Origin of the sequence: Streptomyces sp. SID13031, assembly GCF_010548305.1 — a bacterium.
Taxonomy (GTDB): domain Bacteria; phylum Actinomycetota; class Actinomycetes; order Propionibacteriales; family Kribbellaceae; genus Kribbella.
This window is the reverse complement of sequence record NZ_JAAGLV010000009.1, coordinates 227,772-284,897: the sequence shown is the minus strand read 5'-3', so window position 1 is coordinate 284,897 and position 57,126 is coordinate 227,772. Positions and strand designations below refer to the sequence as shown.

The 57,126-nt window shown below is 67.4% G+C and carries 51 protein-coding genes (2 of these 51 running past the window's edge); 21 read left to right on the top strand and 30 right to left on the bottom strand.

The annotated features are described in order from the left end of the window. Positions 1–416, top strand: partial view of a TetR/AcrR family transcriptional regulator gene (locus G3I17_RS19970; protein ID WP_203590472.1) — the 3' portion only. It extends 184 nt beyond the left edge of the window; the window shows 416 of its 600 coding nt (coding positions 185–600); its start codon lies off the left edge, out of view; its stop codon occupies positions 414–416. A 51-nt stretch (positions 417–467) separates the two neighbouring features. Here G3I17_RS19970 and ligD read toward each other — a convergent pair whose 3' ends face one another. Beyond that, positions 468–1,448: a non-homologous end-joining DNA ligase gene (gene ligD, locus G3I17_RS19965; RefSeq protein ID WP_164598405.1), complete on the bottom strand. Its 981-nt coding sequence runs from the start codon at positions 1,446–1,448 to the stop codon at positions 468–470. A gap of 193 nt (positions 1,449–1,641) precedes the next feature. On the opposite strand from ligD, the gene G3I17_RS19960 reads away from it, so the two are divergent. After that, positions 1,642–1,971: a hypothetical protein gene (locus G3I17_RS19960; protein WP_164598403.1), complete on the top strand. Its 330-nt coding sequence runs from the start codon at positions 1,642–1,644 to the stop codon at positions 1,969–1,971. Between the two features lie 41 nt (positions 1,972–2,012). Here G3I17_RS19960 and G3I17_RS19955 read toward each other — a convergent pair whose 3' ends face one another. Beyond that, positions 2,013–3,122, bottom strand: coding sequence for a branched-chain amino acid aminotransferase (locus G3I17_RS19955; protein ID WP_203590511.1), 1,110 nt, complete (start codon positions 3,120–3,122; stop codon positions 2,013–2,015). 37 nt (positions 3,123–3,159) lie between these two features. After that, complete coding sequence (locus tag G3I17_RS19950; protein WP_164598399.1) at positions 3,160–4,497, bottom strand: helix-turn-helix transcriptional regulator; 1,338 nt, start codon at positions 4,495–4,497, stop codon at positions 3,160–3,162. Between the two features lie 224 nt (positions 4,498–4,721). On the opposite strand from G3I17_RS19950, the gene G3I17_RS19945 reads away from it, so the two are divergent. From G3I17_RS19945 to G3I17_RS19930, 4 genes are all read left to right on the top strand, one after another. Continuing rightward, on the top strand, positions 4,722–5,129 hold the full coding sequence (locus tag G3I17_RS19945) for a hypothetical protein (RefSeq protein ID WP_164598397.1): 408 nt from the start codon (positions 4,722–4,724) through the stop codon (positions 5,127–5,129). A gap of 190 nt (positions 5,130–5,319) precedes the next feature. Further along, positions 5,320–7,101, top strand: coding sequence for a glycoside hydrolase family 18 protein (locus G3I17_RS19940; protein WP_164598396.1), 1,782 nt, complete (start codon positions 5,320–5,322; stop codon positions 7,099–7,101). Between the two features lie 55 nt (positions 7,102–7,156). Beyond that, positions 7,157–8,818: an FAD-dependent oxidoreductase gene (locus G3I17_RS19935; protein ID WP_164598394.1), complete on the top strand. Its 1,662-nt coding sequence runs from the start codon at positions 7,157–7,159 to the stop codon at positions 8,816–8,818. Next, complete coding sequence (locus G3I17_RS19930) at positions 8,818–10,296, top strand: ATP-binding protein (RefSeq protein WP_164598392.1); 1,479 nt, start codon at positions 8,818–8,820, stop codon at positions 10,294–10,296. The genes G3I17_RS19935 and G3I17_RS19930 overlap by 1 nt, the downstream gene beginning before the upstream one ends. 1 nt (position 10,297) lies before the next feature. On the opposite strand, the gene G3I17_RS19925 is transcribed toward G3I17_RS19930, so the two are convergent. The 5 genes from G3I17_RS19925 to G3I17_RS19905 form a co-directional block, all read right to left on the bottom strand. Beyond that, positions 10,298–10,738 (bottom strand): VOC family protein, encoded by a 441-nt coding sequence (locus tag G3I17_RS19925; RefSeq protein ID WP_164598390.1) that lies wholly within the window; start codon positions 10,736–10,738, stop codon positions 10,298–10,300. A gap of 169 nt (positions 10,739–10,907) precedes the next feature. Continuing rightward, complete coding sequence (locus G3I17_RS19920) at positions 10,908–11,441, bottom strand: pyridoxamine 5'-phosphate oxidase family protein (protein ID WP_164598387.1); 534 nt, start codon at positions 11,439–11,441, stop codon at positions 10,908–10,910. Between the two features lie 54 nt (positions 11,442–11,495). Beyond that, positions 11,496–12,587 carry a serine hydrolase domain-containing protein gene (locus G3I17_RS19915; protein ID WP_164598385.1) on the bottom strand — a complete coding sequence of 364 codons (1,092 nt, stop codon included), beginning with the start codon at positions 12,585–12,587 and terminating at the stop codon, positions 11,496–11,498. A gap of 218 nt (positions 12,588–12,805) precedes the next feature. Then, positions 12,806–13,783 carry a sugar kinase gene (locus tag G3I17_RS19910; protein ID WP_164598383.1) on the bottom strand — a complete coding sequence of 326 codons (978 nt, stop codon included), beginning with the start codon at positions 13,781–13,783 and terminating at the stop codon, positions 12,806–12,808. Further along, entirely contained in the window at positions 13,776–14,402 is a 627-nt protein-coding gene (locus tag G3I17_RS19905) for a bifunctional 4-hydroxy-2-oxoglutarate aldolase/2-dehydro-3-deoxy-phosphogluconate aldolase (RefSeq protein WP_343238357.1), read from the bottom strand. Before G3I17_RS19905 ends, G3I17_RS19910 begins: the two co-directional genes overlap by 8 nt. A 94-nt stretch (positions 14,403–14,496) precedes the next feature. Between G3I17_RS19905 and G3I17_RS19900 the strand changes: the two genes are divergently transcribed. Continuing rightward, a complete protein-coding gene (locus tag G3I17_RS19900) occupies positions 14,497–16,302 on the top strand; it encodes a sialidase family protein (RefSeq protein ID WP_164598379.1) in 1,806 nt (601 codons plus the stop codon). Between the two features lie 8 nt (positions 16,303–16,310). Here the strand turns inward: G3I17_RS19900 and G3I17_RS19895 are convergent, their stop codons facing one another. From G3I17_RS19895 to G3I17_RS19880, 4 genes are all read right to left on the bottom strand, one after another. Next, complete coding sequence (locus G3I17_RS19895) at positions 16,311–17,189, bottom strand: hypothetical protein (protein ID WP_164598377.1); 879 nt, start codon at positions 17,187–17,189, stop codon at positions 16,311–16,313. Further along, positions 17,183–18,328 carry a galactonate dehydratase gene (gene dgoD / locus G3I17_RS19890; protein WP_164598375.1) on the bottom strand — a complete coding sequence of 382 codons (1,146 nt, stop codon included), beginning with the start codon at positions 18,326–18,328 and terminating at the stop codon, positions 17,183–17,185. Before dgoD ends, G3I17_RS19895 begins: the two co-directional genes overlap by 7 nt. Further along, entirely contained in the window at positions 18,325–19,047 is a 723-nt protein-coding gene (locus tag G3I17_RS19885; RefSeq protein ID WP_343238356.1) for a FadR/GntR family transcriptional regulator, read from the bottom strand. Before G3I17_RS19885 ends, dgoD begins: the two co-directional genes overlap by 4 nt. Before the next feature lie 139 nt (positions 19,048–19,186). Beyond that, on the bottom strand, positions 19,187–19,909 hold the full coding sequence (locus G3I17_RS19880; RefSeq protein WP_164598373.1) for an SDR family oxidoreductase: 723 nt from the start codon (positions 19,907–19,909) through the stop codon (positions 19,187–19,189). A 163-nt stretch (positions 19,910–20,072) separates the two neighbouring features. Between G3I17_RS19880 and G3I17_RS19875 the strand changes: the two genes are divergently transcribed. The 5 genes from G3I17_RS19875 (at position 20,073) to G3I17_RS19855 (ending at position 27,422) form a co-directional block, all read left to right on the top strand. Next, positions 20,073–21,362, top strand: a complete 1,290-nt coding sequence (locus G3I17_RS19875) for a substrate-binding domain-containing protein (RefSeq protein ID WP_164598371.1) — start codon at positions 20,073–20,075, stop codon at positions 21,360–21,362. Between the two features lie 89 nt (positions 21,363–21,451). Further along, entirely contained in the window at positions 21,452–22,306 is an 855-nt protein-coding gene (locus G3I17_RS19870) for a sugar ABC transporter permease (RefSeq protein ID WP_343238355.1), read from the top strand. Beyond that, positions 22,303–23,127, top strand: a complete 825-nt coding sequence (locus G3I17_RS19865) for a carbohydrate ABC transporter permease (protein WP_164598369.1) — start codon at positions 22,303–22,305, stop codon at positions 23,125–23,127. Before G3I17_RS19870 ends, G3I17_RS19865 begins: the two co-directional genes overlap by 4 nt. After that, positions 23,124–25,163 carry an alpha-galactosidase gene (locus tag G3I17_RS19860; RefSeq protein WP_164598367.1) on the top strand — a complete coding sequence of 680 codons (2,040 nt, stop codon included), beginning with the start codon at positions 23,124–23,126 and terminating at the stop codon, positions 25,161–25,163. The genes G3I17_RS19865 and G3I17_RS19860 overlap by 4 nt, the downstream gene beginning before the upstream one ends. Positions 25,164–25,196: 33 nt before the next feature. Further along, complete coding sequence (locus G3I17_RS19855; RefSeq protein WP_343238354.1) at positions 25,197–27,422, top strand: NPCBM/NEW2 domain-containing protein; 2,226 nt, start codon at positions 25,197–25,199, stop codon at positions 27,420–27,422. 255 nt (positions 27,423–27,677) lie between these two features. Here the strand turns inward: G3I17_RS19855 and G3I17_RS19850 are convergent, their stop codons facing one another. Further along, positions 27,678–28,451, bottom strand: coding sequence for an alpha/beta hydrolase (locus tag G3I17_RS19850; RefSeq protein WP_164598365.1), 774 nt, complete (start codon positions 28,449–28,451; stop codon positions 27,678–27,680). Between the two features lie 103 nt (positions 28,452–28,554). On the opposite strand from G3I17_RS19850, the gene G3I17_RS19845 reads away from it, so the two are divergent. Further along, positions 28,555–30,156: a beta-N-acetylhexosaminidase gene (locus tag G3I17_RS19845; protein ID WP_164598363.1), complete on the top strand. Its 1,602-nt coding sequence runs from the start codon at positions 28,555–28,557 to the stop codon at positions 30,154–30,156. Positions 30,157–30,207: 51 nt separating this feature from the next. Here the strand turns inward: G3I17_RS19845 and G3I17_RS19840 are convergent, their stop codons facing one another. The 7 genes from G3I17_RS19840 to G3I17_RS19810 all read right to left on the bottom strand — a co-directional run bounded on the left by G3I17_RS19840 (position 30,208) and on the right by G3I17_RS19810 (position 38,870). Continuing rightward, the gene (locus G3I17_RS19840; protein ID WP_164598361.1) at positions 30,208–31,635 is read right to left on the bottom strand and encodes a GH1 family beta-glucosidase; all 1,428 of its coding nucleotides are present in this window, start codon (positions 31,633–31,635) and stop codon (positions 30,208–30,210) included. A gap of 71 nt (positions 31,636–31,706) precedes the next feature. Continuing rightward, complete coding sequence (locus G3I17_RS19835; RefSeq protein ID WP_164598358.1) at positions 31,707–32,711, bottom strand: ABC transporter ATP-binding protein; 1,005 nt, start codon at positions 32,709–32,711, stop codon at positions 31,707–31,709. Next, positions 32,708–33,751, bottom strand: coding sequence for an ABC transporter permease (locus G3I17_RS19830; RefSeq protein ID WP_164598356.1), 1,044 nt, complete (start codon positions 33,749–33,751; stop codon positions 32,708–32,710). Before G3I17_RS19830 ends, G3I17_RS19835 begins: the two co-directional genes overlap by 4 nt. A gap of 3 nt (positions 33,752–33,754) precedes the next feature. After that, a complete protein-coding gene (locus tag G3I17_RS19825) occupies positions 33,755–34,735 on the bottom strand; it encodes an ABC transporter permease (protein WP_164598354.1) in 981 nt (326 codons plus the stop codon). After that, entirely contained in the window at positions 34,732–35,799 is a 1,068-nt protein-coding gene (locus G3I17_RS19820) for an ABC transporter ATP-binding protein (RefSeq protein ID WP_164598352.1), read from the bottom strand. The genes G3I17_RS19825 and G3I17_RS19820 overlap by 4 nt, the downstream gene beginning before the upstream one ends. A gap of 77 nt (positions 35,800–35,876) precedes the next feature. Beyond that, the gene (locus G3I17_RS19815) at positions 35,877–37,559 is read right to left on the bottom strand and encodes an ABC transporter substrate-binding protein (protein WP_164598350.1); all 1,683 of its coding nucleotides are present in this window, start codon (positions 37,557–37,559) and stop codon (positions 35,877–35,879) included. Between the two features lie 285 nt (positions 37,560–37,844). Then, a complete protein-coding gene (locus G3I17_RS19810) occupies positions 37,845–38,870 on the bottom strand; it encodes a LacI family DNA-binding transcriptional regulator (protein ID WP_164598348.1) in 1,026 nt (341 codons plus the stop codon). Between the two features lie 324 nt (positions 38,871–39,194). Between G3I17_RS19810 and G3I17_RS19805 the strand changes: the two genes are divergently transcribed. Together G3I17_RS19805 and G3I17_RS19800 are read left to right on the top strand one after the other, a co-directional pair. After that, entirely contained in the window at positions 39,195–40,433 is a 1,239-nt protein-coding gene (locus G3I17_RS19805; protein ID WP_164598346.1) for an ROK family transcriptional regulator, read from the top strand. A 253-nt stretch (positions 40,434–40,686) separates the two neighbouring features. After that, positions 40,687–42,030 (top strand): GH1 family beta-glucosidase, encoded by a 1,344-nt coding sequence (locus G3I17_RS19800; protein ID WP_164598344.1) that lies wholly within the window; start codon positions 40,687–40,689, stop codon positions 42,028–42,030. A 6-nt stretch (positions 42,031–42,036) separates the two neighbouring features. Here the strand turns inward: G3I17_RS19800 and G3I17_RS40875 are convergent, their stop codons facing one another. Then, entirely contained in the window at positions 42,037–42,255 is a 219-nt protein-coding gene (locus G3I17_RS40875) for a hypothetical protein (protein WP_239062701.1), read from the bottom strand. A 3-nt stretch (positions 42,256–42,258) separates the two neighbouring features. Between G3I17_RS40875 and G3I17_RS40870 the strand changes: the two genes are divergently transcribed. Beyond that, positions 42,259–42,438: a GMC family oxidoreductase gene (locus tag G3I17_RS40870; RefSeq protein WP_343238353.1), complete on the top strand. Its 180-nt coding sequence runs from the start codon at positions 42,259–42,261 to the stop codon at positions 42,436–42,438. Positions 42,439–42,492: 54 nt separating this feature from the next. On the opposite strand, the gene G3I17_RS19790 is transcribed toward G3I17_RS40870, so the two are convergent. After that, positions 42,493–43,770 carry a family 16 glycosylhydrolase gene (locus G3I17_RS19790; RefSeq protein WP_164598342.1) on the bottom strand — a complete coding sequence of 426 codons (1,278 nt, stop codon included), beginning with the start codon at positions 43,768–43,770 and terminating at the stop codon, positions 42,493–42,495. A gap of 287 nt (positions 43,771–44,057) precedes the next feature. Here G3I17_RS19790 and G3I17_RS19785 point away from each other — a divergent pair, with 287 nt between their 5' ends. The 3 genes from G3I17_RS19785 to G3I17_RS19775 all read left to right on the top strand — a co-directional run bounded on the left by G3I17_RS19785 (position 44,058) and on the right by G3I17_RS19775 (position 47,342). Next, complete coding sequence (locus G3I17_RS19785; RefSeq protein ID WP_164598340.1) at positions 44,058–45,956, top strand: ricin-type beta-trefoil lectin domain protein; 1,899 nt, start codon at positions 44,058–44,060, stop codon at positions 45,954–45,956. A gap of 207 nt (positions 45,957–46,163) precedes the next feature. After that, complete coding sequence (locus G3I17_RS19780) at positions 46,164–46,985, top strand: MerR family transcriptional regulator (RefSeq protein WP_164598338.1); 822 nt, start codon at positions 46,164–46,166, stop codon at positions 46,983–46,985. A 6-nt stretch (positions 46,986–46,991) separates the two neighbouring features. Next, positions 46,992–47,342: a VOC family protein gene (locus tag G3I17_RS19775; protein ID WP_164598336.1), complete on the top strand. Its 351-nt coding sequence runs from the start codon at positions 46,992–46,994 to the stop codon at positions 47,340–47,342. 18 nt (positions 47,343–47,360) lie between these two features. Here the strand turns inward: G3I17_RS19775 and G3I17_RS19770 are convergent, their stop codons facing one another. Continuing rightward, the gene (locus G3I17_RS19770; protein WP_164598334.1) at positions 47,361–48,116 is read right to left on the bottom strand and encodes a hypothetical protein; all 756 of its coding nucleotides are present in this window, start codon (positions 48,114–48,116) and stop codon (positions 47,361–47,363) included. Next, a complete protein-coding gene (locus G3I17_RS19765; protein ID WP_164598332.1) occupies positions 48,116–48,421 on the bottom strand; it encodes a metalloregulator ArsR/SmtB family transcription factor in 306 nt (101 codons plus the stop codon). The genes G3I17_RS19770 and G3I17_RS19765 overlap by 1 nt, the downstream gene beginning before the upstream one ends. 195 nt (positions 48,422–48,616) lie before the next feature. On the opposite strand from G3I17_RS19765, the gene G3I17_RS19760 reads away from it, so the two are divergent. Then, a complete protein-coding gene (locus G3I17_RS19760) occupies positions 48,617–49,297 on the top strand; it encodes a DedA family protein (RefSeq protein WP_164598330.1) in 681 nt (226 codons plus the stop codon). Positions 49,298–49,357: 60 nt separating this feature from the next. Beyond that, the gene (locus tag G3I17_RS19755) at positions 49,358–49,972 is read left to right on the top strand and encodes an NAD(P)H-dependent oxidoreductase (protein WP_164598328.1); all 615 of its coding nucleotides are present in this window, start codon (positions 49,358–49,360) and stop codon (positions 49,970–49,972) included. A gap of 147 nt (positions 49,973–50,119) precedes the next feature. Here the strand turns inward: G3I17_RS19755 and G3I17_RS19750 are convergent, their stop codons facing one another. The 6 genes from G3I17_RS19750 to G3I17_RS19725 all read right to left on the bottom strand — a co-directional run. Further along, positions 50,120–52,624 (bottom strand): FtsX-like permease family protein, encoded by a 2,505-nt coding sequence (locus G3I17_RS19750; protein ID WP_203590470.1) that lies wholly within the window; start codon positions 52,622–52,624, stop codon positions 50,120–50,122. Further along, entirely contained in the window at positions 52,621–53,499 is an 879-nt protein-coding gene (locus tag G3I17_RS19745; protein WP_203590469.1) for an ABC transporter ATP-binding protein, read from the bottom strand. The genes G3I17_RS19750 and G3I17_RS19745 overlap by 4 nt, the downstream gene beginning before the upstream one ends. Before the next feature lie 94 nt (positions 53,500–53,593). After that, on the bottom strand, positions 53,594–54,859 hold the full coding sequence (locus tag G3I17_RS19740; RefSeq protein WP_164598326.1) for a hypothetical protein: 1,266 nt from the start codon (positions 54,857–54,859) through the stop codon (positions 53,594–53,596). Continuing rightward, positions 54,856–55,893, bottom strand: a complete 1,038-nt coding sequence (locus tag G3I17_RS19735; protein ID WP_164598324.1) for a hypothetical protein — start codon at positions 55,891–55,893, stop codon at positions 54,856–54,858. The genes G3I17_RS19740 and G3I17_RS19735 overlap by 4 nt, the downstream gene beginning before the upstream one ends. Continuing rightward, the gene (locus G3I17_RS19730) at positions 55,890–56,786 is read right to left on the bottom strand and encodes an aminoglycoside phosphotransferase family protein (RefSeq protein ID WP_164598322.1); all 897 of its coding nucleotides are present in this window, start codon (positions 56,784–56,786) and stop codon (positions 55,890–55,892) included. The genes G3I17_RS19735 and G3I17_RS19730 overlap by 4 nt, the downstream gene beginning before the upstream one ends. A gap of 43 nt (positions 56,787–56,829) precedes the next feature. Further along, a protein-coding gene (locus tag G3I17_RS19725; protein ID WP_164598320.1) for a Gfo/Idh/MocA family oxidoreductase crosses the window boundary here: on the bottom strand, positions 56,830–57,126 show its 3' end. Its footprint extends 651 nt past the window's final position; 297 of the gene's 948 nt are visible here — the last part of the coding sequence; its start codon lies beyond the right edge, outside the window — the gene reads right to left on this strand; it ends in the stop codon at positions 56,830–56,832.

Genomic DNA, 57,126 nt, shown 5'->3' with positions numbered 1-57,126 from the left:
TGCTCGTCGACATGCTGGCGGAGGCGGACAACGCAGTACTGGGCGATCTGGCCCATGAAGAGGACTTCAGCAAGATCTCGTCGGTCCGCTGGCACGTGGCCGTGTTCTGGAACTTCTACAAGGCGCATCTGCCGGAGATGATCGCCGTCAAGCAGGCGGCGATGGCCGACCCGGAGCTCGGCCGGCGCCTGCAGCAGATCATGGCGGACGACGACACGCACATGATCAAGCACCTCTCGTACCTGCCCGAACCACAGCCGGACCCGCTGCACCAGATCTCAGCGATGAACGCCCTGCTCGAAGGCTTCGCCTACACCTGGCTGGTGGTCAACCCACTCTCGGGCCGCACGATCTCCGACGAAGCCGCGATCGACCTACTCGCCAACCTCCTCCACCACGGCTTCGCGGGCCGCTGACTCCCAGCCAACCAGTCAGCCCGCGCGCCCGGCCGAGGCCAGAGCTGAGGCTTACTCCTCGGGCGGCGGTGGTTCTTCGGCACCTTCGGCTTCGTCGCGGGCGGCCCATTCCAGGAGGGTGTCGAGCGAGAAGGCTGAGTCGTCGATGGTGGCGTGGAGGTCGCCCAGCTCGGCGAAGCGGGCCGGGACGGTGGCGATGGTGAAGGCCTTCGGGTCGACGTCGTCGATCTCGTCCCAATGGATCGGCGTCGAGACCGTGCCTTCGGGGTTGCCGCGGACGGAGTACGCGCTGGCGATCGTGTGGTCGCGGGCGTTCTGGTTGTAGTCGACGAAGAGCTTCTTCGGGTCGCGGTCCTTGCGCCACCAGGTGGTGGTGACCTCGTCGGGTGCGCGGCGCTCGACCTCCCGCGCGAAGGCGAGCGCGGCCCGGCGTACGTCGGAGAAGCCGTGGTCGGGCTTGATCCGCACGTAGATGTGGATGCCGGAGCCACCGGACGTCTTCGGATAGCCGGTCGCGCCCAGATCATCGAGTACTTCGTGGGCGACGTGCGCCACCCGGCGCACCCGGTCGAACGGGCAGTCGGGCATCGGGTCGAGGTCGATCCGCCATTCGTCGGGCTTCTCGGTGTCGGCGCGGCGGGAGTTCCACGGGTGGAACTCGACCGTCGACATCTGCACCGCCCAGGCGACGTGCGCGATCTCGGTGACGCAGAGCTCGTCGGCGGTCCGGTTGTACCGCGGGAACTTGACCTGCACGGTCTCCATCCACGGGGGCGCCCCGTTCGGCAGCCGCTTCTGGTGCACCTTCTCGCCGGCCACCCCGGAGGGGAACCGATGCATCATGCACGGCCGCTCCCGCAAGGCGCGCACGATCCCGTCTCCGACAGACAGGTAGTACCTCACCAGGTCGAGCTTGGTCTCCCCGCGCGCGGGGAAGTAGACCCGGTCCGGATTCGAGATCCGCACGGTCCGCTCGCCGACTTCCAGCTCGACCGCGGGCGTCTTGCTCTTGGCCGCCTTGGACTCCGCCATACAGTCAACCTAACGGCCGGGACGGACATTCAGCACCATCATCAGGCGCGAGTATCCGATCCGACCCCTCCGGAGACCCCCGAGTTCGACGGCAAGTGCTCGGTCGATGGCTGTCTGGTTAACCGGCGGGGACGGACATCCCGCATGATCATCGTCAGAACACCGAATCCCGATCCTCCTAGAGAGACCGAACATGGCGCAGCTCATCGTTGAGATCCACCTCCCGCTGGTCGACACCGGCGTGCGGTCGCCCGCCAACCCCGACTACGCCTTCGGCTGGATCTTCGAGGTCGAGGAGTACCTGGCGAAGAACGAGGACGGCGGCGGCTTCGAGGTGTACGACGACGGCGAGGAACTCGGCAACGACTATCTCTTCTTCCTCACCGGCGCGAACGAGCGGACGCTGTTGTCCGTGGCGAGGGATGTCGCTCGGCTTCCGGGCATGCCGAAGGGCGCCTACGCGATCGTCACCGACGACGAGGCCGAGGAGATGGGCGTCGGCCAGCGCGCGCCGCTCTCCTAGACCGGAAACGGCACCCGCTCAAAGGCAGGTGAGGCTCAGTCTCAGGCGAGGCGGGTCAGCCAGTTGTGGGTGTCGGGGGTGCGGCCGTGTTGGAGGTCCAGCAGGGATTTGCGGAGGGTTGCGGTGACGGGGCCGACGCCGTGGTCCACCGAGTGGTCGCCGATTGTCACCTCGCCGCCTTCCCAGGCCAGGCGGCCGATGGGGGTGATGACGGCGGCTGTGCCGGAGGCGAACACTTCGGTGATTTCGCCGGTGCGGACGCCATCGCGCCAGTCGTCGGCGGAGATGCGGCGCTCCTCCACCTGGTGGCCGAGGTCTGCGGCCAGCTCGAGGACGGAGGCGCGGGTGACGCCTTCGAGGATCGAGCCGGACAGTTCGGGCGTCGCGATCCGGCCGTCGGAGTACACGAAGAAGAGGTTCATGCTGCCGCTCTCCTCGATCCAGCGGCGCTCCACCGCGTCGAGGTAGGCGACCTGGTCGCAGCCGTTGGCGACTGCTTCGGCCAGGGCGGCGAGGCTGGCCGCATAGTTGCCGCCGCACTTGGCCGCGCCTGTACCACCCGGGGTCGCCCGGATCGAGGTGCTCGACAGCCAGATGGAGACCGGCTTGGGGCCAGTGTCGAAGTACGCGCCGGCAGGTGAGGCGATGACGCCGAACAGGACCTCCTGCGCGGGCCGCACGCTCAGTGCTGCCTCGGTGGCGATCATGTACGGCCGGAGGTAGAGGCTGGTCTCGCCGCTACCCGCCGGGGGCACCCAGACCTCGTCCACTGTCACCAGTGCGCGCAGTGCTGCGAGGAACGCCTCTTCCGGCACCTCAGGCAGTGCAAGCCGCTGAGCACTCCGCTTGAACCGGGCAGCGTTGACCTCAGGCCGGAACGCCCACACGGATCCGTCCTCATGCCTGTACGCCTTCAGCCCTTCGAAGATCTCCTGCGCGTAGTGCAGCACTGCGGCGGCCGGGCTGACCTTGAGCGGCGCGTACGCCGTCACCTTCGCGTCGTGCCAGCCCCGCTCAGTCGTCCACGAGGCAAGCACCATATGGTCGGTGAAGGACTGCCCGAAGCCGGGCTTGGCCAATACCGCACCCCGGGCCTCCGCCGTCGCCAGGTCGGCGCTGAGCTCGACCTGGAAGTCCCACGCGTCTGTCAATGTCGCTGCCCGACTCTCACCTGTCACTTTCGCCACGCTACCCCTGCTGCCACCCAGAGCTCGACCCAATGCCCACAGTGCGGTTGTCGTACGGCCTGCGCCGCAGCAGCTCGCGGTAGTCCCACACGGCAGGCCGCCCAACCTCCTCACCCTGTACTGCGGCGAGCACGTGGCCGGCCACGTCGTACAGGTGATGGGTGTGGCACTGGTCGGGCAGCTCGACCAGGACTCGCATCGCCACCGCCAGCCCGGCCGCGACGTCACCGTCCATCACCAGGCAATGGGCAACCACCACCTCCAGCTCGGCCCGCTCGGTAGTCCCGGGCGCGCACAACCCCAGCGCCCGGTCGAGAGCTATATAGGCGCCGATGGTGTCGCCGAGAGTCGCGCACACTCGCCCCTCGACGGCGCAGGTCGCGGAGCCGGCCCACTCGAACGGCGAACTGCTTGCCGCAGACCGGTCTGGCAGGTCAGCCGTCACGGTGTGGAGATCCTCCAGCGCCTGCCGCGCTTCAGCTGCCTCGCCCAGTGCGGCCAGAATCTGAGCGCGGGCGGCAAGAGCGCGGGCGACGTCGGCTGGTCGATCAGCCAGTGCCAGTGCATCGTCGGCGAGCTCAAGCAGCACTGGCAGTGGGCGGTGCTCGGCCAGCCCACTCGTCGCCTCCCAGCTGCGGGCCAGGCTGGCGATCCGGCGCTCGGTGGAGCTGTCGGCGGTCGCGCGGGCAGTTCGCCACCAGCGCTCGGCCGCGCGGAGCCTGCCGAGCTCGGCGAGGGTCAAGGCGATCAACACCGCCAGCTCAGCTGCCGGAACAGCCAGGGCAGCCGAACGAGCTGCGGCGCTGGCACGCAGCAGTTGCAGATCCGCGGTGAGCTCGGGCAGGCGCTCCGCCGGGGGAGTCGTCGTGAACTCGTGGGCATGGCCGGTCGCCACCGCCCGCCACTCAGCCACCTCCCGCCCAGGGCCGAAGGACCCGGCCAGCTCATGCCGAACCGCCTCGAGCAGCTCCACCCCGGCGGGCAATCTCCCGTCGGTCGGCGCCGCCCGTACTTCGCCGCCCGCCACTCCGGACGCCGGTACTCCGGATGCCGCCGTCTCGGCCACCGCGGCTCCGGACGCCGGGCTGGGGGTGGCGGTGGCGGTGGCGGTGGATCCGGGTGGCGCTGGTGGATGGGTCTGCTCGTAGGCGGTCGACAACGTCGGGCTGGTGCCCAGCTCGCGGTCGCACAGGCTGGCGAGGTGGGCCGAGCCCGGGCGCCGGCCGCGCTCGACCTGGGACAGGTAGCTGTGGTCGTAGCCCACTCGGGTGGCAAGCTGCCGCAAACTCAGGGCGGCTGCCTGCCGGGACCGCCTCAACTGCACGCCGAACTCAGCCACAGGATCCTCCCCTGTTCGAGCTGCCGGTCTGGCCGGCCCACTGGTCACGCCTGGTGGTTGCGGTGCGTAGCGCGAACCTACAAGGCCCTACCGACAGAACCCGCCGCGGCGCCGCCCGAAGCTCAACCCTGCAAGGGGTTAGGGGCTGTGGTGACTGTGGGCTGTTCGGGCAGCCCACAGCTCACACCTGGTGACCACACCCCCTCACCAACCAGCCTTGAACCATGAACACCCCGCAGCCAGAGCCAAGGCTCTTCCACCTGGTCCGGTCGTCCGGTGCCTCTCCGGAGGCCGAGTCGAGAGCAGCGGCCGGGCGGGTCATCGTTGCCGACGGAGTCGAGTGGTCCGACGGCACGGTGACGCTGCGCTGGCGGGGGCAATGGCCGGCGACGTCGGTCTGGGAGGGCGGTATCGACGCAGTGCTGGCGGTGCACGCCCGCAGCGGCGCCACCGAACTCCACTGGTTCCCCGCACCCAAGCCACTACCCAGTACTACGACCGCACCCGCCCCGCCGCCGACCGGTGCCGTGGATTGGCAGGCGCTCAGTGGGTTGCGGCTGGCGGCGCCGGGGGTAGATGGGAGGTGTGTCAGCTGCGGGCTCATCTGGCCCTGCCTGAGTTGCGGGCCCTGACGAGACAGCACCGGCCGCCCGCCTGGGCGGATCGGTCGCGAGCGCCGGCTGGGGGAGTTGGTGGGTGGTGGCGGTCCGGGCCCTGCCGCGGCGGGTTTCCCACAGAGGCGGGTTCCCGACAGCGGTACGCCTTGACGGTGAGTTTTGAAACCTCTCTACTTAATGCACTCTCACCGCTGGAGGTCCGCCCATGCGTTCACGGTGTTCTGCCGCCCTACTCGGCTTTCTGCTGGTCGTCGCAGGCTTGGTCGGGGTCACCCAGACCGCGCAGGCGGCGAACCTGTTGACCAACCCCGGCTTCGAGGCGGGCTCGCTGAGCGGCTGGACCTGCTCCGGCGGCTCGGTGATCACCAGCCCGACCCACTCGGGCGGCTTCGCGCTCAACGGTGCGGTGTCGGGTTCGGACTTCGCCCAGTGCAGCCAGACGGTGGCAGTACAGCCCAATACGGCGTACACGCTGTCGGCCTGGGTGCGCGGCTCGTACGTCTACCTGGGCGTCACGGGTGGCGCCTCCACCTGGACGCCCTCAGCGAGTGGTTACAGCCAACTGACGGTCGCCTTCACGAGTGGTGCGAGTCAGACCTCGGCGCAGATCTACCTTCACGGGTGGTACGGCCAACCGGCGTATCAGGCGGATGACGTCAACCTGGATGGGCCCGGTGGCACGCCGCCGACCGGTGGCGCTCCCGGAGTACCGGGGACTCCTTCAGTGACCGGTACTACCAACAGCGCGATCTCCTTGAGTTGGCCGGCCTCCACTGGGACAGTCACGGGATACCGCGTCTACGAAGGCTCCGGTGTGGTCAAGACGGTCACCGGCACCTCCACCAGCATCGACGGGCTGGCCGCGTGTACTAGCCACAGCTACACAGTTGCCGCGTACAACAGCAACGGTGAGTCGGCCAAGAGCGCAGCAGCCTCCGGTACTACGTCAGGCTGCACCAGCACGGGCCTCCCCAAGCACGCCCTGATCGGCTACCTGCACGCGAGCTTCGCCAACGGCTCGGGCTACGTCCGGATGGCCGACATCCCGTCAGCGTGGAACATCATCAACCTCTCCTTCGGTGAACCGACCTCCGTCACCTCGGGCGACATCCGCTTCAACCGCTGCCCGGTGAGCGAGTGCCCGAACGTGGAGAGCGACGCCGACTTCCTGGCCGCGATCAAGGCCAAACAGGCCCAGGGCAAGAAGGTGCTGATCTCGATCGGCGGCGCCAACGGCCAGGTCCAGCTCGCCAGTACGGCGGCGCGCGACGCGTTCGTGAACTCGATCAGCGCGATCATCGACCGCTGGGGGCTGGACGGGCTCGACATCGACTTCGAGGGCCACTCGCTGTTCCTGAACGCCAACGACACCGACTTCCGCAATCCGACCACCCCGGTGATCGTCAACCTGATCAGCGCGGTCAAGACGCTGAAGGCGAAGTACGGGGCGAAGTTCGTGCTGACGATGGCGCCGGAGACCTTCTTCGTCCAGATCGGCTACCAGTTCTACGGCTCCGGCCCGAACGGCGGCGACAACCGGCGCGGGTCGTACCTGCCGGTGATCCACGCGCTGCGCGACTCGCTCACCGTGCTGCACGTCCAGGACTACAACTCGGGTCCCGTAATGGGGCTCGACAACCAGTACCACCAGATGGGCGGTGCTGACTTCCACATCGCGATGACCGACATGATCAAGGCCGGCTTCCCGGTCGGGACCACCGGCCAGACCTTCCCCGGGCTCCGCGAGGACCAGATCGCCTTCGGGCTCCCGGCGGCCACCAGCGCAGGGAACGGCTACACCGCCCCGGCAGCCGTTCACACCGCGCTCGACTGTCTGGTGAAGGGCCAGAACTGTGGTGGCTACACCCTTCGCGGCGGCGCTTCCCCGTCGTTCCGCGGATTGATGACCTGGTCGATCAACTGGGACAAGTACTACAACTGGGAGTTCCAGAACAGCCACGCGCAGTACCTGGCGGCCCTCCCGTAATAAGCCTGTGGACGAAGAGCGCCCGGAATTGGCCGGGCGCTGGTATTAAAGAGTTATGCCAACGTCAACTTCCCGCCCGGTGATCCTGACCGTGGACGACGACCCGGGGGTCTCCCGGTCGATCGCCCGCGACCTGCGACGCCGGTACGCCGAGGAGAACCGGATCGTCCGGGCGGAGTCGCCGGACCAGGCCCTTGACGCGCTCAAGGAGCTCAAGCTGCGGGGTGAGCCGGTCGCGCTGCTGCTCGCGGACTACCGGATGCCGGGGATGTCCGGGATCGAATTCCTCGAAGCGGCGATGGACCTGTTCCCGCTCGCCCGCCGCGTCCTGCTGACGGCGTACGCCGATACTGACGCCGCCATCCAGGCCATCAACGTGGTCGACCTGGACCACTACCTGCTGAAGCCGTGGAATCCGCCGGAGGAGAAGCTCTACCCGGTGGTCGACTCGATGCTCGACCTGTGGAAGTCCACCCCGGACGCGCCCACCGACGAGACCCGGGTGATCGGCCACCGCTGGTCGGCGCCGTCGTTCACCGCCCGCGACTTCCTCGCCCGCAACGCCGTGCCGTACCGGTGGATGGGTGTCGACGACGAGGAGAGCCAGCGGCTGCTCGCTGCCGCCGGAATCGACGGTACGACGCTGCCGGTCGTCATCACAGCGGACGGTACGGTGCTCGTCGCGCCGTCCGAGGCCGAGCTGGCCGACAAGGTCGGACTGTCCACGCACCCCGCCGAGGAGTTCTACGACCTCGTGGTGGTCGGTGGCGGCCCTGCTGGTCTCGGCGCTGCCGTGTACGGCGCAAGCGAGGGCCTGCGGACCGTACTGGTCGAGCAGGTCGCGACTGGTGGCCAGGCGGGTCAATCGAGCCGGATCGAGAACTACCTGGGCTTCCCCGACGGGGTGTCCGGGGCCCAGTTGACCGACCGGGCCCGGCGGCAGGCGCTCCGCTTCGGCGCCGAACTGCTGACCGCGCGCGAGGTGGTCAAGCTGGAGACGACCGGGTCCGCCCGGCGGTTGCAGTTCTCCGACGGCAGCGAGATCTCCGCGCACTCGGTGATCCTGGCGACCGGCGTCTCGTACCGGACGCTCGAAGCGCCCGGTGTCGACGATCTCTGCGGCCGCGGCATCTACTACGGCTCGGCGACGACCGAGGGGCCGAGCTGTGCCGGCCAGGAGGTCTACATCATCGGCGGGGCGAACTCCGCCGGCCAGGCCGCGGTCTATTTCTCCCGGCATGCGAAACGCGTGCATATGCTGGTAAGAGGTCCCTCACTCGAGGCGACCATGTCGTCGTACCTGATCGATCAGATCGGCGGCATCGACAACATCGAGGTGCACACCTGTACGCAGGTGGTGTCCTGCAAGGGTTCGGATCACTTGGAATGCGTGACGCTCACCAACAGCGCGACCGGGGAGAGCTGGGAGGTGGACACGGAGTGGATGTTCGTGTTCATCGGCGCTGCCCCCCGGACGGACTGGCTGCCGGGTGACCTGTTGCGCGACGACCGAGGATTCGTACTGACCGGACCGGACCTGCGCGGCCGGCCGCCGGGCTGGGCGCTGGAGCGCGACCCGTACCACCTGGAGACGAGCATGCCGGGCGTCTTCGCGGCGGGCGACGTCCGGGCCGAGTCCGTCAAGCGGGTCGCCTCGGCAGTCGGTGACGGCGCGATGGCCGTGACCTTGGTGCACCGATACCTGGAGATGCTCTGATGACCGAGCCTGTTGCCGACACCGTCGCGGAGACCGACGAGGTGCGCCGGACCACTCGCGACGAGCTGCGGACGCTGTTCCTGTTCGAGTCGCTGACCGACGAGCAGCTCGACTGGCTGGTCCGCGCGGGCCACCTCGTCGCCGTCGAGGAGGGTCGCGTCTTCGCCGAGGGCGACGAGGCGACCTGCTGCTACGTGCTGATGTCCGGCGGGCTGCGGATGTGCAAGCAGTTGCAGGGCGAAGAGGTCGAGATCAACCGGTCCACCCAGCGCGGGGTGTACGCCGGTGCGTTCAACGCCTTCTTCGGCGCCGACGACCGCAAGGGCTATACCGCGTCGATGTACGTGCTCGAGCCGTCGGAGTTCTTCGTCGTCGACGCCGCCGCGATGGCGGAGATGATGAACACCTGGTTCCCGATGGCGGTGCACCTGATCGAGGGCTTCGTGATGGGGATGCAGCGGACCAACGAGACGATGGGCCAGCGTGAGCGGTTGCTTGCCCTGGGCTCCTTGTCGGCTGGGCTCACGCACGAGCTCAACAACCCTGCTGCGGCAGCAGTCCGGGCCGCGGCGACGCTGCGGCAGCGGGTCGCCGGGATGCGGTCCAAGCTCGCGATGCTTGCCGACGGCACCCTTGACGCGACCAAGCTGCACCAGATCGTCGAGATCCAGGAGGCCGCGGTCGAGCGGGTCGCCAAGGCCCGCGAGCTGTCACCGATGGAGCTCAGCGACGCCGAGGACACGTTGTCGGACTGGCTCGACGACCACGACGTGCGCAACAGTTGGGACGTCGCGCCGGTACTGGCCGCGGTCGGGCTGGACGTGCCGTGGATGGAAGACGTACTGACCGCCGTCGGACCGGAGTACCTGGAAGGCGCCGTTCGCTGGCTGATGTACACGATCGACACCGAGTCGCTGATGAACGAGATCGACGACTCGGTCACCCGGATCTCGACGCTGGTCGGGGCGGCGAAGCAGTACTCGCAGATCGACCGCGCGCCGTACCAGATCGTCGATCTACGCGAGTTGCTGAAGTCGACGATGGTGATGATGTCCGGCAAGTTCGAGGGTCTGACGATCGTGAAGGATCTCGATCCGGACCTGCCGCCGATCCCGGCGTACGCGGCCGAGCTGAACCAGGTCTGGACCAACATCATCGACAACGCCGTCTCCGCGATGAACGGGTCGGGCACGCTGACGATCCGGACCAAGCGCGACGGTGCCTTTGCGGTCGTCGAGATCGGTGACACGGGTCCGGGGATTCCGGCCGACATCAAGAGCCGGATCTTCGAGCCGTTCTTCACCACGAAGCCGATCGGTGAGGGCACCGGGCTCGGGCTGGACATCTCCTGGCGGATCGTCGTGAAGAAGCACCACGGCGACCTGCGGGTCGAGTCGAAGCCCGGTGATACCCGGTTCAAGATCGTGCTCCCGATCAACCCGGAAGCAGAGATCCAGGCTCAAGCCGATCTGATCTGAGTCACCACACGCCGATAGAAGCCTTCGGCGTGATCAGGCAGAAGCAGAAGGGGTGGCCGGCCGGGTCCGCGAGTACGTAGAGCGGCTCGCCTTCGTCCTCGGAGCGATCGAGCACCAGGGTCGCGCCGAGGTCTTCTGCGCGTTGCTTGTGCCGCTGCAGTTCATCCCGCGTCGGTACGGCGAAGTCGAGATGCAGCTGCATCGGCACGTCGTGCTCGGGCCAGGTCGAGCGGGGGAGCGTGCTGACCTCCTGGAACGCGAGCTTCCGCCTGCCGTCCTTGTCGACGAGCACGAGCCAGTCGGCGTCGTCTTCGGCGCTTTCGGCCGGCGGCTCGTCACCGGGTCGGTACTGCAGGCCGAGCAACTCGCGATAGAACTCGGCGAGCCCGCGACAGTCGGTGGTGTCCAGCGCGGTGTGCATCAGTTCCGGGTAGCTTGTCACTGTCTCGTTTCCTCTCCATCCAGCAGGGCGGCGGCCGCGTCGAGCCGCCGTCCCCATCCTGCCGCCTCGGGCTTCCGACTGGGTGATCCTTGAGGCCGCGCTGTGCGGTGTTTCCAGACGGTGCGCGGCGGGTGTCGCGGACGGGGGTGGGCAGCGGGGCCCTAGGCAATCAGCTCCACCGGTAGCGGGTCTGGGACGACTCGCTGCCGGTACTGAAGGCGAATGCCTTGTCGGGCTGAACCCTGTAGAGCTGAGCGTTCCCGGTCCGAACGGCGTTGCCCAGTTGATGCCAGGTTCCGTCCTCGCGGGTTAGCTGCCAGCCGTAGGCTTGCTCGAACGCGGTCGCCACGGCTTCCCTGGTGTCCTGGTCGGTGACGAGGCTCGCAGTGCCTTCGATGACGTAGTCGGTGCCGGTCAGGGTGGCGGTTCCGGTGGTGAGCGCGCAGTACGGGTTGGCGCTGAGGTTCCTGGCTTTCTGCTCGGTCTCGCCGGTGGTGAACCACATTGCGTCGAGCGCCCAGATCGCCAGCAACGGTGTCACGTGGGGCCGGCCGTCCCGGCGTACCGTGCACAGCTGGAATTTCTGGATCCGCCGCAATGCCCACTCCGTCGCCTCCCACGGTGTCGGGCCGGCGCCTGGCGAGGAGAAGGGGCCGACGCTGGTTTCTGGCACGGTCGGGTCGTCGGCCGGATGAATGGTCATGATTTCCTCCTGGTGATCGTCGCGGATTCCGCCCCGGTGCGTCCGTCGGGCAGCTCAGCGGGTCTCGGCGAGACGGTCGGCCAGGATCGTGGTGACCGACAGCGCGGTGTCGAAATTCGGGTTGAGCCGGGTTTTCGTCAGCGCGAAGGCAACCCCTCGCGCGGGGTCCGCGTAGGCGTAGCTTCCACCCCCGCCCGGCCATCCGAAGGCCACGGAGTTCTCGTCTGGAGGGGCGCCGATCCTGCCGATCGGAAAGCCCAGCGCCATCCGCACCGGATTGCCGAAAACCTGATCCACACCCTCGAACGCAGGCGCGGACAGGTCCGCCAACCGGGCAGGGTCCACGAGTTTGCCCTGCAGGACGGCGTTGTACATCGCAGCGAGACCGTGTGCGGTAGCTATGCACACCGACGGTATGTCGGCGCACAGGATGACGCTGTTGTTGCCGAAGTCGGCACTAGGCCGGCTCTCCCACGGCGCGAGGATCGCAGCTCCGTCGTCCGGGTCGGCAGGCCATCGCGGTGCCTGTTCTTCCAGGCGCGCCAACTCCGGCAGCGACCCGTTCGGTGCGGCGAAGTAGAGCTGCCCTTCGATACCGAGCGGCTCGGTGATCCATTCGCGCAGCAGCTCGCTCATGGAGCGCCCGGTCGCGCGGCGGGCGAGCTGGCCGACGAGATAACCGAAGGTGTAGGAGTGGTATCCCATCGCGGTACCGGGCTGCCAGCGCGGCGGGGCGGCAGCCAGCGACTCGCACACCCTGGACCAGTCCGGAAGCTCGCTCGGCGTGATGTCGCGCGGCATGGCGGGAAGACCGACCGTATGGGTCAGGACGTGCCGCAGCGTCGCCGTGTTCTTGCCGTGCACACCGAACTCGGGCCAGAGATCCGTCATCGGGCTGTCGTACTCGAGGAACCCACGCGAGACGAGCAGATGCGCGAGCGTGGCCGTCACGTTTTTTCCAGTGGAGAAACTGAAGATCGGCGTGCCGGAGGTCAGTGGTCTCCCGGTGGCCCGATCCGCCATGCCGGCCACTGCGTCGACGATCAGCGCGCCGTCTCGATAGACAGCGACCTGCACACCGGCCTCCGCGCCAGTACCGACCAGCCTTTCGATCTGACGCTGAATCTGATCCTGTAGCTCACCCATAGCTCTCCACGTCACTTTCCCGACCGCGCGGAGGAATCGGCAGCCGATGAGGCTGTCCAACGCGTCGTGAGCGGACCTTCCCGTAATCCCTGCTCTTCCGTGCTCTCCCAGCCTGGCCAGAGGTCGTTGCAGCTGTCTGCCCGATGGTAGGTCGGAATCAATCAACGATAGTAAGAACCGCAGTCGCTGTGGGGTTGTTCTCGGGAACTGTGGATAAGTCAGCGGAGGGCTGTGCCGTGGGTGTGGGTCAGGAGGGTTAGGTCTTCGCGGGTGGGGAGGGATTCCCAGTCGCCGTGGGCGCCTACGCAGAAGGCGCCGGTGGTAGTGGCTCGGGATAGGCGGGACTCGGTTGGGAGGTTGTCGAGGGTGGCGGAGAGGTAGCCGGAGACGAAGGCGTCGCCGGCGCCGATGGAGTCGGCGACTGTGACGGCGAGGGCTGGTTGGTGGATGGTGCCGGTTGAGGTGTGGGTCCAGGCGCCTTTGCTGCCGGCGGTGATGACGACTTCGGTTGCGCCGGTGGAGAGTAGGGCGGCGACCGGGTCGGTGGCGTCGGTGAGGATGTCGAGCTCGTCGTCCGAGGCGAACACCGTGGTCACGTGGGGGAGCAGCTCACGTAGTACGGCGGCTGCTTCGGTGCGGGTCCAGAGGCGGGCGCGGTAGTTCACGTCCAGCGAGACCTGTACCCCAGCAGCAGAAGCAGCCTGTACTGCGGCCAGCGTCGCGCCTCGAGCTGTCTCCGACAAGGCGGGCGTGATGCCTGTGACGTGGAGGATGCGTGGCGCGGCGCTGGACGGCGTACCGGATGGATCGTCTTCGGGGCGTGCCGACGGGGCCACGGCGGCGACGCATTCCGCGGCGGTGAGGGTGGAGCCGGCTGAACCGCGGCGGTGGTAGCTGACTCGGGTGATGTCGTGGGCCGGCTGGTCGAAGGCGATGAAGCCGGTGAACGAATCGTCGGTGAAGCGCAGATGGCTGGTGTCGACGTTCTCGGCGCGAAGGGTGCGCTGGATCAGCCGGCCGGGTTCATCGTTGCCTACAGCACCTAACCAGGCGACGTCATGCCCGAGCCTCGCCAGCCCGATCGCCACGTTGCTCTCGGAGCCCGCGACGGACAGGTGCACATCGCCGCCCAGACGTAGCGCCCGGGAGGATCGCAGCGAAACCATCGCCTCGCCGAAGGTCAGAACCTCAGGCATCGACTACCGCCTGCAGGAAGGTGGCGGCGCGGGTGGCGAGTTCAGATTGGGAACCGCCGGTGCCTGCGTCGCCGAGGAGGGGGGAGCCGAGGCCTACTGCGAGGGCGCCGGCTTGTAGGTACTGCGGGGTGGTGGTGGCGTCGACTCCGCCGACGGCGATGAGGGGGGCGTCGGGGAGCGGGGCGCGGAGTTCGCGGAAGTAGCCGGGGCCGTGGAGCTTGGCGGGGAAGACCTTCGCCGCGAGGGCGCCTAGATCCAAGGCGGTGATGATCTCGGTCGGGGTGAGGGCGCCGCAGAGGAGCGGGAGGCCCAGGTCGATGCTGCGGTGGGCGCCTCGGGTGATGGCCGGGGTGACGATGAAGCCGGCTCCGGCGGCTGCGACCTCGTCCGCCTGGGCTGCGGTGATCACAGTCCCCGCACCGATCAGCACCGATGGGTCGAACTCCGAGCGCGCCTTGGCGATCGCCTCAGCGCCGCCCGGCGTCGTGAGCGAGACCTCCAAGATGGTGATCCCCGCGGTCACCAGGGTGCGGATGCACTCCAGGGCCCGGTCGGGACCGTCGGCCCGGATGATCGCCAGCACCTTGCGCCGGCTGAGTTCCTCGTGCAACTCCACCACTTACTTCACCCCTTGCATCTATGTGGGAAACTTACTTTGTGAGCAACCGCCCCGTTGTTTACTTTCCGTTCACGGAAGGCAGGTCTACGTACCCATGCCCAGATTCCGTCCGTTGCTGATTTCCCTCGCCTTGCTGGCAGCCGGCCTCGTGGCCGCGCCCCAGCAGAACCAGCCCGCTGAGGCCGCCGTCACCCAGACCGTCCTGTTCGACAAGGGCGGCGCCGGCTACGGCTGCTACCGGATCCCCGCCATCGTGCGAACCAAGCTCGGCACGCTCCTCGCCTTCGCCGAGGCCAGGCGCACCTGGTGCGCCGACTCGCAGGAGATCGACCTCGTCATCCGCCGGTCCGAGGATGACGGCCGCACCTGGTCGGCGCAGAAGATCATCCTGTCCGGCACCGACGCGGACCCCAACGCCGTCGCCACTCGCGGCAACCCGACCCCGGTCGTCGACCTGGAGACCGGCCGGATCGTGCTGCTCACGACGATGGATCCGGGCACCACGAACAAGCCGCGGACGCCGTACGTTCAGTACAGCGACGATGACGGCAAGACTTTTACCAAGGCTAAAAACATCGGTGCGCAGATCGACGACCCGAGCTGGGGCTGGTACGCGACCGGCCCGGTGCACGGCATCCAGCTGACCCGCGGCGCACACAAGGGTCGCCTGGTGGCTGGTACGAACTACGACGCCGGTGGCAAGGTCGCCGGGCAGCTCGTCTACAGCGACGACGGTGGCGACACGTGGCACAAAGGCGCGACCGATCTGCGCAACGACGGCGTCATCCCGCAGGAGATCAGCGTTGTCGAGAAGGTTGACGGCGGCATCTATGCGGGAGCCCGGAACAACAACGGCAGCGCCGGGAACAGCCGGACGTTTGCCGTCAGCAACGATGGTGGCGAGACGTACGCCGCTCCGTACGCGACCATCCCCGGGCTCACCACGCCGACCGTCCAAGGGTCGTTGCTGAGACTTCGCGCGACTGATCAAGGTGCGAAGTACAACCGGATCCTGTTCGCGTCGCCGGCTGATCCGGAGCGGCGGAGGTATCTGACCGTCAGGTCGAGCTTCGATGAGGGCAAGACCTGGCAGTCCGTTGCCGACGGCACCAGGATCACCAGCGACTGGTCCGGGTACTCCGATCTGACGGTGCTCGACACCGGGGAGATCGGTCTGCTGTATGAGGCCGGGGCGGTCGATGCGCGCGATCAGATCAGGTTCGCGCGGTTCATCGAGACCGATATCGGGTTGCCGGATGGACCGGCCGGTCCGAGTACGCCGGATGTGTCCGGGTTGGGAAACAACGGCATTCTTCGCGGTGGTACGACCGCTGTCGCCGGCAAGTTCGGGCAGGCGCGGGACCTCGACGGGACGGATGACGCGATCCAGTTGCCGTTCGCCGAATCGCTCGCCGTCGGGGCGGGGGACTTTACTGCTATGGCTTGGATCAAGTACGGAGCCAGGACGACGCCGCAGGCGATCTTCTGGGGTTACAACCTCAACGAGTTCTCGCAGTTCTGGCTGCGGGCTGAACCGGCTGATGCACGGATCCGCGGTCTGATCACGACCGGCGGCGCTACCGCGGCGGTCGAGACGACGAAGGCCTACAACGACAACGTCTGGCATCATGTCGCGCTGCAACGGAATGCGGGAACGTTGTCGATCTGGGTCGACGGAGCCCAGGCGGCGAGCGTCGCGTCGCCGGCCGGGTCGGTCAGTCCGGGCAGACCGTTCAAGATGTTCGTCGGTCAGCGCCTCGACGGGGCGCATCATTTCGACGGTTCGCTCGACGAGGTCCGCCTCTACAAGCGCGCGATCACGGCGGCCGAGCTGAACAGCATCCGGACCAGCAACGTCACCACGGTCCCGAACGTGGTACTCGATCTGCCGCTCGGGTAGCACGGTCATCAGACTGACCTGGCGGACACCACGAGCCGCCAGGTCAGTTCACCCGACTCCGGTACTACGGCGGCGTCGCCCGGGCCTGCTTCGGCCAACCCGAAAACCCTGCCCAGCATCGGCTCCACACCCAAACTCCGGTACGGCGCCTCCGCCGGAAACCCGCCAAGGTTGCGCCACAATGCCGTTGACACTGGTTGCCCAGGGCAACTCAAGCTGAAATCCAACGCCAGCGGGCCGTCGACAACCGAAGTGGTCGGGCAGTCGATCAAGACGGCGCCGACCGCGGAACCATCGGTCGGACCGTAGACGCTCAGATCAACGCCACCAGGCGCCGGCCACTGCCCGGCTACCCACGACCTGGGCTCCTTCGCCGCCCGATGAGGCTCCGCCGTCGCCAAGGAAGCTGCGCGGGTGCTGTTGAGATAGAGGCGGGACTCTGTGCCGGCCGGGATGTCGAGCTTGCTGCCGGCCGAGCAGTCGAGCAGGGCGTGCGCTGCCCAAACAAACCGATAGCCGGCCGGAGCGACCAGGCGATAGTCGACCCAGATAGCGCCCGTTTCGTCCAGCTCTGCAGGGGGTTCGCCGCCGTTGAAGCGGCGGAGCAGGACTGCGTCGCCGTATTGCACGGCGTCCCAGTCCTCGTCTTCGTCCAGCGATCCCCATGGCTGGTTCCACAGGCCGCCGTGGTCGGGGACGCCGCGGACGGTCGGGAAGCATTCGTCCAGGCCGCCGACGTCGACGTACGTCGACAGCTCCTCGCGTGACCCCGAGATCAACCCGGGCCCGGCCCACAGCCACTCGCGGCCGCCGAGGACGAGAGACGTCCAGCGGCCGCCGTCATCCAGGTCGACGACGACCTCGTTGGTGGGGAGTTCGGTCACCATTCCGCGAAGGATCCGTCCTCGTGCGTCCAGATCGGGTTGCGCCAGGCGTGGCCCTTCTTGTCTGCCGCCCGTACCGCAGCCTCGTCGACCGTGATCCCCAGGCCGGGCAGCGGATTCCACTCCGCATGGCCGTCGACCCAGGTGAAGGGCGCCGGGTCGGTCACGTACGAGGTCAGGTCGCCGTCCACGTTGTAGTGGATCCCGCGACTCTGCTCCTGGATCAAGAAATTAGGTGTGGCAAAAGAAACCTGCAGACTCGCCGCCAACGAGATCGGCCCCAGCGGACAGTGCGGCGCCAGCAGAGCCCCATGCGTCTCGGCCAGTACTGCGATCCGCCGCAACTCCGAGATCCCACCGGCGTGCGATACATCGGGCTGGACCACCGCCACCCCCGCCTCGAGTGCGGGCATGAATTCAGAGCGATGATAAAGCCGTTCACCAAGTGCTACAGGAACTGTCGACGCCTCGACCACCGACGCCAGATGATGCAGGTGCTCGGGCAACACCGGTTCCTCGACGAACAAGGGATGCAACGGCTCGACCGCATGCAAGATCCGCCGGGCCGCAGCAACCCCGACCCGTCCGTGCAGATCAATCGCAACATCACGCGAATCACCAAGTACTGAACGAGCAGCCTCCAACCGCGCGACCACCGAGTTGATCTCGGCCAGCGAAGGCGACGGCTGGATCCGCGCGCTGGCGTTCATCTTCACGGCGGTCATCCCGGCCTCGACCTGCGCCGCAACCTGATCCGCGATCTCGGCCGGCTCATCGCCACCGACCCACGCATAGACCCGCGCCCGATCCCGCACCCGCCCACCGAGCAGCGACGCGACAGGAGCGCCGTACACTTTCCCGGCGATATCCCACAGCGCATGATCGATCCCGGCCAGCGCGCTGCTCAGCACCGGCCCGCCGCGATAGAAGCCACCCTTGGCGAGGATCTGCCAGTGTCGCTCGATCTGCAGGGGATCCTGGCCGATCAGATACTCCGACAACACCTCGACCGCAGTACGCACGACCTCGGCGCGCCCCTCGACCACCGGCTCGCCCCAACCGACGACGCCGTCACTGGTCTCGATCCGGCAGAACAGCCAGCGGGGCGCGACGAGGAAGGTCTCGATCCGTTCGATCTTCACTTGCCACCCCGGCCGGTCGACTTCCGCACCGCGGACAGGTCCTCGGCAGCCTTGGCGAGCAACTCGCGCATCGCCAACTCGGCCCCCTCGGGGTCATGGGCCCGGACGGCGTCAACCACGCGCGCGTGGCTTGGTACAGGATCATCGGAGGGCTTCACCCGGTGCACCAGCCGGTCGCGATCGGCCAGGCCGGTCTCCATGATGACCTCCATCTTGGTCAGCAACTCGTTGCCGGTGGCAGCGAGCAAAGCCTTGTGGAACGCGAGATCCGCCTCCACGGCAGCAAGATCATTGGTTGCCGACGACATCGCTTCGAGCGCCGCGTCGAGCACGTCGATCTGCGCGTCAGAAGCCCGTACTGCGGCCAGGCGCGCGGCCGCGGGTTCGACAATGCCGCGGACTTCGTGGAGCTCCTCGAGCAGCTCCGGCCTGACGTCGTCGTCGAAGTGCCAGCGGATCATGTCCGCGTCGAGCAGGTTCCAGTCCGAGCGCGGCCGGACGAACGTGCCGCGCTTCTGCCGCGCGTCGACGAGCCCCTTCGCGGTCAGCACCTTGAGCGCCTCGCGGACCGCGGTCAGGCTGACGCCGAGGTCGGCCTGCAGATCGGGCACGTTGATCGTCGCGCCCTGGGGGATCTGCCCCGACAGGATGCGCTGCGCCATCACCTCCACGATCTGCCCGTGCAAACCCCGCGACACCCCGCGCTGAATCCCCGTCACGCCGCCCGTCCTCTCACTGTGTCGCCCTCACCATCGGGCCGAACGTTCTCCATGGGCACTGCGCTTCCCAGCGGCTCCGCGCTTCGCTTGAGTCCTGCGCTTTCCAGCGGCTTCGGCGCTTCGCTTGGATAGTGCGTCTTCATGCCGAGTCCTTGACCGCTGACCAGCCACCATCGACCACCAGGCTGGCCGCTGTCACGAACGACGCCTCCTCCGACAGCAGGAAGGCGATCGCCTGAGCGACCTCGTCGGGCCGCCCGAGCCGTCCGATGGCCGTCGCCCGCGCGCTCTGCACTTTGCCCTCGGCGGTGACACGGTCCCACGCGGCGGTGTCGACCGGGCCCGGAAGCACCGTGTTCACCCGGATCGACCCGCCGTACTCGACCCCGAGCTGCCGCCCGAGCGCAACCAGAGCACCCTTCGTCGCGGCGTACGCCGGATGACCGGGGATCCCGGCCAGCGCATGCACCGACGAGACCAGTACTACGGATCCGCCACGCGCCGCCAGGTCTTGGTACAAGCTCTGAAATCCGAGGAACGCCGCCGTCAGGTTGACGTCGAGCTGGCGTTGCCAGGAGGCCGGTGGCAGTTCGTGTGCCGGCCGGACGTCGATCGTGTACGCGTTGCTGACGAACCCGTCGATCGGGCCGAGCTCGTCGCGTCCACGCGACCGCACCTCGGTCCAGGTGTCGGGGGAGGAGACGTCGCCGGTGACAGCGATCGCGCTGCCCGGGATCTCCTTGCAGGGGTGCAGATCCACCTGCACAACCGAGGCGCCCTCGAAGAGCAGTCGCTGCACGCAGGCAGCGCCGATCCCCGTCGCGGCCCCGGTCACCACGATCACCCGCTCAGCCAGCCGCACCAGAAGCCTCCACGCTCTCCAACGATGAACGACCCCTAGTTGACCGTGAGCAGGCAACCACGTCAAGCGATTTCATCGTAATTTACGAATTAATATTGACATGCCCGACGGACCGGCTGCAAGATCCTCCGCAGAACGAACCACTCAATCGACTGGAGTAGTCATGGCGGGTCTGGCAGCTGATCGGCGGACGTTCCTCAAGGGGCTCGGAGTGCTCGGGGCCGCGGCCCTGGTGCCGGGTTGCGCCACCTCGACCCCGACGCCGGGTGCGGGCTCCAGTGCGGGCGCGACCGGCAATCTCTCGTTGCAGTCCAACCTCTCCGCCGAGCAGGCGAAGGCCGCGATGGAGAAGCTCGTCGCGGCGTACAACAAGACCGGCGGCAGCACGGTCAAGCTCAACACCGTCGCCTCGGAGATCTTCCGCACCCAGCTCCCGACATACCTGACCTCGGCCAACCCGCCGGACGTCTACACCTGGTACGCCGGCTCGGTCGCGGACTCGTACGCGAAGAAGGATCTGCTGCTCGACATCACCAGCGTCTGGGACACCATGGGCAACTACCCGGAGTCGATGAAGACGCTGTCCACCAGTACCAACGGCCAGAAGATCTTCGTGCCGACCAGCTACTACTGGTGGGGCATGTTCTACCGCAAGTCGAACTTCGCCAAGTGGGGCGTGACGCCGCCGAAGACCTGGGACGAGTTCATCGCCGTCTGCAAGACAATCCAGTCCAAGGGCGTCCCACCGATCGGTATCGGCCTGGGCGACACCCCGTGGGTCGCGTCGGCCTGGTTCGACTACCTGAACATCCGGATCAACGGAGCGCCGTTCCACCGCGACCTGCTGGCCGGCCGCGGCCGTTTCGACGACCCGAAGGTCAAAGCCGTCTTCACCAAGTGGCAGGAGGCGCTCCCGTACTTCGACCCGAAGGGCAAGTCGTTCCCCTTCCAGGAGGCGACCTCGGCGCTGCTCGGCGGCAAGACCGGGATGTTCCTGATCGGCACCTTCTTCGCCGACTCCGCCCCCAAGGACGCGCTCGACGACATCGACTTCTTCCAGTTCCCGATCATCGACCCCGCAGTACCGGTCGCTGAAGAGGCGCCGACCGACGGGTACTTCGCTTCGAAGAAGGCCAAGGACCCCGAGGGCGTGAAGAAGTTCCTCACCTGGCTGGCCACGCCCGAGGCGCAGAACATCTACGTCGAAAGCTCTTCGGGGACGGCGATCCCGGCCAACCCCGACGGCAAGTCGGCCGACACCCCGCTGGTGAAGAAGGGCAAGGCGATGATCGAGGGCGCCAAGGAGCTGACCCAGTTCTTCAATCGTGACTCCAGCGACGCCCTGCAGCCGACTGCCGATGCTGCCCTGACCAAGTTCATGGACAAGCCGGACCAGATCGACAAGATCCTCAAGGACTGGCAGGCGGCGGCCGAGAAAGTGTTCAAGGCGTGACCGCAACCACCGTGGAACCCGAATCGCCGCCTGGCGCTCCGCCTCGCTCAAGGCTTGGTTCAAGGTCTGGAGAGCGGCGCCCCTGGCGAGTGTCGCCGTTGATCCTCGCGTTCGTCTTCATCCCGTTCGCGATCGAGGCCGTGTGGGTGTTCTGGCCTGCCATGCAAGGGTTCTGGTTGTCGCTGACCGACTGGGACGGGTTGTCCGCGCCGAAGTTCGTCGGCCTGGGCAACTTCGGGGACATGTTCTCGGATCCGATCTTCAAGACCGCGTTGAAGAACACCGCGATCTGGCTGGTGCTGTTCGGTGGCATCAGCGTCATCGGTGGATTCGGGATGGCGATGCTGTTGCAGAAGGAGCGGCGTGGCGTCGGCATCTACCGGGCCGCGTTGTTCACGCCGGTCGTCTTCTCGCTGGTGGTGACCGCGCTGATCTGGCGCGTCTTCTACCAGCCGGACGGTCTGGTCGACTCCGTACTCCGCGGAGTCGGGCTGGAGAACCTCATCCGGCCCTGGCTCGCTGATCCCGACACCGCCTTGTACGCCGTGATCCTGCCCGCGTTGTGGCGGCAGATCGGGTACGTGATGGTGCTCTACCTGGCCGGCCTGAAAGCCGTCGATCCCTCGCTGTACGAAGCGGCCCGGGTGGATGGCGCGTCGGCTTGGCAGCGCACGCGGTACGTGACGATCCCGCAGCTCAAGGGCGTCAACTCGGTCGTACTGTCGGTGATCGTGATCGACTCGCTGAGATCGTTCGACATCGTCTGGTCGATGACCAAGGGCGGGCCGTACCACTCCTCGGAGCTGCTCAGCACATACATGTACTCGACCGCGTTCCAGTCCACCCAGCTGGGCTACGCATCCGCGATCGCCGTGGTCATCTTCATCCTCGCGCTCGCCGTCATCCTCGGCTATCTGATCCGTGCCTTCCGGGAGGAGACATGACCAATCGCTTCAAGACCGGTGGGTACCACCTGGCGATGGGGCTGGTCTCGTTCCTGTGGATCGCGCCGATCCTGTGGGTGGTGGTGATCTCGTTCCGCAGCTTCGACGACGTCGCGACGAACGGGCTCGGAGCGTTGCCACACTCGTTCACCTTCTCGACGTACAAGTCGGCATGGGAGGACGCGGACGAGTTCAGAGCTTTAATCAACTCGTTGGCGGTGACGATCCCGGCGGTGCTGCTGAGTCTCGGGCTGGCCTCGATCGCGGCGTACGGGCTGGCGCGGTACAACATCCCGTTCCGGCGGACGGTGCTGCTCCTGATGCTGATGGGCAACCTGCTGCCGCCGCAGATCCTGCTGATCCCGATCTCGCGGTTCGTCGAACTGACCGGGTACTACGACACGTTGTACGCGCTGATCGCGGTGCATGTCGGGTTCGGGCTGGGGTTCTACACCTTCGTGCTGCACGGCTTCATGCGTGATCTGCCGAAGGAGATCCAGGAGGCGGCGACGATCGACGGGGCCGGCCCGGGCAAGATCTACGCCAGCGTCATCCTGCCGCTGACCCGTCCGGCGATGGCGGCGCTCGGTGCGCTGTCCTTCACCTGGATCTTCAACGACCTGCTCTGGTCGATCACCGTCATCCGCTCAGGCGAGAAGATGCCGGTCACGCCGGCTCTGCTCGGTCTGCAGGGCCTCTTCGTCTCCTCCTGGAATGTGATTGCCGCCGGCACCGTCATTGCGGCGATCCCCACTCTTGCGGTGTTCTTGAAGTTCCAGAAGCACTTCGTGTCCGGCCTCGCGATCGGAGCCGTCAAGTGACCCAATGGACGTTGCGCGGAGCAACCACGTCGTACGTCGTGGAAGTCCCGTCGCATGGGCAGTGGGCTTCTTTGGTTGCCTGGGGCCCGCACGCGGTCGCTGACGGCCCGTCCCTGGTAGCACCGGTCGGCACCGAGCACTACCTCCCACGAGCTGACCTCGAGCCACTCGAGTACGCGGTGAGAGGTGTCCGCTACACCACGCCCACCGACCTGGTACTGACAGGGCCGGACGGCTCGGACGAACTCCGCCCAGTATTTGCTGACTCGAATCAGACTGGGGACTCGCTGGAACTGACGTTTGTTGATGCCGTGCGGGCTGTGCGGATCGTCTTGCACTACCGGATGCCGGCTGGGCTGGACGTTGTTGAGCGTTGGGTCTCCGTGAACAACGACGGGTCCGAGGAGCTGACCCTGCGACGGCACGAGTCGGCCGGATTTGTTGTTCCCACCAGCAACGGTGCGGTGGTCAGGTATCTGTGGGGTGAGTGGAACAGCGAGTTCCAGCAGGGGATCGTCGAGTTGCGGCGCGGCAGATTCTCGGTCGACAGTCGGCAGGGGATCACCGGGCACTCGTACTCACCCTTCCTGTCCGTTGCCGACCTCGAAGACCCAGCCGGTACTACGTGGGGCGTACAGCTCGCGTGGTCGGGGTCTTGGGAGTTGAGTGCGGACGTCGACACCACCGGGCAGACCCGGATCCAGGCGGGCAGGGCTCCGTCCAGCCTTGGTCTCGCCCTCGCCCCGGGATCCAGCTGGGTCTCCCCGGTGGCGGTCGGCGGGTGCAGCGTGGAAGGTGTCGACGGACTGGCCCGGGTCTTCCACGCCTATCAACGGACCTTTTCGCGAAGGGTTCCGCAAAAGGCTCTGTACAACTCTTGGTTCGCGACCGAGTTCGACGTAGAGGCCGGGCATCAGCTTGAGTTGGCCGAGCGGGCAGTCCGGGCCGGGGTCGAGACCTTCGTGGTCGACGACGGGTGGTTCGTCGGGCGGTCGGACGACACCGGTGGCCTGGGGGACTGGGACGTCGATCCGGTGGCCTTTCCCGACGGGCTCGGGGCTTTTATCGAAGACTTGAAGGAAGTGGGGCTCGGGTTCGGCCTGTGGGTGGAGCCGGAGTCGGTCAGCCCGAAGTCGGAGCTCGCGGCCAAGCATCCCGAGTGGATCCTGCAAACGGCCGGCCGCGAACCACTGCCGATCCGCAACCAGTTGCTGCTTGATCTAAGTCGTGACGACGTCGCCGACTGGATCTGGGAGACGCTCGACCGGCTGCTGTCCTCGTACGAGATCAGCTATCTCAAGTGGGACGCTAACCGCCCGCGGCTCGACGCAGGCGATCAGCGACGCGACCTCGACGGCAAGGTCGTCACCAACCTCTACAAGATCCTCGACCGCCTCCGCGCCGATCACCCGCAGGTGTACGTCGAAGGTTGCGCCGGCGGTGGTGCCCGGGTCGACCTCGGCATGGCTGCTCGCGTCGACACGCTCTGGCCGAGTGACAACACCGCGCCACTCGACCGGCTGAAGATCCAGCGCGGCTTCCTGACCGGGTACTCGCCGCACTTGATGAGCTCCTGGGTGACGGACGCCGAAGGTACCCACGACGGCCGGGAGCGGTCGCTGGACTTCCGCTTCCACGTCGCGATGGCCGGTGGCCTCGGCATCGGCGCCGACCTGTCGCGCTGGACCGACGAGCAGCTGGACACGGCGGCGCGCCACGTCGCGCAGTACAAGACGATCCGCGATGTCGTGGCCCAAGGGATAGTTCATTGGCTGGAAGAAGGGCCGACCGTCGGCGTGCAGTATGTCGCGGCCGACCGGTCGGTGGTGTTCCTGTGGGACACCGGTGACAGCAACGTCCGCGGCACCTTGCCGACGCGACCACGGCGCGTCCGCTTGGTCGAGCTGGACGCCGCACAGAGGTACCGGGTGGGAACTGAGGTCCACCCGGGGAGCTACCTGATGCAGGTCGGCGTCCCCGATCCAAGGGACACCCCGACCGACTCGCACTGCCTGGTCGTCGAAACCCTCGACTGACCCGTTCCGTCCCTGGCAGCAAAGGAATTAGACGTGAAACGACGATCCGCCCTGTTCGGCGGTGCGCTCGCGGCGATCCTGGTGACCGCCTCGCTCGCCACGACCGCAGCAGCCACCACGACCGCAGCAGCCACCACGACCGCAGCAGCCACCACGACCGCAGCAGCCACCACCACCGGGGCCAACCCGGCCGCAACTACCACAGCCGCAACTACCACAGCCGCAACTACCACAGCCGCAACTACCACGGCCGCGACCACCGCGGCTTCGACAGCATCCACGACCCATACCGCGCCCGTGCTCAGCCCGACGCCGTACATGGGGTGGAACACGTACTACGGGCTCGGGGGTGACTTCACCGAGACGACCATTCGGTCCGTCGCCGACTCCATCGTCAGCCGGGGGCTGAAGAAGGCCGGCTACGACATCGTCTGGCTAGACGGTGGGTGGCAGGCTGACGAGTCGCGGAGCGCGGCCGGCGACCTGGTCCCCAACCCGGCCAAGTTCCCGAACGGGCTCAAGCCGCTCGTCGACTACATCCACAGCAAGGGATTGAAGGCCGGTATCTACACCGACGCCGGTCCGTACATCCCGGGCAAGTGCGGTCTCGGCAGCGGCGGCTACTACCAGCGTGACGCCGACCAGTTCGCCGCCTGGGGCTTCGACGCCGTCAAGGTCGACTACCTCTGCGGCATCGCGGCGAACCTGGACCCGAAGACCGTCTTCACCGAGTTCGCCCAGGCCTTGCGTAACAACGCGAGCCACCGGCCGATGATCTTCAACCTCTGCAACCCGGTCACCTCGCCCGACTGGGGCAACTATCCCGAGTCGCAGCAGTCGATCAACTCCTGGTCGTACGCGCCGAACATCGCGCAGTCGTGGCGCACCTACACCGACGTCGGCTTCCAGGGCGACATCAAGTTCAAGGATGTCCTGCGCAACTACGACGCGAACGCCAAGCACCCCGAGGTCGTCAAGCCCGGCGCGTTCAGCGACCCGGACTACCTGGCGCCCGAGCTCGGCATGTCCGACGAGGAGTTCCGCAGCCAGCTGACCCTGTGGTCGGTCGCCGCGGCGCCGCTCGTCGTGGGCAGCGACATCCGCAAGCTCAGCGCCACCACGATCGGCATGCTGACCGACCCCGACGTCATCGCGATCAACCAGGACCGCGCCGCAGTACAGGCCGTCCGAGTCGGCGCAGCCGGTACTACGGAGACGTGGGTGAAGCGGCTGGCCGACGGCAGCCGCGCGGTCGTACTCCTCAACCGCGGCGACAGCGCGAAGACGCTCACCACGACTGCCTCGGCGGTCGGCCTGCACGGTGCGCGCTTCACGCTGAAGAACGCCTGGACCAACGCCGTGACCGAAAGCGCCGGCACCATCTCGGCCGCCGTCCCGGCACACGGTACTGCGCTGTTCCGCGTCGGCCCGGCTCGCGGTCTGCCGGGAATCCCGCACGTGACTGCGGGGATTCCGCAGGTCACCCAGGTCGGTACCCAGACCCTTCCTGAAGGCGCCGCGCCGGTCGTTGCCGGTGGCGACGAACTCCGCGTAGAGGTTGCCGTCCGCAACGACGGCCTGCTGCCGGTGCTCAAGCCGACCGTCACTCTGACCGCGGCCACCGGCTGGACCGTCACGCCGATCGGCAAGGCTCCGCTTCTGCTCGCTCCCGGCCAGAAGATCACCTTGGCCTACAAGGTGAAGCTGCCGGCGACAGCCGTTGCGGGCAACGCGACGCTCACCGCGACAACGCAGTACGAGGCTGTTGGCTACGGCAAGCAAATGCAGACGACGGTCTCGCCGCTGGTCATCGCGCCGGTGCCGCCGGACGGTGTTGCGGCACTCTCGCACCACCCGTGGATCACGGCGACGAGCGGCTGGATGTCGCCGACGATCGACGAGAGCGTCGGCGGCGGTTCGCCGATCAGCCTGGTCAGCCAGACCTACCCGACGGGCATCGGCGTCGCTTCGCCGTCGCTGGTCCGGTACTACCTGGGCCAGCAGTGCACGAAGTTCACCGCGACGGTCGGCATCGACGATGCGGTCCGCAACGTCGGTCCGGAAGGCGGCACCTCGATCTTCCAGGTGATCGGTGACGGCAAGGTGCTGTTCGACTCGGGCACGGTCGACCGCGACCACCCGAAGCCGGTGGACGTCGACCTGACCGGCGTCCGCGTCCTCGACCTGGTCGTCGGTGACGCAGGCGACGGCGGCTACAACGACCGCGCAGACTGGGCTGCACCGACTGCTACTTGCTGAGACGTCGTAAACCTCGGGGCGGTCAGCGCCCCGGGGCCGGCGACCTTGTGCATCACCTGAGCATTCCTGGGGCAGCCGGATACTCAACTGGTGCACAAGGTGGCGCTTTGAGGGTTCCCCGCGGCCGCTCCGCGAAGTGACCGCGGACAGCGGACCGCCAGCACACGCCAACCTCGCCACAGGCCGGTCGATTGGCCGTCGTCAGGCGGGAGGTCACCCGAGCGGGCGACCTTGGTGTGTGGTGGCGGTCCGGGGCTACTCGGGAGCTGGGGCGCGGCGGATGGCGGCGATGGTGGGGACCGGGTCCTTGGTGAGGAAGTCGATGACGAGTTTGTTGACCAGGTCGGGCTTCTCCTGGGTGAGGAAGTGCGAGGTGCCGGGGACGACGGCGAACTCGGCGTTCGCGATGTTGTCGTACATCTCGACCGAGTGCGCCAGTGTCACCAGGTCGTCGTCGGAGAACATGATCAGCGTCCGCGCAGTCACGGCGGACAACTCCGACGCCTGCAGGTCAGGCTCCTTCGCTGCCATCTCGCCGATCTTCGTCGCCACCACCGGGAAGTGCTCCTCGCCGTCGGGGGAGACCTCCCCGTACGCCGGTCCGAGGAACTGCGTGATCGCCGGAACGTCCCACTCCATCTCCGGCCCCGCCTCGCCCGACTTGTTGAAGCCGCCACTGATCAGCACGAGCCGGTTGACGAGCTCGGGCCGCTGCATCGCGACGAGCATCGCGGTGAAGGCGCCGTCGCTGTGCCCGACCAGATCCGCCGGCTGACCGACCACGGTCTCCAGGAACGCGATCGTGTCGTCGGCCATCAACTGGTAGCTGATCGGCCCTTCGACATCCGGTGTATGCCCGTGCCCGCGCCGCTCGGGCGTGTAGACGTGGAAGTGCTCGGCCAGCGCAGGCGTGTTCGCCGCGAAGAACCGCGCATCCACCAGCCCACCGTGCATCAGGACAAGCGGCGTACCCGCACCCTGCTCGTCGTACCAGGTCTTCACCGCACCCAGCTGCACGTACTCACCCATAGCCAGTTCCCCTCGTAGACACCGATAGCGCGGAAGCTACCCCAGGAAGGGCTCAGGAAGCTCGGCCTTGACTCGGTCGGTGAGGGGCCGAACACTCTCGGTTATGAAACGACTCGCCCGCCGCCCAGGTCGGGTCTCGCTTGCCGGCCTCGTCACGGCCGCTCTGCTCGCGACGCCCCTCTTCGCATCTACTACGGCTGCCGTGGCCACGCCACAGGCAGATCCCGCACCCGGTCTCATCCCTAAACCGGTCAGCCAGACCGTACTGACCGGCCAGAACTTCAGCCTGAACTCATCGAGCGCGATCAACGTCGCCGCCAGCCCCGACGAGAGCCAAGCCGCCGGGAAGGTCGCTGAGCAGTTCGCCGCCAGGTTGCGCGTCTCCACCGGCTATCCGTTGGCGATCGTGCCGGGCACGGCCACCATCAAACTCTCCACCAATGGCGCTGCTTCCCTCGGAGCCGAGGGCTATCAGTTGCGCGTCGACAGCACTGCGCTCAGCGTGACCGCGGCGACCCCAGAAGGCCTGTACCGCGGAGTCACCACCCTCAGGCAGCTACTGCCTGGCAAGGCCGACGCGACTACCCAACAGGCCGGTCCGTGGACAGTTGCCGGTACGACGATCGACGACTCACCCCGATACACCTACCGCGGCACGATGCTCGACGTGTCCCGCCACTTCTTCTCCCTGACCGAGGTGAAGCGCTACATCGATCTCGCCGCGCTCTACAAACTCAACAAGCTTCACCTGCACCTGTCGGACGACCAAGGCTGGCGAATCCAGGTCGACTCGTGGCCGCGCCTCACGACGTACGGGGGAAGCCTCGAGGTCGGCGGTACGCCGGGAGGTTGGTACAGCAAGGCGGACTTCGCAGAACTCGTCCGGTACGCCGGTGAGCGGTATCTGCAGGTCATTCCCGAGATCGACACCCCGGGCCACACCAATGCCGCGTTGGCGTCCTACGCCCAGCTCAACTGCAACGGGGTCGCTCCGCCGCTCTACACGGGCACTGACGTGGGCTTCAGCTCGCTCTGTGTCGCAAAGCCCGTCACCTACACGTTCCTCGACGATGTGTTCCGCGAGGTGGCTCAACAGACCCCAGGTGATCTCGTCCACCTCGGCGGGGATGAGGCGCACTCCACGCCGCACTCCGACTACCTGACCTTCATCCCGAAGGCGTCCGCGCTGGTCACCAAGCAGAACAAGAGGGTGATGGGCTGGCAGGAGATCGCCGAAACCACGTTGCCGGCCAACAGCATCGCGCAGTACTGGGGTACCGACGACACGCGTTCCCGCGATCTGGCCCGCAAGGCCGCAGCCCAAGGCAGCAAGGTCGTCCTGTCACCGGCCAACCGGGCCTACCTGGACATGAAGTACAACTCCAGTACGCCGTACGGGCTGTCCTGGGCCGGCTACGTCAGCGTGCAGAAGTCCTACAGCTGGAACCCGTCAACCCTGATCCCGAACCTGCCTACCAGCGCAGTCGCCGGTGTCGAGGCCCCGATCTGGACCGAAACCCTGGACAACCTGGACAAGCTCGAGTTCATGGCATTCCCACGTCTGCCAGGCATCGCCGAACTCGGCTGGTCCCCGGCGTCCGCCCTCGACTGGAACAACTACAAGGGTCGCCTTGGTGGTCAAGGCTCCCGCTGGGACGCCCTCAGCCTCAACTTCTACCGGGCTCCCGAAATCGCCTGGCGCTGACCACCCCTGGCTGTGGGAGGAGTCCGCGCGGGTACGCGGACTCCTCCTGTATCAGCGGGTGATGCGGTGTCTGGTGGCCAGCTCCCGGAGGTAGAGGGCGCTCTGCTTCGGGGTGCGGGTTTGGGTTTCGTAGTCGACTCGGACGATGCCGAAGCGCTTCTCGTAGCCGTAGGCCCATTCGAAGTTGTCCAGCAGGGACCAGGCGAGGTAGCCGCGGATGTCGGCGCCCTGCTGGATGGACTCGGCTACGGCGGCCAGGTGGGAGGCGAAATAGGCAGTGCGGCCCTCGTCGGCGACGTAGCCGTTCTCGTCGGCGGTGTCGTCGAAGGCGGAGCCGTTCTCGGTGATCACCATCGGGACGCCGGGGTAGTCCTTGCTGATCCGGACGAGGAGGTCGGTGAAGCCCTCGGGGACGATCTCCCAGTCCATCGCCGTGCGCGGCCTGTTCAGCGGCAGGGTGCGGGTGATCGGCAGGCCGTCGTCGCCGACCGTCTTGCCGTCCTCGTCGAAGCCGGTGAACTTCTGGCTGAAGTAGTAGTTGATGCCCAGGACATCGAACGGCGCCGAGATGGTCGCCAGATCGCCTTCCTGGACGGGGATCTCGATGCCCTCGGCAGCGAGATCGGCGATCACGTCGGCCGGGTAGCGGCCGTGGATCAGCGGGTCGAGGTAGAGCCGTGCGCCCATGCCGTCCGCCCGGCGTGCGGCCTCGAGGTCGGGCTCGGCGTCGCTCGCCGGGTATGCCGTTGCCGCGTTCAGCGTGATGCCGATGTCGAGCTTGCGGGGTGCCGCCTCGCGCATCCGCTCGGTGGCGAGACCATGGCCGAGCAGCAGGTGGTGCACCGCCGCGACAGCCTTCGGGTACTCCTTGCGGCCCGGCGCGTGGGCGCCATAGGCGTAGCCGAGCATCGCCGAGCACCACGGTTCGTTCAGCGTCGTCCAGGTGTCCACCCGGTCGCTCAGCGCGTCGAACACCAGCATCGAGTAGTCCGCGAACCGGTACGCCGTATCGCGCACCGGCCAGCCGCCCGCGTCCTCGAGCTCTTGCGGCAGATCCCAGTGGTACAAGGTCACCCACGGGTCGATGCCCTGGGCAAGCAGTTCGTCGACGAGCCGGTCGTAGAACGCGATCCCGGCCGGATTGATCCCACCCTTGCCGCCCGGCTGCACCCTCGGCCAGGAGACCGAGAACCGGTACGTGTCCAGCCCGAGTTCCTTGATCAGCGCGACATCAGCAGGCATCCGGGTGTAGTGCTCGCAGGCGATGTCGCCGGTGTCGGCGTTGTCGATCGCACCGGGCACCTTGCAGAAGGTGTCCCAGATCGACGGCGTCCGGCCGTCGGCGTCGATGGCGCCCTCGATCTGGTAGGCCGAGGTCGCGACGCCCCAGCGGAAGCCCGGCGGCAGGCTGTCGATCAGCGCCTGCTCGGTCGCCGGCGCGGTGAACACTGCGGAGGTGGGGACAGCGGTGGTGTTCATAGGCATTGGTACGGCGCCCGCCGGTGGGCGAGCGCCGTACTTTGCTCCCTTCGGAAGGTAGTGGTGGGAGATCAGCCGACGGGTACGCGCCCGGGCAGCCAGCAGGCCACTTCACGGTTCGGGTCGTTCCTGGCCTCAGGGACGCCGAGGACGGGGATCTCCGTCGAGCAGCGGTCGAACGCGTGCGGGCAGCGCGGATGGAACGCGCAACCGGTGGGCATGCCGCGCAGGTCCGGCGGCGTACCGGGGATCCCGGCCAGTTCCTTGCGCGGACCTCGCAGTGCCGGGAAGGACTTGAGCAGCCCTTCGCTGTACGGGTGCAGGGAGTCCTTGTAGAGATCGGCCGACTTCGCCTGCTCGACGATGCGGCCGCCGTACATGATCGCGATCCGGTCGGAGAACTCGACCAGCAGCGACAGGTCGTGGGTGATGAACAGCACCGAGAAGTCGAGCCGCTCGCGCAACTCCACCAGCTGGGCGAGGATCTGGCGCTGCATCACCACGTCCAGCGCGGTGGTCGGCTCGTCCATGATGACGACCTGCGGCTCGAGGACGAGCGCCATCCCGATCATCACCCGCTGCCGCATCCCGCCGGACAACTGGTGCGGGTAGGCGTCCATCCGGTCCGCGGAGATGCCGACCAGCTTGAGCATCTCCTTGGCCCGGGCCATCCGCGCCTCGCGGCTCAGTTGCGGTTCGTGCGCGCGGATCGCGTCGAGCATCTGGGTGGAGACCTTGTGCACCGGGTTGAGCGAGTTCATCGCGCCCTGGAAGACGATCGAGGTCTCGGCCCAGCGGAAGGCCCGCAGTTCCGCGTTGCTGAGCGACATGACGTCGTACGGTTCGCCGCCGGGCGGGTGATAGATGACCGAGCCGCCGCTGATCACACCGGGCGGCGGGAGCAGCCGGGTGATGCCGTAGGCCAGCGTCGACTTGCCACTGCCGGACTCGCCGGCCAGGCCGAGCACCTCGCCGCGGTGCAGCGTCAGCGTGACGTCGCGGACCGCCTGGACGGACTGGTCGCCGAGGCCGTAGTCGACGTTGAAGTCCTTGATCTCGAGCACAGGAGCCTTCATGCCGCGCCCTTCGCTTCCTTGGTCTTACGCACGACCGGCGTGACCGGGGCGTCCTTGCTGGCGGTGTTCAGCACCGGGGTGAAGCCGACCCGCATCTTGACGGTACGGCCGTCGTTGGTCTTGACCCGGGTACGGCCGGCGCTGCGTAACCGCGGGCTGACGAACTCGTCGATCCCGAAGTTGATCAGCGACAGCGCCGTACCGAGGATGGCGATCGCGAGACCGGCCGGGACGAACCACCACCACGCGCCCTGGGCCAGGGCCTGCTGGCTCTGCGCCCAGAACAGGATGGTGCCCCAGTTCCATTCGGAGATCGTCGAGATGCCGATGAAGGCCAGGGTGATCTCGGACATGATCGCGAAGATCACGGTACCGACGAAGCCGGACGCGATGATCGCTGTCAGGTTCGGCAGGATCTCGACGGTGATGATCCGCCAGGTACTTTCGCCGGTCGCCCGGGCGGCCTCGACGTAGTCGCGCCGTCGCAACGAGAGGGTCTGCGCGCGTAGTACCCGGGCTCCCCAGGCCCAGGACGTCAAGCCGATGACCAAGGCAACCATCAGGTCACCGGCGCCGGGGATGGTGGAGGCGACGATGATGATCAGCGGCAGGGCCGGGATGACGAGGAAGACGTTCGCCAGCGCGGACAGGCCTTCGTCCGCCGCACCGCCGAGGAAGCCGGAGCTGACCCCGATCAGGACCGACAGCGCGGTCGCGATGACGCCGGCCAGCAGGCCGACGAACATGACGCCGCGGGTGCCGACGAGGACCTGGCTGAAGATGTCCTGGCCGAGGTGCGTGGTGCCGAACCAGTGCTTGCCGGACGGGGCCTGGATCAGGTCGCTGCTGCGCGCCGACGGGTCGAAGGGCGCGATCCACGGGCCGATGATCCCGATCAGGCAGAAGAAGCCGAGCACGACCAGACCGGTGGCGGCCTTCGGGTTGGCGACGAACCGCAGTCGCTGACGCTTGGCCGGAGCGGCGGCCCCGACCGGGCCCCCTGGGGTGACCGCGGTGATGGTGGTGGTTGGTGCGGACATCGGTCAGCCCTCCTTGCGGGTACGGGGATCGAGCAGCAGGTACGCGACGTCCGCGATCAGGTTGGCGACCAGGACCGACATCGTGATGACCAGGAACACGCCCTGCATCAACGGATAGTCCTTCGACCCGACCGCCTGGAACAGGTTGTAGCCGATGCCGGGGTAGGAGAAGACGATCTCCACCAGCAGGGTGCCGCCGACGATGAAGCCGAGCGACAGGGCGAACCCGGACACGTTCGGCAGCAGCGCGTTGCGGGCGGCATAGCTGACCATCACCCGGCGCTCGCTCAGGCCCTTGGCGTGCGCGACGGTGATGTAGTCCTCCGACGCGACGGTGACCATCATGTTGCGCATGCTGAGGATCCAGCCGCTCACCGACGAGATCAAGATCGTGATGGCCGGCAGCAGGCTGTGCTGGACCGCGCTGCCGATGAACTCACCGTCCCAGGACGGCACCAGGCCGGGTTCGTAACCACCCGACGAGGGGAAGAAGCTGTCCGTACCGGCGAGCAGGGTGATCGCCAGCAGGCCGAGCCAGAAGTACGGGATCGACGACAGGAACGTTGTCACGGGCAACAACGCGTCGAGCCAGGAGCCGCGCCGCCAGCCGGCCAGTACGCCGAGCGACGTACCGATCATGAAGCTGGCGAAGGTGGTGATGCCGACCAGCGCGATCGTCCACGGCAGACTCTGCCGGAGGATCTCCGAGACCGGGGTGGGGAAGAAGGTGAACGACAACCCGAGGTCGCCGTGGAAGATCTGGCCCCAGTAGGAGACGTACTGGCTCCACATGCTCGCGTTCTTGTCCAGGCCGAACAGCACGTAGAGCGAGTTGATCGCCTCGGTGCTCATCTGGCCCTGGAACTTGTTGATCAGCGAGGTGACCGGGTCGCCCGGGATGAGTCGCGGGATGAAGAAGTTGATCGTGATCGCGGCCCAGGCGGTGAACAGGTAGAACGCGATCCGCTGCAGCAGGAACTTCACTTCGCGGCTCCTTCCTCGTAGAGCCAGCAAGCGGCCCAGTGTTCGCCCTCGCCGGAGACGACCGGCAGTTCGAAACGGGGCGGCAGTTCGGTCGAGCACTTCGGCATCGCGTGGATGCAGCGCGGGTGGAACCGGCAACCGGTCGGGGGGGCGATCAGGCTCGGCGGCTCACCCCCGGCGTTGTCCTCGGGCGCGTCCTTCGCGTCGCCGACCCGGTCGAGACGGTCCGGGTCCGGCGCGCTCTCGATCAGCAGCCGGGTGTAGGGGTGCGCCGGGTTCTGGGTGAGGGTTTCCGAATCGCCGCCCTCGACCATCCGGCCGGCGTACATCACCAGGGTCTCGTCGGCGAAGTACCGGGCCGAGGCGATGTCGTGGGTGATGTAGAGGATGGCTAAGTTCAAGCGTTCTTTCAGGTCTCGAAGCAAGTTCAGAACTCCGAGCCGGATCGAGACGTCGAGCATCGAGACCGGCTCGTCGGCGAGCAGGACCTCCGGGTTCGCGCCGAGCGCGCGGGCGATCGACACCCGCTGCCGCTGGCCGCCGGACAGTTCGTGCGGGAACTTGTCCAGGTAGCGCTCGGGCGGGGTCAGCTGCACGCGCAGCAGCAGGTCGCTCAGGTTCTTCTCGAGCTCGTCGGCGCCCTTGCCCGCGCGGCCGTGGATCTTCAGCGCCCGGGTCAGGTGGTACCGCACGGTGTGGACCGGGTTCAGCGAGGCGAACGGGTCCTGGAAGATCATCTGCACCTGGCGGCAGTACGCGCGGAAACCGCGGCCGCCGCGGACGGTGATCGACTCGCCGTGCAGCCGGATGTCGCCGTCGGTGCGGGAGTACAGCTGTGCCATCAGCCGGGCCACGGTGGACTTGCCCGAGCCGGATTCGCCGACGAGCGCGGTGACCCGGCCCCGGCGAAGCGTCAGCCGGATGTCGTCCACCGCGTGGACCGCCTTGCGCTCCTTGGTGAACAGGTCGCGCAGCCCCCGGCGGACGGGGAAGTGTTTGGTGAGGCCTTCGGCCTCGAGGACCACGTCGCCCGTGGTCACCGGTTCTGTCTCGGTCGCCGTCATGACGTTTTCGCTCCTAGCTAGATCGCGGCACCGCGGCCGGGGTCCCCAGGTGGTGGGATCCCGGCCGCGGCGTGTCCTTAGGCTCCTGCGGGCTTCAGGCTGAGAACGATCTGGAGCGCGTTCTGCTGCGTCGGCTGAGCCGGCGCGTACTGGTTCGACTCGTCCGGCCAGCCGGTCCAGTTCTTGGTGCTGTACAGACCGCCGACGTTGGACGCCGAGGTCGGGATGATCGGCATCTGCTCGACCATGATCTTCTGCAGCGTGTTCAGCGCGGTGGTCCGGGCTGTGTCGTCCGCGGCGTTCGCGTACTCGTCCAGCGCCTTGGTCGCCTCGGGTGAGTTGAAGCGGCCGTAGTTACCGCTCACGCCGCCCTTGCCGATCGGCTTGAGGATCTTGCCGTCCATGATGTTCTGGTAGATGTCGAACGGCGTCGCGCCGCCGTTGGTCCAGTGCATCGCGGCGTCGAAGTCGCCCTCGTCGATCTTCTTGAACCAGGCGTCCTGGTTCGCCTTGTCGACGGTCGCCTTGATCCCGATCGTGGACAGGTTGTCCTTGATGATCTCGAGGTCGGTGATGTAGTCGGACCAGCCGGCCGGGTCGGTCAGCGTGATCGTGACCGGCTTGCCGGTCTTGTCCTTCAGCACGTTGTTCTCGAGCTTGTAGCCGGCCGCGGCCAGGTCGGACTTGGCGCCTTCGACGTCGACCGAGTGCTTCTTGTCCTTGTACTCCGGGGCGATGAACGACTCACCTGCGGGGGTCGGGATGCCCGTGATGGACTCGACCTTCGGGTAGAAGTAGCCGGCCTCACCCTGCGTGAAGATGTCGTCGCGGCTGATCACCTTGTCCATCGCCCGGCGCAGCGCCGGGTCGTCGAACGGCTTGCGGGTGGTGTTGATCCACAGCCCGTGGATGCCGAGGTTCGCCGGGAACCAGAGCTTGTGGTTCTTCTCGTCCTTCGACTGGTACACGGCCTTCACGTTCGGGACGAAGACGAAGCTCCACTCCGAGGCGCCGTTGGCCAGCGCGGTGGTCTGCGCGTTGTTGTCGTTGTACGAGGTGTAGCGCAGCTCCTTGACCTTCGGCAGGTCCTGCCAGTACGCGTCGCGGATCGACAGCGTGGTGGTCTGCGGGGTGAACGACTTCACCTTGTACGGGCCGGTGCCGATCGGGTCCTTCAGGGTGTCCTTGGTCGGGTCCTTGATCGCCGACCACTGCTTCTTGGAGACGACGAAGACCGTGAGGACCTTGTTCTGGTTGGTGAACTGGGACTTGGTGAAGGTCAGGTCGACCTTGTTCCCCGACGCGGTGATGGTGCCGTAGGGGATCGCGTCCTGGTTCAGGCCCTCGTTGTCCTTGCGCAGCTGGAACGAGTAGGCCACGTCGTCGGCCGTCATCGGGGTGCCGTCGGAGAACTTGACGCCGTCGCGGATGGTGAGCGAGAGCTTGGTGAAGTTGGCGTCCCACTTCCACTCGGTGGCCAGCCACGGCTTGCCCGCCTCGGTGGGCTTGATGCCGTTGATCATCACCAGTGGCTCGAAGATCATCCAGCGGTAACCCAGCGAAGCACCCGACGAGGAGCCGAGGAACGGGTTGTGGTTCTCCGTCTGCGGGCCGTTCGGCATTCCCACGTTCAGCACGGTGGTGGCGCTGCCACCCGTGCCGGCGGTGTTCTTGTTGTCGTCCCCGTTACTACAGGCAGCCATCAGGGCTGCCGCGAGCACGCCCGTGAGGGCTAGCGCGACTGAGCGTCGAGCTCGCATCGTTCCTCCTGTGTTTCGTCCAACTGGTTGGCGGATGACTGTCGTATGACCGTTGACTGTCGTATGACCGTCGGGTGGAGCCTGGGGGGCCTTCGCATCGTGCCGTGAAAGCGCTCTCATGGGAATATCGGCGGCGCTAACAGATCGGTATCGGTACTGATGGGCGGTACTGATCGGGCGGTACTGATCGGGCGGTGCAGGTCTGTCGGTGCTGGTCTGTCGGGGGTGCTGTCACCGGCGGCGGAGCGGGGGCAGCCACTCCGCCGCCGGAGCTTGGCGGCGGTACTAGCGAGCTACGGCATGGCGGGCGGTCACCGGGGCGGTTGAGCTGCGGACGATCAGCGTCGTGGGCAGCACTTGTGGCTCCTCCGGCAGCGGGTTGCCGCCGAAGTAAGCCATCAGCATCCGGGCCGCCGTCTGGCCCATCTGACGCATCGGCTGGTGCACCGTGGTCAGCGGCGGTTCGGTGTGCTGGGCGTAGGGGATGTCGTCGAAGCCGACCACTGACACGTCGTTCGGCACGTTCCGCCCGGTCTCCCGGACGGCCTGGATGGCGCCGCCGGCGGACAGGTCGTTGTGCGCGAAGATCGCGTCGAACTTCAGTCCGGCGTCGAGGGCCTGCTGGACGCCTTTGCGGCCGCAGTCGTGGGTGAAGTCGCCTTCGATGACGAGCCGCGGGTCGAGCTCGATCCCGGCCGCCGCGTAGGTGTCGCGGAAACCGTCCAGGCGTTCCTGGGTACAGCCGAACCAGCCCACGCCGGTGATCACCAGCGGCTGGTGCCGGCCGAGCTCCAGCAGGTGCTGGGCAGCGGCCGCGCCACCGGCGCGGTTGGTGGTGGCGACGGACGGGAAGAGGGGCTGCTTGGCCCGGTCGTCGATCAGGACGACGGGCAAGCCGCGCGAGTGCAGTTGCTCGATGTAGGCGAGAGTGCCTTCCGGCTCGATCACCAGCAGGCCGTCGAAGGACTGGGCCGAGACCTGGGAGGCGAACTGCCGCATGGATTCCTCACCCCGGTTGCAGGTGAACAGCAGCAGGCCGTAGCCCTCGGACTCGACCACGTCGACGGCGCCCTGCAGCACCTCGCCCATCCAGGGCCAGGTGAGCGAGGGGACCAGCATCCCGACGATCCGGGTCCGGCCGCGGGCCAGTCCGACAGCGCGGGCGCTCGGCACGTAGCCGAGCTCGGCAATCACCTGGCGGACCCGCTCGGCGGTGCGCAGGTCGAGCTCGCCCTTGCCGTTCAGGACACGGGAAACGGTGGTCTTGCTGACTCCCGCACGGGCGGCGACGTCGGCGATGGTGATCGACACTTCAGCTCCCCTCGGGCGGTTGGGGTGTTTGTTGCCGCGACGTGTCCGGAATGTTCGGAACCGGTTTCGGAAGCGGTTCCGTAGAGTGAAGCCGAGTGAGTCAGCTCACGTCAATCACGACGCGATAACGAATCAGGGCTAAGTTCACGATTTGTAAGAAGTCCTTCGTTGTCGTCGCGGGATGTGCACGGTTGTCCACAGGCGACCTGCGCTTCGGCTCCGCCGGGACCGGCGCTGGTGCATGATGGACCAATCGGCGAGGGATCGATTTCAGCCGCCGGCCGACGGCGACTTCCAAGCTTTTTCGAGGGTGGACCGCAGACCATGGACGTACGCCGGACCACTGTGCGCGACATGCGCCGGTCCAACCGCTCAGTGCTGCTGACGGCGATCTACCGCGACGGCCCGCTGAGCCGTTTCGAGCTGGGCCAGCAGACCTCGCTGAGCGCCGCGAGCGTGAGCAACCTGGTCGGTGAGCTGCTCGACGAGGGCGTGGTCGAGGATGCCGGTTCGGTCGAGTCCGACGGCGGCCGTCCGCGCGTACTGCTGCGCGTCGCCCCGACCTTCGGGTACGTCGTCGGCGCCGAGGTCGGCGAGACGCGGGTCCGGGTCGAGCTCTTCGACCTGGCGATGAACGTGCTCGCGATGGCGGTCTACCCGATCGAGACGCCGAAACCGGATCCCGCGCTGGCCGTGAAGTACGTGCTGACGGGATTGCAGGCGGTGCTCGACGAGGCGCGGGTCGGGGCCGACGACGTGCTCGGCATGGGGGTCGCGGTCGCCGGCGTGGTCGAGGGACCGGCCGATGCCGTCGTCCACGCCCAGACGCTCGGCTGGGACGCGGTTCCGCTGGGCGCGATGCTGGCCGCGAAGACCGACATTCCGATCCAGGTCGACAACGGGGCGAACACGCTCGGCCAGGCCGAGATGTGGTTCGGTGCCGGCCGGGGTGCGACCGATGCCGTCGTCGCGCTGGTCGGGTCCGGGGTCGGTGCCGCGCTGGTCACCGGCGGCATCAGCTATCGCGGCACCCGCAGCAGCGCGGGCGAGTGGGGCCACACGACGATCATGTACGGCGGGCGCCTGTGCCGCTGTGGCGCGATGGGGTGTCTCGAGGCGTACGTCGGAGCCGAGGGCGTGCTCGAGCGGTATCGGCTGGCCAGTGCCGGCGAGCTGATCGCCGGTGGTGACGAGGAGGCCGCGTTCAACGGGCTGCTCGACGCGGTCGGTACTTCGGCGACCGCGGAGAAGGTGGTCGAGGACACGATCGGGTACCTCGGCGCCGGTTTCGCCAACCTGGTCAACCTCTTCAACCCCGAGCGGATCGTGCTCGGCGGCTGGTCCGGGCTGCTGCTGGGTGAGCGGTATCTCCCGCAGTTGCGCGAGGCGACCGCTCGTCATGCCCTGCGTCAGCCCTATGCCCAGGTCTCGATCGAACTGTGCGAGCTGGGCCGCGATGCCGTCGCGATGGGGGCGGCGACCCTCCCGATCCTCCGCCTGCTCCGCGATGGCGGCACCACCACCCCCCGCTCGACCCGAGGCCTCGCCGCCCGGGTCCGCTGATCTCAGCCAACGCCTTCGCCATCCCTCGTCCCAGCTCGCAACGCGGCGGCTACTTCCGCAGCCGGTGGGGCACGCTGTCCCAGCTCGTAGTGCGGCGGCTACTTCCGTAGCCGGTTGGGCACGCTGCGCCGCGAAGTTTGTTCAGAGCTGCTCGGCCGGGGCTTCGTGGTTCCGGAACCTGGGCTGCTATTCCGAGTTCAGGACTTCAACTATGCTTTGAAAAAACCCGCCCACTACCCCTTGGGGGTCACCGATGGTCGAGCTCTCCCCGCTCCGGCAGGACTTCGTCTGGGGTACCGCCACCTCGGCGTACCAGATCGAAGGTGCGATCGACGCCGACGGCCGGCTGCCGTCCATCTGGGACACGTTCTGCCGGGTCCCCGGCGCGATCGACAACGGTGACACCGGTGACGTCGCGTGCGACTCGTACCACCGCTGGCCCGAGGATCTCGACCTGCTGAAGCAGCTCGGCGTCGACGCGTACCGGTTCTCGATCGCCTGGCCGCGGGTGATCCCCACCGGCTCGGGCGCCGTCAACGCGGCCGGGCTCGCGTACTACGACAAGGTCGTCGACGACTTGCTTGCCAACGGCATCAAGCCCTACGTCACCTTGTACCACTGGGATCTGCCGCAGGCGCTGCAGGAACTCGGCGGCTGGGAGAACCGCGACACGGCGTACCGGTTCGCCGAGTATGCGGCCGTCGTCGGCGCCAAGCTCGGCGATCGCGTCACCGACTGGGTGACGCTGAACGAGCCGTTGTGCTCGGCCTGGATCGGCCACTGGGAAGGGCGAATGGCGCCCGGTATCAAGGATCCGGCGATCGCGGTGCGCGCGTCGTACAACCTGATGCTCGCGCACGGGCTGGGCGTCGCGGCGCTGCGGGAGTCGGCGCCGAAGCCGCCGGAGGTCGGCCTGGTCGTCAACCTCAGTGGGTGCGAGCCGGCGACTTCGGCCGCCGCCGACATCCGGGCCGCGCAGATCGCCGACGGGCACATCAACCGCTGGTGGCTCGACCCGCTGTTCGGTCGCGGCTTCCCGGCGGACATGGTCGAGGTGTACGGCGTCGAGCTGCCCGAGCAGCCCGGTGACGCCGAGATCATCGCGGCGCCGACCGACTTCGTGGGGCTGAACTACTACTTCCGGCAGCTGATCAAGGCCGACGAATCCGTTCCTGTGCTGGGATTCAGCCAGGTCCCGGGCCCGAACGCCACGCACACGATGCTGGACTGGGAGGTCCACCCGGCGGGGCTGGAGGAGCTGATCCTGCGGCTGGCCAAGGAGTACGGCGCCGAGAAGATCTACATCACCGAGAACGGTTCGGCCTGGGTCGACGAGCCCGACGCGGACTTCACCGTCGACGACACCGACCGGACCGCTTACCTGGACGGCCATCTGGCCGCCTGTGTCCGCGCTGTCCAGCAGGGTGCCCCGCTGGCCGGCTACTTCGCCTGGTCGCTGATGGACAACTTCGAGTGGGCTTACGGTTATGCCCCCCGCTTCGGCCTCGCCTACGTCGACTACCCGACCGGCAAGCGCGTCATGAAGACCAGCGGCAAGACCTACACCGGCCTGATCAAGTCCCACCGCCCTGACTAGCCCTGACTAGCTCTGCCTGGCCGTCTCGTCGGCCAGCCGAGTGAGCCACTCCGCAAGGAGGGCTCGCTCGGCTTTGCTCAGTGCTGCGGGCTTCTCGTCCCTTACTGCGACTCGGAGCGCGATCGCCTGCCCTGCAAGGCCTGCCGCGGCCGCCGGCTCGGGGGCCTCGACGATGACGCGAGCCTGGCGGCGTACGTTCGCAGTACGGTCGGTTCCTGCTGTCACCCGGTGGGAACGTGCAAGCTCGGCGCCGATGACCGGGCGGTCGTCGACACCGAGCTGCGGGTGTACGGGATCGAGGGGCTGCGGGTGGCCGATGGCTCGGTCATTCCGTTGATCCCGTCGGCCAATACGAACCCGACCGTCTATGCGATCGCGGAACGTGCGGCCGGGCTGATCGTGGGGTAGCTCCGTGGAGGGCAAGCGATCGGTTGCTGATCGCCTGCCCTGCAAGGGTTTCTGCTACAAGGTCCACTTCTGGGCCGAGGAGCCGTTGCAGGTCCAGATCTGCAGACGGTTGCCGTTGGTGGTACTACCCGACGGGATGTCGACGCACTTGTTGGCCTGGGGGTTCACCAGATCCTGGGCGCCGCTGTAGGTGAATTGCTGGGCCGCGTTACCGCTGCAGCCGGCTATCTGGAGCTTGGTGCCGTCGGCGGTTGCGCCGCCGGCGACGTCCAGGCACTTGCCGAGGGCACGGATCGTGCCGTCACCCGGGCGGGTCCACTGCTGGGCGGTGGAGCCGTTGCAGTCGTACAGCTGCACCGGCGTACCGTCGGCCGGGTTCGCGCCGGCGACGTCCATGCACTTGCCGAGCGCCTTGACCGTGCCGCCACCGCCGCCACCGGAGGTGAGGCTGTTGACGCGGACGTAGTCGATCGTCATCGCCTGCGGCATCTGCGTGCTGCCGTCGGGGTAGCCCGGCCAGTAGCCGCCGACCGCGACGTTCATGATCAGGAAGAACGGGTGGTTGAAGACCCAGGTGTCACCGCCCAGGTCGGCCGGCGTGCGGCGCTGGTACTGGACGCCGTCTACGTACCAGGTGATCGCGCCCGGCTCCCAGTCGACCGTGTAGGTGTGGAAACCGTTGCGGAAGGCCTGGCCGTTGGGCGAGTTGTACCCGGCGCCGATGCCCTCGGCGCCGGAGTAGCCCGGGCCGTGGATGGTGCCGTGCACGGTGTTCGGCTCGCGGCCGATGTTCTCCATGACGTCGATCTCACCGTTGTTCGGCCAGCCGCCGCCCTGGGCGCCGAGCATCCAGAACGCGGGCCAGACCCCTTGGGTACCAGGGATCTTGATCCGTGCTTCGAATCGCCCGTACGTCTGGGTGAAGGTCTGCGCGGTGAGCAACCGGGCCGACGTGTACTGGCACGGGCCGTAGTGGCAATTGAAGCCGCCGCTCTCCTGGCGCGCCGTGATCACCAGATTGCCGGCGCCGTCCTTGGCGGAGTTGCGGGTGCTGTTGGTGTAGTACTGCCGCTCGTCGTTGCCCCAGCCGGAGCCACCGATGTCGTAGCGCCACTTGCTGGAGTCGGGAGCCTGGCCGGCCGGGCCGTCGAAGTTGTCCTCCCAGATGACCGGGCCGACCGCTGCTGCGGCGGCCGAGGCAGCCGGTGCTGTGGCGGAGTCGGTGGCCGTGGTCCGGGCGGTCGCGGGGGACTGGAGCAGAGCGGTGCCGACGAGGGCTGCGCCTGCGGCGAGCAGGGCTGCTGACCGGAATCGGGTACGCGGGAACCTCATGCGTGCCTCATTTCTCGCGCGGCCGGAAGGGGCGTCCGGCCGTTGGGGGGCGGGGGGCGGGCTGTTGCGAGACAGGGTTTCGCTGGATGGCAGCTTGCTGTGAGAACGCTCTCAGGTCAAGACCACGCATAAATATAAGACGTGAAAAAAGTCGCGTCGTGACGTTGACACCGGCATTGACGGATGGTTACCTCGTGCTGACCACCAGTTGCGGCGCGGGCAGACGCCGGTACCTCGGGGTCCCACCCACCCCTGAGAAAGCCCTTCAGCACAAGGGAGATCCGCCCATGCCCTCGAACGGGACCCAACGCCGCGGCCGTCGCCGCGGCCGCCTCCTTCCGGCTCTGGCCGGAGTCGCGGCCCTGTCCGTGATCGCGACCGGATTCAGCTTCAGCAACCCGGAGCCCGCGCACGCCGCCGGCGAGCAGGTCAACATCTTCCTGACCACCACGAACGACGGGGCCGGCCAGAACGTCACCCGCGGCCTGCAGCAGCAGACGCCGGTCAACTTCGGCCCCGCCGGCGGCTCGGCCAACCAGACGATCACGGTCAACGAGAACACGACGTACCAGTCCTGGGAGGGCGGTGGCGCGTCGTTCGCCGACAGCTCGGCCTGGCTGCTGAACAGCAGCAACACGATCTCGGCGGCGACCCGCAACCAGGTGATGAAGGACCTGTTCGACCCGGTCAACGGGATCGGCCTGTCCTTCGTCCGTAACCCGATGGGCGCCTCGGACCTGGCCCGGTTCAACTACTCCTACGACGACACCTGCTGCGACCTGAACGACTTCAGCATCAACCACGACCTGGCGGACGTGGTACCGCTGACCAAGCAGGCCAAGCAGCTGAACCCGGCGACCAAGGTGATGGGTTCGCCGTGGAGCGCGCCGGCCTGGATGAAGGACAACAACAAGTTCACCAACCGCGGCTGGCTGAAGGCCGAGTACTACCCGATGTACGCCCAGTACTTCGTCAAGTACGTCCAGCAGAACGAGGCCCAGGGCAACCACATCGACTACGTCACGGTGCAGAACGAGCCGACCTGTTGCGGTAGCGACGACACCGGCTACGCGTCGATGAACTGGAACGGCGCCGGCCTGCTGAACTTCACCAAGAACCACCTGTTCCCGGCGTTCCGGGCGGCCGGGATCACCACCAAGGTGATGGTGCTGGACTACAACTGGGGCAACTACAACGACCTCGGCTCGGTCCCGCTGGCCGACGCCGGCCTGCGCAACGACCCGCTGTTCGGTGGGATCGCCTGGCACGGGTACGGCGGCGACGTGGCGCTGCAGACGCAGATCCACAACCAGTACCCGGCGGTCAACGCCTACATGACCGAGCACTCGGGTGGTACCTGGATCCCGAACCAGCAGGTCGAGGACATGAACAACCTGATCGACTACACCCGCAACTGGGACAAGTCGTGGGTGAAGTGGGGCCTGGCGCTGGACGAGGCGCATCTGCCGTTCGTCGGCGCCGGCTGCAACGTGTGCACCGGCCTGGTGACCGTGCATCGCAACGACGCCCAGCGCGGCCAGGTCACCAAGACGGTCGAGTACTACACGATGGGCCACCTGACGAAGTACGTGCGGCCGGGCGCGCTGCGGATCGACTCGACCGCGAACAGCTCGGTCAAGAACGTCGCCTGGAAGAACCCCGACGGCTCGAAGTCGCTGATCGCCTTCAACACCACCGGCGGCAACCAGTCGGTGCGGGTGAACTGGGGCAGCCAGTCCTTCACCTACACGCTGCCCACCAAGACCTCCGCGACCTTCACCTGGTCCGGAACACAGGGTGGTGGCGGTGGTACCAGCGGCCAGATCACCGGCCTGGCCGGCAAGTGCGTCGACGTGGCCGCCGCGAACAGCGCGGACGGTACGGCGGTCAACCTGTATGACTGCAACGGCAGCGCCGCGCAGCAGTGGAGCCGGCCCGGCGACGGCACCCTCCGTGCGCTCGGCAAGTGCCTCGACGTAGCCGGCGGCTCGACCGCCAACGGGGCACAGACGCAACTGTGGACCTGCAACGGCAGCGCCGCTCAGCAATGGAACTACGCGAACAACGACCTGGTGAATCCACAGGCCAACAAGTGTCTCGACGTGACCGGCAACAGCTCTGCTAACGGCACCCGATTGCAGATCTGGACCTGTGGAGGGACCGCGAACCAGAAGTGGACGCTCTGACTTCTGCGCTAACTCTCTGACTTAGTACTAACGCTTGTACTAACTACTGACGAGGTGTCCGCACGGGGACACCAGCAGCACGACCGCCATCGCGCCCCCGATGGCGGTCGAGTTGCGTCCGGCAGCGCCGATCACATCGGCGGTGCCGATTAGGCCGGCAGGCGCGCCGCTTGACTCTCCGGTAGGCGGAGGGTGGAGGGTTGCCTCATGACGGCGTCGGTGACCATCGGTGAGTTCTCCAGGCTCACGCATCTGAGCGTGAAGACCTTGCATCACTACCACGAGATCGGGCTGCTGGCTCCGGCGCGGATCGACGCGTCCTCGGGGTACCGGCGGTACGAGACCGCGCAGGTGCCGGTCGCGCAATTGATCCGGCGGCTCCGGGACCTGCAGATGCCGCTCGCCCAGGTGCGATCGGTGGTCGAGGCGCCCGACGTCCAGACCCGCGACCAGACGTTGCGGTTGCACCTGGACCAGATGGAGCGCGAGCTCGCCCAGACTCGGGACGTGGTCGCCTCACTGCGCTCGATGCTCACCCTGCCGGCCGGCGAGCTCGCGGTCGAGTACCGGTTCGTGCCCTCCTTCCGGGCGTACTCGGTCACCGACCGGGTCCATCGCGACGCGATCGACGAGTGGTGCGGCACGACCTTCGGCCTGCTCGGTGAGATCGCCGGCACGTACGGCATCAGCGCCGCTTCGGGTGCGACGTACGGGGATGAGTTCTTCACCGAGGACCTCGGTGAGGTGGTCGCGTTCCTGCCCGTCGCTCCGGACCAGCCGGCGATCGATCGCGTCGGGCTGACCGATCTGCCCGCGAGCTACTTCGCGATCACCCGGCACGACGGGTCGTTCAAGGACTTCGACCGCACCTATGGCGCGCTCGGTAGCCATGTGGCGGAGTACTGCGAGATCGCCCCGGGGCCGATCCGCGAGCTGTACCTCGTCGGGCCGGGTGACGGCGTCGACGAGACCGAGTTCCGTACCGAGATCTGCTGGCCGATCCAGCGGATCCCCCACCTGAAAGGCTGAACCACCATGTCCATCACTCTCGAACACGTCGTCTTCGACTGCAAGAACGCCGCCGAGCTGGCCGGCTTCTGGGCCGGCGTGCTGAACACCGAGGTCGATGCTGAGGGCAACGAGTTCTTCGCGACCGTGAACAAGGCCGCCGACGGCCCAGCGCTGATGTTCCTGCAGGTCCCGGAGGAGAGCGTCGGCAAGAACCGGCTGCACATCGACTTCTCCACCGCCGGCTGGGCCGCCGAGGTCGACCGGATCGTCGGCCTGGGCGCCAAGCGAGTCGGCGAGTTCGACGAGTACGGCGCCCACTGGGTCACCCTCGCCGACCCCGAAGGCAACGTCTTCGACCTCGCCGAAACCAAGTGACCGTACGCGGGGCCGGGCTCAGCCTCGAGTGAGTGGTTGGTAGCGGCGGCCGTCCGTGACGGCGTGGTCGAGGTCGACGAGTTCGCTCAGTAGGTTGCGGGCTCGAGCGGTTGGCCAGCGGAAGGCGCGAGCCAGGTCGATCGGAGCGGTATCGAGCATCGTGTCGAGGTACAGGCGTGCTGCCTCGCGGTGGTCGGTGCCACCGCCCACGTCGAACTGCTCGCAGGTGAGGGTGAGTAGGGCGGCCGGCCAGCCGTTGCTCTGCTCCTCGACGCCGGCGGTGGTCACGAGCAGATTCTTCTGGAGCTCGCCGATCGCACGCTGGTACTTGTTCTTGTCGCCGAGGAGTGCGCGGAGGGTGGCGCTGGACTGTGGTTCCACGGCCAGCGCGGCGGCCAGTTCGTGGGCTGCGGGTGAGAGGTCGAGGTGCTCGTGGTCGTCCAGTTCGCCGTCGCCCGGGTAGAGGGTCGCGAGGAGGGTGGGGGAGAGGAAGGAGCCGCGGCCGCCGAGGAAAGCGCCGTACCAGGCGAGGCCACGGCGGGGGAGTTCGTCCTTCCAGCTCCACACCTTCTGCTCGTTTTCGCCCATGCCACCGCTGAACGGTTCGTCGTCCTCGCCCGCGACGGCCTCCCACAGCGAGGGGCCGATCGGCTTCGGGGCGGGGAAGAGCAAGGCGAAGCCGACGTCGTCGACGAACTTCCCGGCGCGGTCGACCGAGCCCACCCGGCGACCGCGCACCCACCAGCGGCGCGCGCGTTGTTCGGAGGTGTCCATCAGGGCATCTTGTCCAGGTGGGTTTCGAGGGCGTCGAGCCGGTCTCGCCACAGCTCCCGGTAGGGCTCGAGCCAGCTGTCGATCTCGAGCAGTGGAGCTGGGCGGAGCCGGTACCAGCGACGCTGGGCGTCTTGGCGGACTTCGACCAAGCCGGCGTCGCGCAGCACCTTCAGGTGTTTGGAGACGGCCGGCTGGCTCAGGGCGAGCTCGTCGACGAGGTCGCCGACGGGGCGTTCGCCGGTCCGGAGCAGGTCGAGGATCTGCCGTCGCCGCGGCTCGGCGAGCACCTCGAACGTAGTTGCCATACCAGGAATATAACCCGGCCAGCCCGAGGCATACGGGGTTCTTCGAGGGTGCTCGGCCCGCATGCAGGCAAGGCTGGTGGGCACAGGACGAGGGCGGATTGTCGTTTTCCACGGTTCTGTACGGTGGAAAGGCCGAGGCAACACGACGGTCGACCGCCGGGTGCGCGAGGTGTTCGCGGACCTGGCTTCGACGCCATGACCCCGACGAACCAGGTGATGATGAGCGCACTGGCGCAAGCGACGCAGGAACCGACCGGAGGCGTGGCCGGCTGGGCCACCGAGCTGATGGAGAAGCTGGGCGCCCCGGGTGCCGGCCTCGCCGTGGCGCTGGAGAACCTCTTCCCGCCACTGCCGAGCGAGGTGATCCTGCCGCTGGCGGGGTTCGCCGCCAATCGCGGTGACCTCGGGCTGATCAGCGCCATCGTCTTCACGACGCTCGGCTCGGTAGTCGGTGCGCTGGCCCTGTACGGCGTCGGTGCCGCGCTCGGCCGGGAGCGGACGCGATCGCTGGCCGCCCGGCTGCCGCTGGTCAAGCTCGCCGACGTGGACAAGGCGGAGGGGTGGTTCAACCAGCACGGCCCCAAGGCGGTACTGATCGGCCGGCTCGTGCCCGTGGTGCGCAGCCTGATCTCCGTCCCGGCCGGGGTGGAGCGGATGACGGTGCCGCTGTTCCTCGCGTTGACGGCGCTCGGGAGTGCCATCTGGAACACGGCGCTGATCGTCGCTGGGTACGCGCTGGGCGAGAAATGGCACGTCGTCGAGTCGTCGGTCGGGGTGCTGCAATGGGTGGTACTGGCCGGTGCGGCAGCCGCTGCGACGTGGTTCGTGGTTGTCAAGGTGAGGGCCAAACGTTCACCAGCTGAGAAAGTCAAGTAGCCAGCTCGACTTTGGTTACGCTCGAGACCTCACTGCCGAACCCTCAGGAGTTGCGTCCCGATGCCTTCAACCGCCTTCGAGCCGCGGATCGTGCCCGACCCGCCGGTCTGGCCGCAATCCGTCGTCACCGTGGTGGGGAACCCCAAAGCGGGCTCCCGTACTGCGGCGGCCGCTGCTTCCGTCGCGGAGTTGCTCGCGTCCGAGCTCGGTACGCCGTACCGGATCGACGAGCTGGTGGATCTGGTCACCTTCGCGCCGGCCATCTTCCAGGGGGAGAACGCCGCCGAGGCGGATCGGGAGGCGCTGGAGAGTGCGATCGAGCTGGTCTCGTCGGCCTCGGTGATCGTGCTGGCGACGCCTGTGTACAAGGGCAGCTATACCGGGTTGCTGAAGAGCTTCCTCGATGTACTTCCGCATCTGGCGCTGGCTGGGTCTGTGGTGGTGCCGGTGACGGTGTCGGCCGCGCCCAGCCACAAGTTGCTGGCGGATCTGCATCTGAGGCCGGTGCTGGCCGAGCTCGGCGCGAGCGTGCCGACGCCGCCGGTTGCGCTGGAGGAGAAGGACTTCGAAGATCTGCAGCTGCCTGTATCTGCCTGGCTTCGCCGTCACGCCAGCCTGGTCCAGGCAACCACCATCGCGCTTCAGCCAGTAGCCGAGCCGACTCCCGCCAAGTAGCTCCAGGCGGCCCGACGCATCCCGGGTCGTTTGAGGGGTTAACCCCCGAGATGGTTGGTTGCCTAGCCGGATTCTGAAGGGGCAACCCGCCGTCTGAGGGGTTACCCCCTTAGACGGCGGGGTCGCGGCCGAGGGCCGGCGGTGGGGTCAGTCGGCGCGGGCGGCCGCTTCGGCGGGGCGGGTGGTGAGGGTTTTGGTGGCTGGGATGAGGGTGGAGAGCATGGTCAGGGTGAAGGCGATGGCGATGATGAGCAGGTAGATCCAGATGGGGCCGGTGGGGAGCGCTGAGGTGGAGACGGCCGAGGCGTAGGGGAGCAGCGTGGCCAGGGCTACCAGGGTGCCTAGGACGATGCCGGACAGGGCGACCAGGATGCCTTCGGTGGTGAGCATTCGGAGGACTTGGCCGCGGGTCGAGCCAGTCAGGCGCTGCAGGCCGAACTCGCGCCGGCGGCGGACTGTTGCCGAGGCCAACGTGTTGACGACCGAGACCGCCGTGTACGCGATCAGCATTCCGACCAGCAGGTAGTTGATCCAGGCCTGCGTCTGCAGATCCTCGCTGTTGCCGGCGATCAACGCATCCCGATCAGCAACCTGTACGCCGGGAGTCGCCGCCGCGAGTTTGGCCAGGGCCGGCCCGATCGATGCGCCGGGCTCGGACCGTACGAGGATCTGCGGGACCAACCGGTTGGTGGTGTGAGCGGCGACCAGGTCGGCCGGGAGCACGATGCTCTCGTAGCCGGGTTCGGCGGCGAAGGTCGCGACCACGCGCAGTTCCACCGAGGCGCCGTCGCCCAGCGTCATCTTGATCGAAGTACCGACGCCACGGTGGATCTTGTCTGCCACCACGTCAGGCAAGGCGACTGTGTTCCCGGTCAGCCCTTCGAGCGAGCCGGTGGTGAGCCGCACCGGCGCCGTACCGTTCGAGCCTTGAGCAGAGACGCCCTGCAGGAGAGCGCCGTCTTCGTCGATGGGTGCGTGCCGCGGTTCGTCGATGACGCCGGTGCTGGTGACGTAGGCCGAGGCGCTCGCGACACCCTTCAGTGCTTGCACCTGCGGAAGTAGCGATGGCGACAGACCCGAGGCAGTGGAGGCGAGTACCGCGTCGGCGCACAGGTCCTTGGTGAAGGCCTTCGCGGCCGCGTCCACGTTGGTGGTCTGCATGTAGATGTTGGCGGTGGCGATCCCGACGGCCAGCATGACCGGCATCACCGCGGCCGACATCGCCACTGATCGCGCCGTCACGTTGAGGATCGCGAGCCGGCCGTTGACCCGGCTGACGGCGTACAGCGGCCAGCGCAGGATCGCGAGGATCGCCTTGGTGGCCAGCGGGCCGAGCGCGGCGAGACCGATCGCCCAGCAGAGCACCGCGGGTCCGGCCGTCGCGCCGGCCAGCGGCCCGGTCATCACGGTCGCCGTCACGATCATCAGCGCGACCCCACCACCGAGGAAGAGCGTGCCGGCCACCGTCCGGCCCCAGCTGAACCACCTGGTCTGCAGCGAAGCCTCGACCAGCGCCTCGACCGGCTTGATCTTCGCCGACCGGCGGGCCGCCATCAGCGCGGCACCGACGGCAGCCAATACTGCGGCTCCCGCCCCGGCAGCGAACGGGATCAGACCTTGATAAAAGGTCACGTCGGCCGAAGCGACGCCGTTCGACGACAGCCGATCGAAGAGGAACCGGCCGAGCAGGGCACCAGGAACCACCCCGACGAGTACTGCGGGCAGCGAGACCAGCATCGCCTCGCCCAGGATCATCCGCCGTACCTGACCAGGCGTGGTCCCGATGCTGCGCAGCAGCGCGAACTCGCGTTGCCGGTGCTGAGCGGCCAGCGCCAGCGTCGACGCGACCACGAACATCATCGTCAGCGTCGCGATGCCGCCGAACGAGCCCGCGACCGAGATCAACGTGACCTTCTTGATCGCCGCGTCCGGGTGCTCGACCGTTCCCCGATCGAGACCCGACAGCGCGGAGACGTCGGCGGTCGCCTCGATCTTCTTCCGCAGCGCCTGCAGATCAGTGCCTGGAGCAACGAGTACGCCGAGGGCGGCGGACTGTCCCGGCCGATCGGCGAACCGGCTCGCATCCTGGTCGGAGAAGAACGTGTGCCCGGCCGGCCCGGCGGCGATACCCGTGACGGTGAAGGCGGTCTGCTGGCCACCGACCAGCAGGTTCACCTTGCCACCGAGCTTCGCGTGGAGCTGCTCCGCGGTCGTCGCGTCGAGCACGACTTCGCCGGTGCGAGGCGCAGTACCGGCGGTCAGGTGGAAGGGTGCCAGTACTGCGGAAGCCCAGTTGTGGCCCTGGCCTTTGCTGAAGGCCGGTCCTTGGGCCACGGGAGCGGGGAAGGTCAGGTCGCCGACGACGTCCGTGACGCCTTCCAGGGAACGGATCTTGGCTGCCACCGAGTCGTCGATGCCGACCTGCTCGGTCAGGTGGGTGGTGTCTTCCTCGCCCGGACGCAGGTGGGTGAGCTTGCCGGTGACCACGATCGGCGCCGCGGCGAGCCGCTCGGGTGCGACGTTGGAGCGGATCCCGGTCTCCATCAGGCCACCGCAGGCGAGCACGATCGCCGTACCGAAGATGACGGCGATGAAGGTCGCGAGGAAGCCGCTCTTGCGATAGCGCAAGGTGCGGACGGCGAGACGCATCATCGGCCGGCCGTCCCGGCTGCGATCGCGTCCCGGGCTGCCTGAACGCCGTCGGCCTGCTGAGTCTGCCGCGCCTGTTGGGTCTGTCGGGTCTGTTGGGCTTCCCGGGCGGCGCGGGCTGCGCGGGCGCCGAGGTGGGTGAGCCGGTCGGCGACCTGCTCGGCGGTCGGCGAGAGCATGCTGCCGGCCAGGATGCCGTCGGCGAGGAAGACCACCTGGTCGGCGTACGAGGCCGCGACCGGGTCGTGGGTCACCATGACGACGGTCTGGCCCTGGGTGCGAACGGGCTCGCGGAGCAGGTCGAGTACGTCGGCGGCGGTCTGGGTGTCGAGGGCGCCAGTCGGTTCGTCGGCGAAGATGACGGCCGGCCGCGCGACCAGGGCGCGGGCGATCGCGACGCGTTGCTGCTGACCACCGGACAGCTCACCCGGGCGGCTCTTGTGCTTGCCGCCGAGGCCGACGCGGTCCAGTACTTCGCGGACGGCGGCTTTGTTCGTGCGGCGGCCGTCGAGCTCCTGCGGCAGCGTGACGTTCTGCCAGACCGTCAGCGCGGGAAGCAGGTTGAACGACTGGAAGACGAAGCCGATCCGCTCGCGGCGCAGCTCGGTGAGCTGCCGCTCGTTCAGACCGGCCAGCGGTACGTCGTCGATCGCGACGGTGCCGGAGGTCGGCCGGTCGAGTCCTGCCGCGCAGTGCAGGAACGTGCTCTTGCCGGAACCCGACGGGCCCATCACGGCGGTGAACGTGCCCCGCTCGAAGCTGATGCTGACACCGTCCAGCGCGGTGACGGCGTTGCCGCCCCGGCCGTAGACCCGGCGGACGTCGTGCAGGACGACCGAGTGGTTCGACCTGGTGACTTCTTCGTTCTTGCGCCTCATGGCATACCCCTTGTAGCTATCCCGACTGACGAGATTGACGCTACGGAGACGCTGCCGCTTGCCCCAGGGAGTTGGGACACCTCAGGGGGTGGTGCTAGGTCCCCTCTTGGCCGAGGAGGTAGGTGCGGAAGCCTGCTTGTACCTGGCGCACGAGGGGCTCCGTCCAGTCGCTTCCGTCGCCGCTGAAGTGGCCGGTGAGTACGCCGTCCGTCCTGGTACGGACCCGGATGGCCAGGCCGTCGGCTAGCCCGGTGTCCTTGGGCCCGGCCGCTGTTGCCACCTCTGCTTTGACGGTGCCGAAGGTGAAGCCTGCGGGCCACTGCTGAGGGACGTACTCGAAGAAGGGGGTGCGCTGCGCGTCTTGAATCGCCGCGTAAATCGCTGAGGCCGGGTAGCGGGCGTAGCGGCTGCAACCGACCACTGCATCTCGTACCGCGGTTACGTCAGCGCCTAGCGAGCCACTGACTCTGGGGATCGCCAGGAAGGAGGGGACGATGCAGGGGCCGAGCAACCGCTGCCATGCGGGGCGGTCGCGCTTGCCGAAGAGGGTGGTGAAGGCCAGGGTGTCGCCCGGACCGACGTGCTCGTCCATACCGTGCGCGAGCGCGGCCAAGTACGTGACGAGCGGCGTACTACGGTGCTGCCGGGTCAGTCCTTCGACGGCCGCGACCTCGTCGGCGCCCAGCAGGTCGTCGCGGAACGCCAGAGCGGCCGGCGCAGACGCCGAGACCGGAATCGCCAGGGCCGGAGTCGCCGGAGCCGTCTGAGCTGCCGGGGCCGGGGCCGCCGGGATTGTCAGGGACGCCGCAGTTGTGGGTTGGGGAGAGACCTTGGCGTCTCGGACTCGGGAGTGCCACCAGGCGGCGGCGTCCGCGCTGGTACGGCGTACTTGGTCGGCCTCTGCCATCGTGTAGTCGCTGTACTGCGCCGGTGGTGGCGGCAGATCTTCACCGGCGAGTGTGGCTGTGTAGAGGGCGGCTAGCTCGCCTACTGTCTCCCACAGGGTCACTGGGTCGGAGACCATGTGGTGCAGGTGCAGCGCAAGCTGGTTGCCGGCCAAGCGCAGCCGGATGGGCCTGCCGATGTCCACCGGCGCGTGCGAGCCGACCTCGTCGACGACCTCCAGCGCTGAGCGGGGTTCGGGGTGTATCAGTTGGAGGCGATCGTCCAGCACCTCTGTCCGCAGTACTTCGTGGCGTTGCTGTAGGCGGTGGAACGCGTCGGCCAGTACGTCGGCGCGTAGCTCGCCGTCCAGCGTCAGAACGGCGTTCATCGTGAACCAGGGGCCTTTGGCGAACCCTGGGCGCTTCTCATCCATCTCCAAGGCGAAGGTCTGCCACAGCGAGGTCGGGTGGGTCACAGTAGCGCCTGGGAGTAGTCGGGTACGTCCGCAGCGACCAGTGCCTCGTGCAGCTCCTCCAGCACCTCCACTGCGAACCCCTTCTGCTGCCACTGCTCGAACGCGACTCCGAAGCCCAGCTCGATCCACAGGTCTGCATTGCGCTGCTCATGGGCGCCGAACGGCTCCAGCAACACCGCCGGAGTCGCAGACCACAGCGAGTCGAGCAGTGTGCCGCCGCCTGGCTTGCTGACCGTCGCGAGCGCCTGGCGGCAGAGGTCGAACGAGCCGTGATGCCCTGTCCGCTGGTGGAATGCGGTTTGGTTGCCGGCGACTACTTCGCCGAACGGTGGATAGCCGTCGTCGAGCCAGGGGTGCCAGTCGGGGTCGATCATGAAGTAGCGGACACCTTCAGTGGAGAGGTCGCGGTCCTCGTAGGCGACCATGTCCAGCTCGAAGCCTGCTTGGAGTAGGTCGTCCGCGCGCTCGCGATAGGTGCCCATGCCCCAGCCGCCGCCGTGGACGAGCAAGCGTTGGTCCCTGTCCTTCCACGGCACTGGTTGCTCGCGGCTGACCGGGATACTGCAGGGGATGGTCAGGTTGTCGGCGTCTGCCAGCCAAATGTGCTGCACGGGCAGGGAAGTCGGCCCTGCCTTGTCGAATGATGGCGACTGCACCGAATCCACATGGCACACGTCCACGGGCACTTCGCCGTACTGCGCCACGTAGCGCTCGACCAGAGGTAGCCAGAAGCCGGAGAAGACCACGAACCGGCTCACCACACGGCCGTGCCAGCTGTCGAGGAGTGCTTCGACGGCAGCCTCCTCGGTGGAGACCGAGGCGTCGCGGGCGAGCTTCTGGCCGGCTAGGGCGATCCGGAAGTTGCGGTGGAAGGCCTGCCTGGAGCGGGCCGTGGTTGCGAGGGTGTCGGCCGGCAGGAGGCGCTCCAGCACGGAGACGTTCGCAGTACCGCCTTGCTCCTTGAGGCGGTCGGCCAGGAGGAGGCCAGGGACGTGGACGCCGAGTGCTACGCCGGAGGTGAGGATCTCGATCACAGATGATCCAGCTCTTTGTTCAAGTGCCGAAGAATCAGCTTCACCATCGCCTGGTGGTCCGGGCCGTCGTAGCCGCGGGGAGTGCCCTCGATCAGCATGATCAGGTAGAGGTAGATCCGGTACAGCCCGAGCGTCTCGCCCGCCTCGAGCTCGCCGTATCCGGCTAATAGCTCAGGATCCATGGAAGAGCTGAACAAAGTCAGCGAGACGAACTCGGTGACCGGATCACCCCAGAACGCGCGCTCGCCGTCGACCAGCCCGGTGATCCGCCCGTCCTCGACGAGGATGTTGCCGTCCCACAGGTCGAAGTGGATCAACCGCGGAGTCTGTACTTCGTCCAGCAGGTCCAGGCGGGCGAGCACGAGCTGCCGGATCTGTTCGGCCGGCCGGGGCAGGTCCACGGCGAACCTGCTGGCGTCCGCGAGGACGTCGTCGATCATCGACAGGAACGCCGCGCTCCAGGTCGCGACCAACCCCTTCTGCGGATAGCCGAAGCCTGGCCCGGTCACCTCGTGGAGAGCCGCCACAACGCCACCCAGCTCGCGCCGCAGAGCGGCTCGCTCGGCGCCGGCCACGCCTTGCATCGTCGTCCCGGGGAGGGCCGTCATCAGCAGGAAGTCGTCGCCGGTGTGCACGACCTCCGGGACCGGCGCCTTGCCGCGGGCCGCCTGGTAGAACAAGGCTTCGGTGTGAACCAAGTCTTGTTCGTAAGTCATGAACGATGCGGCCGGGTCGGGGGAGAGCTTGAGGATCAGGTCGGAGCCGATCCGGTAGACGGTGTTGAAGGTCCCCTCGGTGAGCTCGGTCACCTCGGTATGGGAGCTCGGATCGACGCCGGCTTCCTTCAGGAGTTCGTCCAGGGCGGCGCGGTCGAGCTGGCGCTTGTTGCTCATCGGTTCTCCTTGCGGCGCAGTGGGGCGGGGTACATCTCGTCCATCAGCTCTCCTTACGGCGCAGGGCGTCGGAGTAGATCTCGTCCATCAGGGCGATCCGTGGTGCGGCCGCGTCCAGGTCGTCCGTGGTGCTGTCGAGGATCCGGGCGAGCTGGCGTTCGTAGTACGCGACGGCCGGGAAGCCGATCACGCGACGGTCGCCGTCGGTGGGCGTGACGATCAGGTTCAGCGGTACGGCACCGGCGACCGGGCGGAGGAAGTTCCTCAGCTTGACGGTGGCGCGTTCGAAGGTGAACACATGATCCGAGATGTGCTGGTCACCGACGTCCGCAGTCAGCGT

What these genes read in the sequence shown, in the direction of transcription:
- ligD (WP_164598405.1), bottom strand. Translation starts at nt 1,448, where the DNA reads ATGGCGGAGTCCAAGGCGGCCAAGAGCAAGACGCCCGCGGTCGAGCTG.
- G3I17_RS19960 (WP_164598403.1), top strand. Translation starts at nt 1,642, where the DNA reads ATGGCGCAGCTCATCGTTGAGATCCACCTCCCGCTGGTCGACACCGGC.
- G3I17_RS19945 (WP_164598397.1), top strand. Translation starts at nt 4,722, where the DNA reads ATGAACACCCCGCAGCCAGAGCCAAGGCTCTTCCACCTGGTCCGGTCG.
- G3I17_RS19940 (WP_164598396.1), top strand. Translation starts at nt 5,320, where the DNA reads ATGCGTTCACGGTGTTCTGCCGCCCTACTCGGCTTTCTGCTGGTCGTC.
- G3I17_RS19935 (WP_164598394.1), top strand. Translation starts at nt 7,157, where the DNA reads ATGCCAACGTCAACTTCCCGCCCGGTGATCCTGACCGTGGACGACGAC.
- G3I17_RS19930 (WP_164598392.1), top strand. Translation starts at nt 8,818, where the DNA reads ATGACCGAGCCTGTTGCCGACACCGTCGCGGAGACCGACGAGGTGCGC.
- G3I17_RS19920 (WP_164598387.1), bottom strand. Translation starts at nt 11,441, where the DNA reads ATGACCATTCATCCGGCCGACGACCCGACCGTGCCAGAAACCAGCGTC.
- G3I17_RS19915 (WP_164598385.1), bottom strand. Translation starts at nt 12,587, where the DNA reads ATGGGTGAGCTACAGGATCAGATTCAGCGTCAGATCGAAAGGCTGGTC.
- G3I17_RS19910 (WP_164598383.1), bottom strand. Translation starts at nt 13,783, where the DNA reads ATGCCTGAGGTTCTGACCTTCGGCGAGGCGATGGTTTCGCTGCGATCC.
- G3I17_RS19900 (WP_164598379.1), top strand. Translation starts at nt 14,497, where the DNA reads ATGCCCAGATTCCGTCCGTTGCTGATTTCCCTCGCCTTGCTGGCAGCC.
- G3I17_RS19895 (WP_164598377.1), bottom strand. Translation starts at nt 17,189, where the DNA reads ATGGTGACCGAACTCCCCACCAACGAGGTCGTCGTCGACCTGGATGAC.
- G3I17_RS19875 (WP_164598371.1), top strand. Translation starts at nt 20,073, where the DNA reads ATGGCGGGTCTGGCAGCTGATCGGCGGACGTTCCTCAAGGGGCTCGGA.
- G3I17_RS19865 (WP_164598369.1), top strand. Translation starts at nt 22,303, where the DNA reads ATGACCAATCGCTTCAAGACCGGTGGGTACCACCTGGCGATGGGGCTG.
- G3I17_RS19850 (WP_164598365.1), bottom strand. Translation starts at nt 28,451, where the DNA reads ATGGGTGAGTACGTGCAGCTGGGTGCGGTGAAGACCTGGTACGACGAG.
- G3I17_RS19845 (WP_164598363.1), top strand. Translation starts at nt 28,555, where the DNA reads ATGAAACGACTCGCCCGCCGCCCAGGTCGGGTCTCGCTTGCCGGCCTC.
- G3I17_RS19840 (WP_164598361.1), bottom strand. Translation starts at nt 31,635, where the DNA reads ATGAACACCACCGCTGTCCCCACCTCCGCAGTGTTCACCGCGCCGGCG.
- G3I17_RS19835 (WP_164598358.1), bottom strand. Translation starts at nt 32,711, where the DNA reads ATGAAGGCTCCTGTGCTCGAGATCAAGGACTTCAACGTCGACTACGGC.
- G3I17_RS19830 (WP_164598356.1), bottom strand. Translation starts at nt 33,751, where the DNA reads ATGTCCGCACCAACCACCACCATCACCGCGGTCACCCCAGGGGGCCCG.
- G3I17_RS19820 (WP_164598352.1), bottom strand. Translation starts at nt 35,799, where the DNA reads ATGACGGCGACCGAGACAGAACCGGTGACCACGGGCGACGTGGTCCTC.
- G3I17_RS19815 (WP_164598350.1), bottom strand. Translation starts at nt 37,559, where the DNA reads ATGCGAGCTCGACGCTCAGTCGCGCTAGCCCTCACGGGCGTGCTCGCG.
- G3I17_RS19805 (WP_164598346.1), top strand. Translation starts at nt 39,195, where the DNA reads ATGGACGTACGCCGGACCACTGTGCGCGACATGCGCCGGTCCAACCGC.
- G3I17_RS19800 (WP_164598344.1), top strand. Translation starts at nt 40,687, where the DNA reads ATGGTCGAGCTCTCCCCGCTCCGGCAGGACTTCGTCTGGGGTACCGCC.
- G3I17_RS19790 (WP_164598342.1), bottom strand. Translation starts at nt 43,770, where the DNA reads ATGAGGTTCCCGCGTACCCGATTCCGGTCAGCAGCCCTGCTCGCCGCA.
- G3I17_RS19785 (WP_164598340.1), top strand. Translation starts at nt 44,058, where the DNA reads ATGCCCTCGAACGGGACCCAACGCCGCGGCCGTCGCCGCGGCCGCCTC.
- G3I17_RS19780 (WP_164598338.1), top strand. Translation starts at nt 46,164, where the DNA reads ATGACGGCGTCGGTGACCATCGGTGAGTTCTCCAGGCTCACGCATCTG.
- G3I17_RS19775 (WP_164598336.1), top strand. Translation starts at nt 46,992, where the DNA reads ATGTCCATCACTCTCGAACACGTCGTCTTCGACTGCAAGAACGCCGCC.
- G3I17_RS19770 (WP_164598334.1), bottom strand. Translation starts at nt 48,116, where the DNA reads ATGGACACCTCCGAACAACGCGCGCGCCGCTGGTGGGTGCGCGGTCGC.
- G3I17_RS19765 (WP_164598332.1), bottom strand. Translation starts at nt 48,421, where the DNA reads ATGGCAACTACGTTCGAGGTGCTCGCCGAGCCGCGGCGACGGCAGATC.
- G3I17_RS19760 (WP_164598330.1), top strand. Translation starts at nt 48,617, where the DNA reads ATGACCCCGACGAACCAGGTGATGATGAGCGCACTGGCGCAAGCGACG.
- G3I17_RS19755 (WP_164598328.1), top strand. Translation starts at nt 49,358, where the DNA reads ATGCCTTCAACCGCCTTCGAGCCGCGGATCGTGCCCGACCCGCCGGTC.
- G3I17_RS19750 (WP_203590470.1), bottom strand. Translation starts at nt 52,624, where the DNA reads ATGATGCGTCTCGCCGTCCGCACCTTGCGCTATCGCAAGAGCGGCTTC.
- G3I17_RS19745 (WP_203590469.1), bottom strand. Translation starts at nt 53,499, where the DNA reads ATGAGGCGCAAGAACGAAGAAGTCACCAGGTCGAACCACTCGGTCGTC.
- G3I17_RS19730 (WP_164598322.1), bottom strand. Translation starts at nt 56,786, where the DNA reads ATGAGCAACAAGCGCCAGCTCGACCGCGCCGCCCTGGACGAACTCCTG.